The 57,231-nt window shown below is 31.2% G+C and carries 62 protein-coding genes (1 of these 62 only partly in view); 43 read left to right on the top strand and 19 right to left on the bottom strand.

From position 1 onward, the window contains the following. From AMN95_RS02510 to AMN95_RS02495, 4 genes are all read right to left on the bottom strand, one after another. Positions 1–489: the start of a glutamine synthetase family protein gene (locus AMN95_RS02510; RefSeq protein WP_075522415.1), read on the bottom strand. Its footprint begins 981 nt before the window's first position; only the first 489 of its 1,470 coding nucleotides appear in the window; its start codon is at positions 487–489; its stop codon lies off the left edge, out of view. 67 nt (positions 490–556) lie between these two features. Next, entirely contained in the window at positions 557–1,882 is a 1,326-nt protein-coding gene (locus AMN95_RS02505) for an NAD(P)/FAD-dependent oxidoreductase (protein WP_075522414.1), read from the bottom strand. Positions 1,883–1,964: 82 nt separating this feature from the next. After that, the gene (locus AMN95_RS02500; protein WP_075522413.1) at positions 1,965–2,315 is read right to left on the bottom strand and encodes a hypothetical protein; all 351 of its coding nucleotides are present in this window, start codon (positions 2,313–2,315) and stop codon (positions 1,965–1,967) included. After that, positions 2,315–4,654: an aminomethyltransferase family protein gene (locus tag AMN95_RS02495; RefSeq protein WP_075522412.1), complete on the bottom strand. Its 2,340-nt coding sequence runs from the start codon at positions 4,652–4,654 to the stop codon at positions 2,315–2,317. The genes AMN95_RS02500 and AMN95_RS02495 overlap by 1 nt, the downstream gene beginning before the upstream one ends. A gap of 100 nt (positions 4,655–4,754) precedes the next feature. Between AMN95_RS02495 and AMN95_RS02490 the strand changes: the two genes are divergently transcribed. The 14 genes from AMN95_RS02490 to AMN95_RS02425 all read left to right on the top strand — a co-directional run bounded on the left by AMN95_RS02490 (position 4,755) and on the right by AMN95_RS02425 (position 19,005). After that, positions 4,755–5,699: an ABC transporter substrate-binding protein gene (locus tag AMN95_RS02490; protein ID WP_075522411.1), complete on the top strand. Its 945-nt coding sequence runs from the start codon at positions 4,755–4,757 to the stop codon at positions 5,697–5,699. A 70-nt stretch (positions 5,700–5,769) separates the two neighbouring features. Then, on the top strand, positions 5,770–6,231 hold the full coding sequence (locus AMN95_RS02485; protein WP_075522410.1) for a hypothetical protein: 462 nt from the start codon (positions 5,770–5,772) through the stop codon (positions 6,229–6,231). Between the two features lie 34 nt (positions 6,232–6,265). Continuing rightward, the gene (locus tag AMN95_RS02480) at positions 6,266–6,643 is read left to right on the top strand and encodes an MORN repeat-containing protein (RefSeq protein WP_075522409.1); all 378 of its coding nucleotides are present in this window, start codon (positions 6,266–6,268) and stop codon (positions 6,641–6,643) included. After that, on the top strand, positions 6,644–7,195 hold the full coding sequence (locus AMN95_RS02475; protein WP_075522408.1) for a hypothetical protein: 552 nt from the start codon (positions 6,644–6,646) through the stop codon (positions 7,193–7,195). It begins immediately after the preceding gene. A gap of 63 nt (positions 7,196–7,258) precedes the next feature. Next, the gene (locus AMN95_RS02470; protein WP_075522407.1) at positions 7,259–8,287 is read left to right on the top strand and encodes a quaternary amine ABC transporter ATP-binding protein; all 1,029 of its coding nucleotides are present in this window, start codon (positions 7,259–7,261) and stop codon (positions 8,285–8,287) included. Between the two features lie 3 nt (positions 8,288–8,290). Beyond that, positions 8,291–10,444 (top strand): ABC transporter permease, encoded by a 2,154-nt coding sequence (locus AMN95_RS02465; RefSeq protein WP_075522406.1) that lies wholly within the window; start codon positions 8,291–8,293, stop codon positions 10,442–10,444. After that, positions 10,444–11,925, top strand: a complete 1,482-nt coding sequence (gene glpK, locus AMN95_RS02460) for a glycerol kinase GlpK (protein WP_075522405.1) — start codon at positions 10,444–10,446, stop codon at positions 11,923–11,925. Before AMN95_RS02465 ends, glpK begins: the two co-directional genes overlap by 1 nt. 95 nt (positions 11,926–12,020) lie before the next feature. Beyond that, positions 12,021–13,739, top strand: a complete 1,719-nt coding sequence (locus AMN95_RS02455; RefSeq protein WP_075522404.1) for an ABC transporter substrate-binding protein — start codon at positions 12,021–12,023, stop codon at positions 13,737–13,739. Between the two features lie 79 nt (positions 13,740–13,818). Further along, positions 13,819–14,883, top strand: coding sequence for an ABC transporter ATP-binding protein (locus tag AMN95_RS02450; RefSeq protein WP_075522403.1), 1,065 nt, complete (start codon positions 13,819–13,821; stop codon positions 14,881–14,883). Further along, a complete protein-coding gene (locus tag AMN95_RS02445; protein WP_075522426.1) occupies positions 14,876–15,943 on the top strand; it encodes an ABC transporter ATP-binding protein in 1,068 nt (355 codons plus the stop codon). The genes AMN95_RS02450 and AMN95_RS02445 overlap by 8 nt, the downstream gene beginning before the upstream one ends. Further along, positions 15,943–16,809 carry a carbohydrate ABC transporter permease gene (locus AMN95_RS02440; protein ID WP_075522402.1) on the top strand — a complete coding sequence of 289 codons (867 nt, stop codon included), beginning with the start codon at positions 15,943–15,945 and terminating at the stop codon, positions 16,807–16,809. Before AMN95_RS02445 ends, AMN95_RS02440 begins: the two co-directional genes overlap by 1 nt. Next, on the top strand, positions 16,806–17,606 hold the full coding sequence (locus AMN95_RS02435; protein WP_075522401.1) for a carbohydrate ABC transporter permease: 801 nt from the start codon (positions 16,806–16,808) through the stop codon (positions 17,604–17,606). The genes AMN95_RS02440 and AMN95_RS02435 overlap by 4 nt, the downstream gene beginning before the upstream one ends. 95 nt (positions 17,607–17,701) lie before the next feature. Further along, positions 17,702–17,968, top strand: coding sequence for a DUF2160 domain-containing protein (locus tag AMN95_RS02430; protein ID WP_075522425.1), 267 nt, complete (start codon positions 17,702–17,704; stop codon positions 17,966–17,968). A gap of 5 nt (positions 17,969–17,973) precedes the next feature. Continuing rightward, positions 17,974–19,005 carry a 2-dehydropantoate 2-reductase N-terminal domain-containing protein gene (locus AMN95_RS02425; RefSeq protein ID WP_075522400.1) on the top strand — a complete coding sequence of 344 codons (1,032 nt, stop codon included), beginning with the start codon at positions 17,974–17,976 and terminating at the stop codon, positions 19,003–19,005. A 5-nt stretch (positions 19,006–19,010) separates the two neighbouring features. Here the strand turns inward: AMN95_RS02425 and AMN95_RS02420 are convergent, their stop codons facing one another. Together AMN95_RS02420 and AMN95_RS02415 are read right to left on the bottom strand one after the other, a co-directional pair. Then, positions 19,011–20,342: an NAD(P)-binding domain-containing protein gene (locus AMN95_RS02420; protein WP_075522399.1), complete on the bottom strand. Its 1,332-nt coding sequence runs from the start codon at positions 20,340–20,342 to the stop codon at positions 19,011–19,013. A gap of 143 nt (positions 20,343–20,485) precedes the next feature. Continuing rightward, positions 20,486–22,171, bottom strand: coding sequence for a formate--tetrahydrofolate ligase (locus AMN95_RS02415; protein ID WP_075522398.1), 1,686 nt, complete (start codon positions 22,169–22,171; stop codon positions 20,486–20,488). Positions 22,172–22,293: 122 nt separating this feature from the next. On the opposite strand from AMN95_RS02415, the gene AMN95_RS02410 reads away from it, so the two are divergent. Genes AMN95_RS02410 through AMN95_RS02395 form a run of 4 tightly spaced genes read left to right on the top strand, consistent with a single transcriptional unit; the run spans position 22,294 to position 27,400 of the window. Then, positions 22,294–23,550, top strand: a complete 1,257-nt coding sequence (locus AMN95_RS02410) for a sarcosine oxidase subunit beta family protein (protein ID WP_075522397.1) — start codon at positions 22,294–22,296, stop codon at positions 23,548–23,550. Then, a complete protein-coding gene (locus AMN95_RS02405; protein ID WP_075522396.1) occupies positions 23,551–23,820 on the top strand; it encodes a sarcosine oxidase subunit delta in 270 nt (89 codons plus the stop codon). Further along, positions 23,820–26,816 (top strand): sarcosine oxidase subunit alpha family protein, encoded by a 2,997-nt coding sequence (locus AMN95_RS02400; RefSeq protein ID WP_075522395.1) that lies wholly within the window; start codon positions 23,820–23,822, stop codon positions 26,814–26,816. The genes AMN95_RS02405 and AMN95_RS02400 overlap by 1 nt, the downstream gene beginning before the upstream one ends. After that, positions 26,813–27,400 (top strand): sarcosine oxidase subunit gamma family protein, encoded by a 588-nt coding sequence (locus AMN95_RS02395; protein ID WP_075522394.1) that lies wholly within the window; start codon positions 26,813–26,815, stop codon positions 27,398–27,400. The genes AMN95_RS02400 and AMN95_RS02395 overlap by 4 nt, the downstream gene beginning before the upstream one ends. A gap of 5 nt (positions 27,401–27,405) precedes the next feature. On the opposite strand, the gene AMN95_RS02390 is transcribed toward AMN95_RS02395, so the two are convergent. Next, on the bottom strand, positions 27,406–28,254 hold the full coding sequence (locus AMN95_RS02390; RefSeq protein WP_075522393.1) for a DMT family transporter: 849 nt from the start codon (positions 28,252–28,254) through the stop codon (positions 27,406–27,408). A gap of 104 nt (positions 28,255–28,358) precedes the next feature. Here AMN95_RS02390 and AMN95_RS02385 point away from each other — a divergent pair, with 104 nt between their 5' ends. Continuing rightward, positions 28,359–28,670 (top strand): hypothetical protein, encoded by a 312-nt coding sequence (locus AMN95_RS02385; protein WP_143323760.1) that lies wholly within the window; start codon positions 28,359–28,361, stop codon positions 28,668–28,670. Here the strand turns inward: AMN95_RS02385 and AMN95_RS02380 are convergent. The 6 genes from AMN95_RS02380 to purE form a co-directional block, all read right to left on the bottom strand. After that, a complete protein-coding gene (locus AMN95_RS02380) occupies positions 28,660–29,070 on the bottom strand; it encodes a hypothetical protein (RefSeq protein WP_075522391.1) in 411 nt (136 codons plus the stop codon). The two genes, AMN95_RS02385 and AMN95_RS02380, sit on opposite strands and share 11 nt — an antisense overlap. A 3-nt stretch (positions 29,071–29,073) precedes the next feature. Continuing rightward, entirely contained in the window at positions 29,074–29,820 is a 747-nt protein-coding gene (locus AMN95_RS02375) for an aspartate/glutamate racemase family protein (protein ID WP_075522390.1), read from the bottom strand. Positions 29,821–29,922: 102 nt separating this feature from the next. Continuing rightward, entirely contained in the window at positions 29,923–30,129 is a 207-nt protein-coding gene (locus AMN95_RS02370; protein WP_075519460.1) for a cold-shock protein, read from the bottom strand. Positions 30,130–30,248: 119 nt separating this feature from the next. Then, a complete protein-coding gene (locus tag AMN95_RS02365; RefSeq protein WP_075522389.1) occupies positions 30,249–30,716 on the bottom strand; it encodes a GNAT family N-acetyltransferase in 468 nt (155 codons plus the stop codon). Then, positions 30,716–31,762: a 5-(carboxyamino)imidazole ribonucleotide synthase gene (locus AMN95_RS02360; protein ID WP_075522388.1), complete on the bottom strand. Its 1,047-nt coding sequence runs from the start codon at positions 31,760–31,762 to the stop codon at positions 30,716–30,718. Before AMN95_RS02360 ends, AMN95_RS02365 begins: the two co-directional genes overlap by 1 nt. Continuing rightward, a complete protein-coding gene (gene purE, locus AMN95_RS02355) occupies positions 31,762–32,235 on the bottom strand; it encodes a 5-(carboxyamino)imidazole ribonucleotide mutase (RefSeq protein WP_179850343.1) in 474 nt (157 codons plus the stop codon). Before purE ends, AMN95_RS02360 begins: the two co-directional genes overlap by 1 nt. A gap of 110 nt (positions 32,236–32,345) precedes the next feature. On the opposite strand from purE, the gene AMN95_RS02350 reads away from it, so the two are divergent. The 4 genes from AMN95_RS02350 to AMN95_RS05650 are packed head-to-tail and all read left to right on the top strand — an operon-like array spanning position 32,346 to position 35,750. Beyond that, positions 32,346–33,311, top strand: coding sequence for a membrane dipeptidase (locus tag AMN95_RS02350; RefSeq protein WP_075522386.1), 966 nt, complete (start codon positions 32,346–32,348; stop codon positions 33,309–33,311). Then, positions 33,312–34,967, top strand: a complete 1,656-nt coding sequence (locus AMN95_RS02345; RefSeq protein WP_075522385.1) for a hypothetical protein — start codon at positions 33,312–33,314, stop codon at positions 34,965–34,967. 8 nt (positions 34,968–34,975) lie between these two features. Beyond that, the gene (locus tag AMN95_RS02340) at positions 34,976–35,587 is read left to right on the top strand and encodes a DUF3726 domain-containing protein (RefSeq protein WP_075522384.1); all 612 of its coding nucleotides are present in this window, start codon (positions 34,976–34,978) and stop codon (positions 35,585–35,587) included. Then, complete coding sequence (locus tag AMN95_RS05650; RefSeq protein ID WP_179850339.1) at positions 35,580–35,750, top strand: hypothetical protein; 171 nt, start codon at positions 35,580–35,582, stop codon at positions 35,748–35,750. The genes AMN95_RS02340 and AMN95_RS05650 overlap by 8 nt, the downstream gene beginning before the upstream one ends. On the opposite strand, the gene AMN95_RS02335 is transcribed toward AMN95_RS05650, so the two are convergent. From AMN95_RS02335 to AMN95_RS02325, 3 genes are all read right to left on the bottom strand, one after another. Beyond that, complete coding sequence (locus AMN95_RS02335) at positions 35,747–36,289, bottom strand: hypothetical protein (protein ID WP_075522383.1); 543 nt, start codon at positions 36,287–36,289, stop codon at positions 35,747–35,749. The two genes, AMN95_RS05650 and AMN95_RS02335, sit on opposite strands and share 4 nt — an antisense overlap. Positions 36,290–36,436: 147 nt before the next feature. Continuing rightward, the gene (locus AMN95_RS02330; protein WP_075522382.1) at positions 36,437–37,795 is read right to left on the bottom strand and encodes an aminomethyltransferase family protein; all 1,359 of its coding nucleotides are present in this window, start codon (positions 37,793–37,795) and stop codon (positions 36,437–36,439) included. Further along, positions 37,788–38,516 carry a methylenetetrahydrofolate reductase gene (locus tag AMN95_RS02325; protein WP_075522381.1) on the bottom strand — a complete coding sequence of 243 codons (729 nt, stop codon included), beginning with the start codon at positions 38,514–38,516 and terminating at the stop codon, positions 37,788–37,790. Before AMN95_RS02325 ends, AMN95_RS02330 begins: the two co-directional genes overlap by 8 nt. A gap of 99 nt (positions 38,517–38,615) precedes the next feature. On the opposite strand from AMN95_RS02325, the gene AMN95_RS02320 reads away from it, so the two are divergent. From AMN95_RS02320 to AMN95_RS02260, 13 genes are read left to right on the top strand one after another with little or no spacing between them, the layout of a single operon-like run. Next, entirely contained in the window at positions 38,616–39,812 is a 1,197-nt protein-coding gene (locus tag AMN95_RS02320; RefSeq protein ID WP_075522424.1) for an aromatic ring-hydroxylating oxygenase subunit alpha, read from the top strand. Between the two features lie 7 nt (positions 39,813–39,819). Next, positions 39,820–40,446, top strand: coding sequence for a class I SAM-dependent DNA methyltransferase (locus AMN95_RS02315; protein WP_075522380.1), 627 nt, complete (start codon positions 39,820–39,822; stop codon positions 40,444–40,446). Continuing rightward, positions 40,446–40,856 (top strand): adenylyl-sulfate kinase, encoded by a 411-nt coding sequence (locus tag AMN95_RS02310; RefSeq protein WP_075522379.1) that lies wholly within the window; start codon positions 40,446–40,448, stop codon positions 40,854–40,856. Before AMN95_RS02315 ends, AMN95_RS02310 begins: the two co-directional genes overlap by 1 nt. Next, positions 40,853–41,227 (top strand): nucleotidyl transferase family protein, encoded by a 375-nt coding sequence (locus tag AMN95_RS02305; protein WP_075522378.1) that lies wholly within the window; start codon positions 40,853–40,855, stop codon positions 41,225–41,227. The genes AMN95_RS02310 and AMN95_RS02305 overlap by 4 nt, the downstream gene beginning before the upstream one ends. An 8-nt stretch (positions 41,228–41,235) precedes the next feature. Further along, positions 41,236–42,009, top strand: coding sequence for an enoyl-CoA hydratase (locus tag AMN95_RS02300; protein ID WP_075522377.1), 774 nt, complete (start codon positions 41,236–41,238; stop codon positions 42,007–42,009). After that, positions 42,006–42,194, top strand: a complete 189-nt coding sequence (locus AMN95_RS02295; RefSeq protein WP_256997924.1) for a hypothetical protein — start codon at positions 42,006–42,008, stop codon at positions 42,192–42,194. The genes AMN95_RS02300 and AMN95_RS02295 overlap by 4 nt, the downstream gene beginning before the upstream one ends. Before the next feature lie 4 nt (positions 42,195–42,198). Continuing rightward, complete coding sequence (locus AMN95_RS02290) at positions 42,199–42,600, top strand: CoA-binding protein (RefSeq protein WP_075522376.1); 402 nt, start codon at positions 42,199–42,201, stop codon at positions 42,598–42,600. Next, a complete protein-coding gene (locus tag AMN95_RS02285; RefSeq protein WP_075522375.1) occupies positions 42,600–43,169 on the top strand; it encodes an NAD(P)H-dependent oxidoreductase in 570 nt (189 codons plus the stop codon). The genes AMN95_RS02290 and AMN95_RS02285 overlap by 1 nt, the downstream gene beginning before the upstream one ends. After that, the gene (locus tag AMN95_RS02280) at positions 43,114–43,614 is read left to right on the top strand and encodes a hypothetical protein (protein WP_075522374.1); all 501 of its coding nucleotides are present in this window, start codon (positions 43,114–43,116) and stop codon (positions 43,612–43,614) included. Before AMN95_RS02285 ends, AMN95_RS02280 begins: the two co-directional genes overlap by 56 nt. 55 nt (positions 43,615–43,669) lie before the next feature. Next, positions 43,670–46,102 (top strand): GcvT family protein, encoded by a 2,433-nt coding sequence (locus AMN95_RS02275; RefSeq protein ID WP_075522373.1) that lies wholly within the window; start codon positions 43,670–43,672, stop codon positions 46,100–46,102. Further along, positions 46,102–46,851: an electron transfer flavoprotein subunit beta/FixA family protein gene (locus AMN95_RS02270; RefSeq protein WP_075522372.1), complete on the top strand. Its 750-nt coding sequence runs from the start codon at positions 46,102–46,104 to the stop codon at positions 46,849–46,851. Before AMN95_RS02275 ends, AMN95_RS02270 begins: the two co-directional genes overlap by 1 nt. Continuing rightward, a complete protein-coding gene (locus AMN95_RS02265; protein ID WP_075522371.1) occupies positions 46,852–47,805 on the top strand; it encodes an electron transfer flavoprotein subunit alpha/FixB family protein in 954 nt (317 codons plus the stop codon). Between the two features lie 23 nt (positions 47,806–47,828). Beyond that, complete coding sequence (locus AMN95_RS02260; protein ID WP_075522370.1) at positions 47,829–49,448, top strand: electron transfer flavoprotein-ubiquinone oxidoreductase; 1,620 nt, start codon at positions 47,829–47,831, stop codon at positions 49,446–49,448. 8 nt (positions 49,449–49,456) lie between these two features. On the opposite strand, the gene AMN95_RS05645 is transcribed toward AMN95_RS02260, so the two are convergent. The 3 genes from AMN95_RS05645 to hisI are packed head-to-tail and all read right to left on the bottom strand — an operon-like array spanning position 49,457 to position 50,470. Continuing rightward, positions 49,457–49,615, bottom strand: coding sequence for a hypothetical protein (locus AMN95_RS05645; RefSeq protein ID WP_179850341.1), 159 nt, complete (start codon positions 49,613–49,615; stop codon positions 49,457–49,459). Positions 49,616–49,627: 12 nt separating this feature from the next. After that, entirely contained in the window at positions 49,628–50,002 is a 375-nt protein-coding gene (locus AMN95_RS02255) for a DUF2237 family protein (protein ID WP_075522369.1), read from the bottom strand. Next, positions 50,003–50,470, bottom strand: coding sequence for a phosphoribosyl-AMP cyclohydrolase (gene hisI, locus AMN95_RS02250; protein WP_075522368.1), 468 nt, complete (start codon positions 50,468–50,470; stop codon positions 50,003–50,005). It lies immediately after the preceding gene. A gap of 76 nt (positions 50,471–50,546) precedes the next feature. On the opposite strand from hisI, the gene folE reads away from it, so the two are divergent. The 7 genes from folE to AMN95_RS02220 all read left to right on the top strand — a co-directional run bounded on the left by folE (position 50,547) and on the right by AMN95_RS02220 (position 57,139). Beyond that, positions 50,547–51,161, top strand: a complete 615-nt coding sequence (gene folE, locus AMN95_RS02245) for a GTP cyclohydrolase I FolE (protein ID WP_075522367.1) — start codon at positions 50,547–50,549, stop codon at positions 51,159–51,161. Positions 51,162–51,164: 3 nt separating this feature from the next. Beyond that, positions 51,165–52,166: an MDR family oxidoreductase gene (locus tag AMN95_RS02240; RefSeq protein WP_075522366.1), complete on the top strand. Its 1,002-nt coding sequence runs from the start codon at positions 51,165–51,167 to the stop codon at positions 52,164–52,166. Next, a complete protein-coding gene (locus AMN95_RS02235) occupies positions 52,166–53,056 on the top strand; it encodes a LysR family transcriptional regulator (RefSeq protein WP_075522365.1) in 891 nt (296 codons plus the stop codon). The genes AMN95_RS02240 and AMN95_RS02235 overlap by 1 nt, the downstream gene beginning before the upstream one ends. Positions 53,057–53,171: 115 nt before the next feature. Then, positions 53,172–54,200, top strand: coding sequence for an extracellular solute-binding protein (locus AMN95_RS02230; protein WP_075522364.1), 1,029 nt, complete (start codon positions 53,172–53,174; stop codon positions 54,198–54,200). Between the two features lie 20 nt (positions 54,201–54,220). After that, positions 54,221–54,370 (top strand): hypothetical protein, encoded by a 150-nt coding sequence (locus AMN95_RS05640; RefSeq protein WP_179850340.1) that lies wholly within the window; start codon positions 54,221–54,223, stop codon positions 54,368–54,370. A 95-nt stretch (positions 54,371–54,465) separates the two neighbouring features. Further along, positions 54,466–56,085, top strand: a complete 1,620-nt coding sequence (locus tag AMN95_RS02225) for an ABC transporter permease (protein WP_075522363.1) — start codon at positions 54,466–54,468, stop codon at positions 56,083–56,085. After that, positions 56,078–57,139 carry an ABC transporter ATP-binding protein gene (locus AMN95_RS02220; RefSeq protein WP_075522362.1) on the top strand — a complete coding sequence of 354 codons (1,062 nt, stop codon included), beginning with the start codon at positions 56,078–56,080 and terminating at the stop codon, positions 57,137–57,139. The genes AMN95_RS02225 and AMN95_RS02220 overlap by 8 nt, the downstream gene beginning before the upstream one ends. The last annotated feature ends 92 nt before the right edge of the window (positions 57,140–57,231 follow it).

The following is a 57,231-nucleotide window of genomic DNA, read 5'->3' as shown; positions in this document are numbered from 1 at the left end:
TGTAAGCCACATCATTTCAGGCTCTGTTCCAACTCTTAATTCAAGTCCATGTTTCTTTTCGAATTCTTCCATGAAAATTCTCAAATTACCTCTACAGTCAGAAGTTAAATGTCCACCTGGATTTTGTCTTTCTTCTCTATTTCTAAAACATGTTACAAATACTCTTCCAACTCTTTTATCCCAAGGTAATTGGCAAAAAGTTTCAGGATCAGGAATACCAACTAGCTCCATAGCCTCTGGACCGTATCCAATATAGTTGTTATGACGATCTAAAAATAAGTTTGCTGTTGCTCCGTAAACTAATTGAAAACCTTTTTCTGCAGTTCTTTCCCAATGATCTGCTGGAATTCCTTTACCAACAACTCTACCTGTTACTGATATAAATTGATAATAAATATAAGTTATTCCTAACTCATTAATTTTTTCTCTAACTTTTTTTACTAACTTATCTCTTCCTGGTCGGTTAACATGTTTTTCTAGATCAGTCATTTTCCCCTCAATGAATTATATTTATTCAAACGTAGCTGAAAATTTTATTTGTGTCTAGGCTTAGAGTTTAACTCCAAGGGAACGGACTGTTCGAAGTAGGGTGAAGTTCTCCCTTCTCGTAACGGTTGAATCTAAACGGTTTCAATAAATCACTTTCAGTACCAAGAATTTCTTTTGCAACAAGCTCTCCAACACCAATCATTTTATAACCATGGTTAGCATCGGCAATCATATATACGTTTTCAAAAAATCTATCAAAGATTGGAAATGAGTCTGGTGTCATGCATCCAAGACCACCTGATGGACCTTTTCTATATAAATCAGATTTTCCTTCAAATCTTTTTTGGCAATGTGCTAAAGCAGAGCACCACATATCACTAAACGCATCAGTAGTTTGATACTCTGGAGACTCAATTCCATAAGGATCAACATTTACTTGATCAAAATGTTTTTTAACAATGTAAGGTGATGTTCCACCTTGAACTCCTAAACCATCAATATCAGGTTTATAATAAATTCCCCAAATTTTATCCGTAATTAATTTTTTTGTTTTATCCGAATATAATGGTGCAGTCGAGTCAACATGAACTACTGGTGGCTGTTTACCATCATTTGTTTTTAAGAAATCTGGCTCAACACCAATAACACCCTCTTGAAGCATCCAGTAAGTCCACATATCAGTTACATGCATTTTACCATCTTTACCTTTTATGTTTGCTGTTTTAGGTAATTCCAACATATTCCAAAAATCTCTAGCCCACGGTCCTGCTCCAATTACTACTTGTTCACAATCGATTGTGCCTTTATCTGTTTCAACCCCTGTAACCGCTTTACTATTACTTCCTCTTTTAAATCCTGTAACTTTCACACCTTTCATCACTTGAACACCATTAGAAGTAGATTTATTTTCTAAAGCTTTAATAGAATCTTTATTAAATGCGTATCCACCCTTTTTTTCATGAAGAATTGAAGTTATACCTTGGGCTTGCCAGTCATCAAACATTCCCTTCATGTATTTCATGCAATCCTTTTCACCTTCTATAAAATCAGATTCATATCCTATTGCTTTTTGTTGCTCATAAATGCTCGCAACATCTTCATGCATAACCTCAGGTGATATTTGTAAATAACCAACTGGATTGTATTTAAATGCTTTAGGGTCGCTTTCCCAAACTGAAACTGAATGAGCCATTAATTCTCTCATCGCTGGTTGGAAATAATTATTTCTCACAACCCCACAAGCTATTCCACTTGCACCAGCTGCTGTGTCTTTTTTTTCTAAAACTACGATGTCACCAGGGTTTTTATAAGTTTCTGATAATTTCCAAGCAGTACTTAAACCGTGGATACCTCCACCGATTATTACTACTTTTGCTTTCGTCGGTAATGACATTGATACATCTTTATTTTTCGTGCGACTTAAATATATAATTTTTTATATATATAAAATATATAAATAATTAATTACTTATTCTTTAGAAGCTTAGATTTTTTAAAGTTTCCAGATATCTGTTAAATTCTTCAATAAAAGACACACTTGGTTTTATGTGTTTTTTTCTTTGATCACCTGAAGTTTTTTCTAAGAAAAAAAAACCTTTTTCACATGCTTCATTGATCATTAAAGCAGACTTCGGTCGAGATGTTTTAAACAATTTAGTCTTTAGTTCCTCAACTGTTAAATTCTCTTTATATTTATATGCATGCATAACTAGAAGCATCATGTGATAATGTGAAGGTGACTTTCTAAAAAAGTAATTAGAAGATGTATGGGAAAGTTTCATTTGATCTTCCCAAAATTCAAGTAAATCTTTAGTTGTTTTTGCCATTAAGATCTTACTCTAGTCTTTTTAGGGTCAAAGTGTGGGAAACTCACAACCTTTGCTGAAATTCTTTTTTGGTGACCATCTATTTTTCCAACCTCAACCTCTGTCCCTGGCTCTGAGTATTGAGTATCTATTCTACAAAGTGCTATATTTTTATTAAGAGTTGTTGATAAACAACCACTTGTTATTATTCCAACTTGTGATCTTCCAACATGCACACAATCACCATGACCAGCATGTTCTTTTCCAATAAGCTCTAAACCAACAAGTTTTTTTTGTGGATTTGCTTTCCGCTCTTTTAGAATTTCTTTTCCTATAAAATCCTCATCCTTAGTTTTGAGTGGAACTGCAAATCCAATCCCAGCTTCAAAAGGATCTTGTTGTCCATCAAATTCATTACCAAATAAAATTAAACCTGCCTCAATTCTTAATTTATCTAAAGCAGCAAATCCTGCAGGGATTAAACCGTGATTTTTTCCAGCTTCCATAAGTTTATCCCACACTTCAGGAGCATGTTTTGGGTGACACCAGACTTCATAACCAAGTTCGCCAGTATAACCTGTTCTGGAAACAATTAGTGGAATACCTTGAAGGTCTTCAATTCTACAAATTGTGAATCTAAACCATTCCAACTCATCTATTGATGGTTGGGTAGGAGGAGTAAAAATTAATTTTTTTAAGATTTCTCTACTTTTAGGACCTTGAATAGAAACATTACTAATTTGATCTGTTGAATTTTTTACATTTACCTTGAATTTTTTTTTCTTTGCAACTTCTTTTAACCATTCACCAGCGTATTCATCTCCACAAATCCATCTAAAACCAGTTTCACTTAATCTTAATAATGTACCATCATCAAACATCATTCCATTTTCATAACACATTGCAGAGTAAACAACTTGACCAACAGAAAGTTTCTTAATGTTCCTTGTGAGTGTATAATTCATTAATTCCTCAGCATCCGGTCCTATAATTTCAAATTTTCTTAAAGAAGATAAATCAATTAGGACAGCTTTTTCTCTACAAGCATTATATTCTTCAACTACACCATGTTTAGTATAATCATTAGGTAACCAAAATCCTCTAGCATCAATAAAGTTTCTGGTTAATTTTGATGTCCTTTCATAAAAACCAGAATTTCTAGTAAGTTTTTTTTCAGAGTCTGTTTTCATTCTAAAAGCAAATGATTTTGTAAATTCTTTTTTTTTGTCATAAGTTCTAACAAAAATATCAGTTGGATTCCATGAATTACAAGCATCTATATCACTTGGACATGCGGTAGTTCCAATTGTTAAATCTTTTAGAGCTTTAAACATTACATAATCACCAGGCCTAGCAAATGACTCATCAGAAATAACAGAATTTAATCCTGAAGCTGACGTGTTAAAAAATAAGTTTATAGCATGCCAACCTTTTTGTTTTTGAACACCATATTTAGACATAGAATTAGTTAAGTTGTCAGAACAATTTGGGTGGCCAAAATAGCCAGCATCTTCATAATATTTTGAAGTACAAGCAAGGTTAAATGTATCGTGCTTGCCAACAGTATCTCTAATTACCTCAATTAGTGGTTCATGATCAGTATCATAAAATTTTGAAAACAATCCTGGCCCAGGAAAAGTATTACCCATAAAAGTTCTTGTTGTTTGCCAATCAAGACCTTTTTCAATTTTTTTATCTAGTTTTCTAGTATCAAATGCCACAAAGTCAGAACATTGTCTTCCTGCTGGGCTTATGACCTGAATATAATCACCTTCTTTAACTTCATAAGAAATTGAAGTTTCTCTATCAATATTTTTTTCATAATTAGGTTCATAAATTGGATCAGGTATAATTGACAACTCTTTATCATTAATAATTTTTGCTCTATTTATAAATATTGTTAAATCACTCGAAGGGTTTTGATCACTCACTAGCATATCATTTTGTGGTGCTGAAAAAATCACATAACATTTATCTTTAGATTTAATTTTAATTTTTTCACCACTAGGAGTATTGTCATCAAACAAAATTGAGGATTTAGATTTATTTATATTTAAATTCCGTTTTTTTAATTGAAGATTGGTAATTAAAGAACTTTCATCTTTTCTAAGTAAAATTTCTTTTATAAAACTTTCCTTAGCATTCTCTTTTAAATTAAGAATTCCGTTTTCAGATTTTCCATCTTTATCAAAACAAATTATTTCACAAATCTGATTTCCTTCATCATTTATAATTTCTATTTCATCATCGGGGAAAATTTGTAAGCCAGTGAGACCTCCTGCATTAACTACATGTCTTTCAACTCCAGGTGGTAACACATTAAGGCCTGGTTCCTTTATATCTAAAGTAGTTTGCGACATTTTTTATAATCTATTGTTATATTATATAAATATCTAGTAGTTGACTATCATTTTACTTAGGCACATACTAACCATACTTAATATTAAGAAAGGGGAAATAATGCGAAAAATAATATCGTTAATTTCTGCAGCGATAATCTCAGCAGTTAGTTTTGCTGGACTATCTAATGCAGATAGCAAAAAACCCATCGTAATTCCGACACACAATTGGTCAAGTCAAATTGTAATGGCTTACGTTATTGGTGGAATAATGGAAAGCATGGGTAACAACGTAAAATACGTAAATGCTGACTCACAAGCAGTATACGAGTCAATTAGAATTGGTGACGTTACTATATCTCATGAGGTATGGGAATCTGCTTTTGGTAAATCATTCACAACAGCTCTTGATAAAGGTGGATTGCTAGACTGGGGAGACCATGAAGCAAGAACACTTGAGGATATGGGATATCCTAATTGGGTTGCTGAAAAAGGATTATGCCCAGGATTACCAGACTGGACTGCTTTAAAAAATCCAGACTGTGCTAAAAACTTTACAACACCTGACTCTCCAGATGGAAAAGGAAGAATGTTGGAAGGTCCACAAACTTGGCATGGTGACCTAATCCCCCAAAGAGTTGACGCTTTAGGATTGGGAGATCTATGGTGGGTTAAATTTGCTGGAAGTGCGGATGCACTTTGGGCAGAGTTAGCAGCAGCTGAAAAAGAAGGAAGAGGAACAATCATTTTTAACTGGACACCAAACTTTACTGATGGTGCTGGTTTTACATTTATCGACTTTCCTCCTTACACTGCAGGTTGCAGACCTGAAGATGGTGGAGATGGAAAATGTGGTTCGCCAGATGGTTATTTGAAAAAAGCGGTTAATGCTGATTTTCCAAAAACTCATCCGGATGCAGCAGCAATGTTCAAAAAACTTTCTTTCTCAACAAGTCAGATTGGTGCAATGGCAGCTTTAGTTGACATTGACAAAATGACTCATGAGGATGCAGCTAAAAAATGGCTGAAAGATAACGAGAAAGTTTGGAAAGCTTTTATTAAATAATATTAAAGGCAGTTAAATCTTTAAATCTCTCCCAACTATGTTGGGGGAGATTTTTTTTAAACAAATTTAGATGATCAAATATTTTTTTACTATACTAATTAGTTTATTATTTTTTAATCAAACTTTAGCAAAAGATGTTAGCATAAATGAAAATATTGATCTCGAGTTTGTCTGTGATTTAGAAAAAAAAATAATTAAAAATTCAAAATATAACTATCAAACATTTTTAGCAAAAGATTTAAATGAAAAAGGTATAGATAGTTTAAAAATTTTATCAAAAAAACCAGAAACACTTTTAATCAAAGGGTTATCATCATTTCTTTCAGTTTCATCAAAACTTAATGTCAAAGTAGTCAATAAAGATGTGGTTTTATTTAAATCAATTGATAAAGAAAAAAATTATTCTGAGTCCGGTATTATCACAAGAAAAACAGGTGAATTAATTCATGAAATAACAAAAAATATGAAAAGTGAAAACTCTGAAAAATATATTTCTATTTATTCATGTAATAAGGATGACAAAAAAGTATAATTTTTTTTTAACTAATTTTGTGTAAAGTATTGCTATGAAAAAATACCTCTTAGTAATTATTTTAGGTTTATTTATCAGTTCAGTTGCGATAGCACGAAGTACAGGGTGCAAAGAAGGAAATTGTGAAAACGGTTTTGGAAAATGGGTTTACACAGATAAAACTACTTATGAGGGTGAGTGGGTAGGTACTAAGAAAAACGGACAAGGAATTGAGACTTGGCCTAACGGATACATCTACAAAGGTGAGTTTAAAAATAGCGAATGGAGCGGCTTAGGTATTTTAACCTTTCCTGATGGTTCAACTTATGAAGGTGAATGGGCAAAAGGTTTTATGAATGGAAAAGGAACTTTTACTTGGTCCGATGGAACTCAAAAAACAGGAATATGGAAAAATGGAGAGTTACAAGATTAAATGTTGAAAGAAAATTTTTTGAATAAAATAAAATATTTACCTGAGACCACAAAACAGTTTGGTGGGTTGATATTAATAATTTTCATTATTTCATTATCTTTTTTTATTCTAAATATAAAGTTTGGTGGTGGTGATGAACTTGTTAGAAAAATGAAATTAGAGGAGGAAAGAATTGCTAAAGAAAAGAAATTAAGTGAATTAATTTCTAAATTGCCCTCAGGAATATTAGTAACTTTTGATGGCACAGATCACTATAAGTTAACAGATGAAGTTTACGAGCAAGTTTGTAAAGCTACAAAATTAATTCCTCAACGTGCAATTATGGGTGCAAATTTTTTAAATTTTAGAGCTCATGAAATTTATACAATTAACGGTAACAAAATTGATGAAACATTTGTTAAGTGGGATGAGGAGAAAAATAAGTGTTTTGCAGGGTTTACAGTGAGCGGAAATAATGTTGGAGTTGACGAGTCAATAACTGTAAGTGGTGAAGCATTAAGTTTTTTAAGTACAGGAATTGATACAAGAGTTTATTATATTAAAAATTTTTAGGGGGAAAGTAACAATATTATGGATTTAATTTTATCCTAATTTCATATAACCTAATTAAAATTTATGTCTGAGCCAGTTATCAAATGTGAAAATGTGTATAAAATATTTGGAGCAAATGCTCAAAAAATGCTTCAAGATTCTAATGGTAATGTTGATGCTAAAACTTTCCAAGAAAATGGGTGTATTGTAGGTGTGAACAATGCTTCTTTTGAAGTTTCAAAAGGAGAGATGTTAGTTGTTATGGGCTTATCAGGCTCAGGTAAATCAACTTTACTAAGATGCATCTCACGATTAACAGATGCTACAGGTGGTAAAATTTTTATAGAGGGCCAAGACTTGTTAAAACTAAACAATAAAGACCTCATAGATCTTAGAAGAAATAAAATGGGAATGGTTTTCCAAAGCTTTGCTTTACTTCCTCATAAAACTGTTGTTGAAAATATAGCCTTTCCACTTCAGATTAAAGGAATCAAGATTGAAGACAGTATTAGTAAAGCAATGGACATGGTTAAACTAGTTGGTCTTGATGGTAGAGAAAACTATTTTCCAAGAGAACTTTCAGGAGGACAACAACAAAGAGTAGGTATTGCAAGATCATTAGCAGTTGAGCCAGATATTTGGTTTTTAGATGAGCCTTTTTCAGCTTTAGATCCATTAATTAGAAAAGAAATGCAAGATGAGTTTTTAAGACTTCAAGATAAGTTACAAAAAACAATTATGTTTATTACACATGATTTTGACGAGGCTTTAAAACTTGCAGACCGAATTGCAATTATGAAAGATGGTATAATTGAGCAGTTAGATACACCTGCTAATATTGTTTTAAACCCAGCTACTGAATATGTCAGAAAATTTACTGAAGAAGTACCAAGAGAAAAAGTCTTGTTGATTGAAGATGTTATGGAGGTATCTAAAGATAATTTAGGTGACTTAAAAGTCTCAAAAGATGAAATTATAGAGAATGTTGCAGAAAAAATTCTCACTCAAGAAAAACCAGTTGCTGTAGTGAATGAAAACAACGAAATTATAGGTTCCATTAATCCAACTAAAATAATTAATACAGTTTTTGGAGGAAGAAAAAATAATAATTAAATTATGGAACTTTTAAAAAAATATCCAAAAACTTTTCAATGGTTATTTTTATTAATCGTATTTTTTGCTTTATGTTTTGCGGTCGATGTCCCTGAAACATATAAGTTCATTAGAGGCCAAGCAGAATTTGTGAAAGATCCTAATCAAAGTAGTTATGTATTTTTAGGAAAAGAAGTAAGATATTATGCTTTTGATGTCTTTTGGAGATTGCCTCCATTGCTTGGCTGGTTGCCTATTTGGATTAATGACTCATTATTTTTTTTAATGAACGATTGGATGCCAATTGAAGTTTGGAACGAAGATACTCAAGAATTTAAAAGTCGTCCGATAGTTTTACAAATAAGCAGAAATTTGACTGCCTTCATGACTTTTTTAATAGAATTAATTAGAGAGATATTATTAGGAGGTCTTGAAACTATAGTTGCTTTTACTAGTTGGGATTGGATAGATAAAAATCCATGGGCTGAATTACCAGGATTACCTTGGACAATTGTTGCAGCAGGTGCGGCGCTTCTTTCATATAAGCTTAGTGGTAAAGGTCTAGCTTTATTCGCAGGTTTAACTATGGTTTACATTTCTGTATTTGGTCAATGGAAACCCTCTATGCAAACACTTTCTTTTATATTGGTTGCTGCTCCATTATCTTTTATTTTTGGTTTAGGATTGGGGATAGCAGCTTTTAGAAGTAAACGAGTAGAAAAAGCTTTATACCCAATATTACTGGTAATGCAGACCATGCCACAATACGCTGTATTGGTTCCAGCACTAGTTCTTTTTGGAGTGGGTGATCATGCTGCAGTGATTATTACTATGGTTGTAGCAATACCTCCGATGATTTTATTAACTTTATTAGGTTTAAGAGCAGTCTCTCCAGAAGTTATTGAGGCAGGTAGAATGAGTGGATGCACTAATTTTCAATTAATGTTTAAAGTATTAATTCCAACCGCAAGAAGAGATATTTTAATTGGGGTAAACCAAGTGATCATGGTTTGCTTTTCAATGGCAGTTATATCAGCTTTTATTGGTGCAAAAGGTTTAGGATTTAATTTGTTATTAGCACTAAACCAATTAAACATTGGATTAGCTTTAGAGGCAGGCTTATGTATTAGTTTGATTGCAATTCTTTTAGACAAGTTGTCTCTGGCATGGGCCAATAAACAAACAGATTATTTTGGTAATCTTACCTTTTACCAAAGAAACAAAAACCTTTTATTTTTTGGAGCTATATTTGTTATTGGAATAGTGCTAGCTTATATTGGAACTTATTTATTTAAAGATACTTTCAATTATTTATTTGAAATTCCTCATAATAAAGGAATATCAACTGCTGATTTTTGGAATAAAGGAGTAGATTGGATTTTTGATACTTTCTTTATTTATATTAAAGCTTTCAATACATGGTTAATACAAGAAGTACTTCAACCTATGAGAGCTTTGTATTTAAGAATGCCTGCAATAGCCACAATAGTTTTGATTGTTGGTGCGGGATATTTAATTGGTGGTTTACGTTCAGCATTAGTAGTTTGTGCTTTAACTTTATTTATCGCATTCAGCCCTTGGTGGGATAGAGCTTTAGTAACTGCATATATGGCAACTTTTGGCGTAATAGTATCATGCATTATTGGATTCACAGTTGGCACTTTATGTTTCCAAAATAAACACTCAGCAAATTTTATGTTAGGTGTTTGTGATATTTTTCAAACATTCCCTTCTTTTGTATATTTAATTCCTGTAATGATGTTATTTGGAATAACGGATACATCTGTATTAATTGCAGTTATAGTTTACGCTACAATACCAGCAACAAGATATACAATTGAGGGACTTAGAAGTGTTCCAGCAGGCTTGCATGATGCTGCAACTATGTCAGGTGTAAATAAGTTTCAGAGATTAACTAAAATAGAATTTCCTTTAGCGTTTCCTCATATGATGCTTGGTATAAACCAAACAATTGTATTTGCTCTATTTATGGTAATTATTGGAGCATTCATTGGTACAGAAGATTTAGGTCAATATATTTTAAAAGCATTATCAGATAAAAAAGGTGCGGGGATCGGATTAACTTTAGGCATATGCGTAGCATTTATAGCTTTAATATTTGATAATCTAATTAGATCTTGGGTTGATAAAAGAAAAAAACACCTTGGAATTGACTGATGCATAAATTTATAGTTTCTATTGATCAAGGCACAACATCTAGTAGAGCAATTCTTTTTGATCTCAGCGGAAGAGTTAAATTTGTTTCACAAATGGAATTCAAACAATATTTCCCAAAAGATGGGTGGGTAGAGCATGATCCAGATGAAATTTGGTCAACAACTCAAAAAGTTTTACGAAATGTAATAAAAAAAAGTAAACATCTGAAAGGAAAAATTCTAACTATAGGAATTACAAATCAAAGAGAGACAACAATACTTTGGGACAAACATTCTGGAAAACCAATTTATAATGCAATAGTTTGGCAAGATAGAAGAGCAGTTGATTATTGCAATAAGCTTATTAAGCAAAAAAAAGAAACATTAATCTATAATAAGACAGGTTTGTTAATTGATGCTTACTTTTCAGCAACTAAGATAAAATGGATAATTGATAATGTTCCTAAAGCTAAAGAATTAATTAAAAAAAGAAGGTTACTATTTGGAACTGTGGATTGTTTTTTGTTATGGAGACTAACTGGGGGTACAAATCATTTTACTGATGCAACAAATGCTAGTCGAACAATGTTATTTAACATCATAAACAATAAATGGGACAGACAAATTTTAAAAATGCTTAAAATACCAGAACATATTCTACCAGAAGTAAAAGATTGTTCAGATGATTTTGGGCATACGGATCCAAAAATAACTGGAGAGTCATATTCTATCACAGGCATGATTGGAGATCAGCAATCAGCAACAGTAGGACAGTGTTGTTTTGAGGCAGGATCTTTAAAGAGTACGTATGGAACAGGAGCTTTTTTACTACTAAATACTGGTAGTAGAATAATTTATTCAAAAAATAAGTTACTTACTACAATTGGTTTTAGACTGAACGGAAGAAATGTTTACGCGTTAGAGGGATCAATATTTATTGCTGGTGCAGGTATTCAATGGTTGAGAGACAAGATAAAGTTTATCAAAAAAGCCTCTGATACTGAAAGATTAATTAAGAAGCTTAATTCAAATAATGGTATCTATTTAGTACCAGCTTTTACAGGATTGGGTACTCCTTACTGGAATGCAAAATCTAGAGGAGTGTTAAGTGGATTAACTAGAGACTCAGGTATAAATGATATTGTTAGAGCAACAGTCGAGTCAGTTGCGTATCAAACTTATGATTTATTCGAGGCAATGAAAAATGATGGCCTAAGACCTAAAATCGTAAGAGTAGATGGAGGAATGGTAAAAAATAATTGGTTTGCTCAATTTTTAAGTGATGTAGTAAATGTAAAAGTTTTAAGACCAAAAGTGGACGAAACAACAGCGTTGGGTGCAGCATTTATGGCTGGTCTAAAAATTGGAGTTTACAAGTCTCTTAAAGATATTTCAAATAAATGGAAATTAGATAAAAAATTCATTCCAAAAATGGGACTATCTAAAAGAAAAAAATTAATCATTGGCTGGCAAAAGGCAATTAAAAGAAGTTTAATAATTTAATTCAACTTAAAATTGAAAATAAAGAATTTGCTCTTTACACTCATTACGAATTCTTGTTAGTCTTAATTTTTATCAAACACAAGAGAGGAAAAAAAATGCTTAATAAAATAAAAACAATCCTAGCTTTTGTTGTTTCATTCTCACTACTTGTAACTTCTTCTTATGCTGATGCAATTAAGAAGTATGCTACAGGTGAGTTTAGTCTTTCTACATTATCTGAGAAAGACAGAATTAAGGAATTAAAATGGTTTCAAAAAGCCGCGAAACCATTTAAAGGAATGGAAATAAATGTCCTATCCGAAACAATTCCTACTCACGAGTATGAGTCTAAAACACTAACAAAAGCATTTGAGGAAATTACTGGAATAAAAGTAAATCACCAACTTTTAGGAGAAGGTGAAGTTGTACAGGCTGTGCAAACGCAAATGCAAACAGGAAGAAACTTGTATGATGCATATATTAATGATTCTGACTTAATTGGTACTCATTCAAGACTTCAACTAGCAGTAAATTTAACTGACTGGATGGCTGGTGAAGGAAAAGATGTTACTTTACCAACGCTTGATATCGATGATTTTATTGGTAAATCATTTACAACAGGCCCAGATGGAAAACTTTATCAATTACCTGACCAACAATTTGCAAACCTTTATTGGTTTAGAAAAGATTGGTTTGATAGACCTGAAATCAAAAAAGGTTTTAAAGCTAAATATGGATATGATTTAGGTGTACCTGTAAATTGGTCAGCATATGAAGATATCGCTGATTATTTTACTAATGATGTTAAAAACATCGATGGTGTTAGAGTTTATGGACACATGGATTATGGTAAAAGAGCTCCAGATTTAGGTTGGAGAATGACTGACGCATGGTTATCTATGGCTGGTGCCGGATCTGTTGGAAAACCTAATGGTGTTCCAGTAGATGAATGGGGTATCAGAATGGAAAAAGGAACATGTAACCCAGTTGGAGCTGATGTGGCAAGAGGTGGAGCTGCAAATGGTCCTGCTGCCGTCTACGCTATTCGAAAATGGGATGAATGGTTAAGAGCTTATGCTCCTCCAGGTGCTGCAAGTATGGACTTCTACCAGTCTTTACCAGCTTTATCATCTGGTAACGTAGCACAACAAATTTTCTGGTATACAGCGTTTACTGCATCGATGGTAGCGCCTAAGAGCTCAGGAAATAAAACTGTTGATGACAATGGAACTCCTTTATGGAGAATGGGTCCGTCACCAAAAGGACCTTATTGGGACGAGGGAATGAAGCTTGGATATCAAGATGCTGGTTCATGGACTTTATTTAAGTCTACTCCAGTTGATAGAAGAAAAGCTGCATGGTTATATGCTCAGTTCGTTGTATCTAAAACTGTTTCTTTAAAGAAAAGTCACGTTGGTTTAACCATCATAAGAGATAGTGATATAAACCATAAATCTTTTACTGAAAGAGCTCCAAAGTTAGGAGGATTAGTAGAGTTTTATAGATCTCCTAATAGAGTATTATGGTCACCTACAGGCATCAATGTTCCGGATTATCCGAAACTTGCGCAAATATGGTGGCAACAAATTGGAGATGTTAACTCAGGTGCTTTTTCTCCACAAGAAGCTATGAATCGTCTTGCAGAAGAAATGAACTTAGTAATGTCACGTATGGAGGCTGCAGATAAAGCTAACAATACGTATGGTGGATGTGGTCCAAGATTATCTAAACCGAAAGGTGAAGAATACTGGTTAGGACAAGCAGGATCGCCAAAAGCTAAGCGAGATGAGAAGCCTCAAGGTAAAACTGTTCCGTACGAAAAAGCTTGGAACTAATTTTACGTTGTAAATAAAATCTTTTCAAAGAGGGGTTTAATTACCCCTCTTTGTTTTTTTAATTCACAAATAAATTTTTATGAGTTTAGAGCTTAAAGGTATTGAAAAAAAAATTGGTGAAGAAACTCATATTTACACAACTGACCTTAAATTTGAAAAAAATACAATTAATGTTTTGCTTGGCTCCACTCTAGCTGGAAAAACAACTTTAATGCAACTAATGGCTGGATTAGATAAGCCAACATCAGGTGAGATTTACTTTAATGACAAAAATGTAACTGGTGTGAAAGTCCAAAAAAGAAATGTTTCGATGGTTTATCAGCAGTTTATAAATTATCCAAATTTTACAGTTTACGAAAACATTGCTTCACCACTAAAAATTATTGGTATAGAAAAAAGTGAGATAGATCAAAGAGTTGGCAAAGTTGCGGACTTATTAAAACTTACTCCAATGTTATCTAAAAAACCAATGGAATTATCTGGAGGTCAACAACAAAGAACAGCATTGGCTAGAGCTTTAGTAAAAGACTCTGATCTAATTTTGCTAGATGAACCTTTAGCTAATTTAGATTTTAAATTAAGAGAAGAGCTAAGAGAAGAATTACCAAAATTATTTAAAGATAGAGATTGTATTGTGGTTTATGCAACTACAGAACCATCGGATGCCTTATTAATTGGCGGTTACACAGCAACACTTTTAGAAGGAAAAGTAATTCAACATGGTAAAACTTTAGATGTATACAACAAACCAAATAATTTAGATTCAGCAAAAGTATTTAGTGATCCACCTATGAATATTGCGGATATAAGCAAAAAAGGAGAAACTTGTTCATTATTATCAGATAAAGTTAGCTGGAAAACAAATTTAAATCTTAAAGATGGAAATTATAAAGTAGGAATTAGACCTCATAATATTACCACATATAAAGAAGGCAATAATTCTATAGAAATTAATGGAAAGGTAATCATTTCAGAACTGAGTGGATCTGAAAGCATGATTCATTTTAACAATGGGGATTTAAATTGGGTATCATTGTCAGAGGGAATTCATCAAAAAGATGTGGGCGAAAATACAAAACTTTTCATGAATGCTGATGAATTTTTATATTTCGACAGCAATAATAGATTGGTGGGAAATGTCTAAAATAACTTTAAATGAATTAAGCCATAGTTATTTACAAAAACAAAGTAAAGATGAAGATTGGGCAATTAGAAATGTAAATATTGATTGGGAGGATGGAGGAGCATATGCTTTACTTGGACCTTCTGGATGTGGAAAGACAACATTGCTTAATATTATTTCAGGATTAATTATTCCCACTCGAGGACAAATTCTATTTAATGATGAAGATATTACTGAAAAAAATCCTGTAGAAAGAAATATAGCTCAAATATTTCAGTTCCCCGTGATCTATGACACTATGACTGTTTTTGAAAATTTAGCGTTCCCACTAAGAAATAGAAAAATTCCAGATGAAGAGATAAAAAGAAAAGTTAATGAGATTGCTGAAATGTTGGAACTTACTTCAACATTACATAATAGAGCTTCAGGCTTAACAGCCGATGGAAAACAAAAAATATCACTTGGAAGGGGATTGGTTAGATCGGATGTAAATGTAATAATGTTTGATGAACCTTTAACTGTTATTGATCCTCATTTGAAATGGGTATTACGATCAAAACTAAAAGAGCTTCATCAAAAAATTAAGAGAACCATGATTTATGTTACTCATGATCAAACAGAAGCCTTAACTTTTGCTGATCAAGTAGTTGTTATGCATGAAGGTCAAATAGTCCAAACAGGAACACCAGTGGAATTGTTTGAAAAACCTAAGCACACTTTTGTAGGTCATTTTATAGGTTCTCCGGGGATGAATATTCTTCCATGTGAAATCGACAAAGGTTTAGTCGTTGTTAATGGAACAAAAATTAAGACTTCAAATTTAAAAATAGATAATGCTAATTTTTCTAAAATGGAAATTGGTGTGAGACCTGAGTTTATTTCATTTAACAACGAAGGCTTACCAGTAAAAATACTTAACGTGAGTAACATTGGAAAAAACAAGATCATAGAAACTGAAAGTGATAGTGGAAAAATAAAATTAATTACTAAAGCTTCAGAAAAAATACCAGAAGGCTCAGCTTTCTTAACATTCAAAAAAGAATACACTTATGTGTATGGAGACAACTGGATAGTAGATTAATGAATAAAACTGTAAATCAAAAAGCCTGGTTCTTTGTTGTACCTGTTTTTGTCCTTGTTGCATTTAATGCAATCATTCCATTGATGACAGTTGTTAATTATGCTTTTCAAGAAACTTTTGGAAACAATGTCTTTATGTGGGAAGGAACAAGATGGTTCAAACAAATTTTAATTTCTGAAAGATTTCATGCTGCTTTAGGTAGACAAGTTTTATTTACGTTAATTATTTTAGTTATTCAGATACCTTTAGGAATTTTTATAGCATTGAATATGCCAAAAGAGGGAATTGGAGTTCCAATTTGTTTAGTTTTAATGTCTATGCCACTATTAATTCCTTGGAATGTAGTTGGAGCAATGTGGAATATTTTTGCGCTTCCAGATATTGGTTTTTTAGGTCACTCATTAAATGCAATGGGTTTTGATTATAATTTTACGCAACAAAGTGGTGACGCTTGGTTTACCACTATATTAATGGATGTTTGGCACTGGACTTCATTGGTTGTTTTACTTTCTTATGCAGGATTGAGATCTATTCAACCTGCTTATTATCAAGCAGCCGAAATTGATGGCGCAACAAGATGGGCTGTATTTAGACACATAGAATTACCTAAGATGAAAAAAGTTTTAACTATTGCAATCCTTCTAAGGTTTATGGACAGTTTTATGATATATACTGAGCCTTTTGTTTTAACTGGGGGAGGACCAGGAAATGCAACAGCTTTCTTATCTATTGATTTAGTTAAAATGGCATTAGGGCAATTTGATTTAGGACCAGCAGCAGCAATGTCATTAATATATTTTTTTATTGTTCTTACAGTTTGTTGGGTTTTTTATAATTTAATGATGAAAAATGAGAGTCAGTTATGAAAAAAGTTAAGTGGTTAGTACCAACGATTTATATTATTTTTTTAATGTTACCAATATATTGGTTATTAAACATGTCATTTAAGACCACAACTGAGATTATAAATACTTACACATTGTGGCCTCAAGAGTTTACATTAGAAAACTATAAAAAAATATTTACAGATAGCACTTGGTACACTGGCTATTTAAATTCAATTTATTATGTAGTTTTAAATACTATTATTTCGGTTGCAGCTGCATTGCCAGCTGCTTATGCTTTTTCAAGATATAAATTTTTAGGTGATAAACATTTATTTTTTTGGCTGCTAACAAATCGAATGGCACCACCAGCAGTTTTTGCACTACCATTCTTTCAATTTTATTCTTCAGTAAATTTGTTTGATACACACGTAGCTGTAGCCTTATCGCATTGTCTATTTAACATTCCTTTAGCTGTTTGGATTTTAGAAGGGTTTATGTCAGCAGTACCAAAAGAATTAGATGAAACTGCTTATGTTGATGGATATTCATTTACTAAATTTTTCTTTAAGATATTTATTCCAACAATTACTGCAGGAATAGGAATTACAATGTTTTTTTGTTTTATGTTCTCATGGGTTGAATTATTACTAGCTAAAACTTTAACTGCTGTTGCAGCTAAACCAATCGCTGCTACAATGACGAGAACCGCCAGTACATCAGGGTATGAACTTGGACTATTGGCTGCAGCTGGTAGCTTAACAATTATTCCAGGCGCAATAGTAATTTATTTCGTAAGGAATTATATTGCGAAAGGATTTGCTTTAGGTAGGGTATGATATTTACTAATTCATTTGCTTCCGACACAAATACTTGGGGGTCCGTTGCTGAAACTCAAAAAAAAGGTTTTTTTGATTTTGAATTTATTACTTGGATGGCTTGGACTTGGCAAACCGCAGCTTTCTTCTTATTCATTATACTGTGTTTTGTTGTAATGGTTTTATGGGAAAAGAAAAAACCTGGAGGCAGTCCTAGAAGAGGTGTTCTAGGATTAGACACAACAAGAGGAGATAGGCTCTTTATTTCATTATTGAGCTCAGCCTACATTCATTTGGGATGGTTAGGTTTAATAGGCCCAATGCTTTGGATTGCTACTATTTTATCATTTATTTTTGCAATATTTGTATTTAGGTACGTTTAGAACACATGAGCAAAGTAGTAATTATAGGTGCGGGTGCGATGGGATCAGCTTTCGCAGTTCCTTGTGCAGACAATTCAAATGAAGTTTATTTAGTAGGATCATATTTAGAAGACAAAGTAATAGAAGAAATTAATTCAAATAAAAATTTTCATCCTATTTTAGAATGTCAACTCCCAGAAACTGTAAAAGTTATTAAATTTTCTGAATTTGACGAAGAAATAAAAAAAAATATTGATTTAATTGTAGTAGGTGTAAGTTCAAAAGGGATAGAGTGGATTGGAGAAGAGTTGTCTAAATTTTATAATCATTCTACAAATATTCTTTTACTCACAAAAGGTTTAGCTGTGATCGATAATAATTTTGAGACTCTAGCTGAAAAATTAAATAAAATTTTAGAGAAAAAAAATATTAAATCTGCAAAAATTTCAGCAGTAGGTGGACCATGTTTAGCAAGTGGTTTAGCAAATAGAATTAATAGCAGTGTAGTTTTAGCTAATGAAAATTTAGATATTGTTAAAAAAATAGGATCAATAATATCAACAAAATATTATTCAACAGAATATTCAGACGATCTTATGGGTGTTGAAGTATGCGCTGCTACAAAAAACATATATTCAATGTTAATAGGAGCTTCAGAGGGCTTAAGTAGCGAAAATCAAAATGATGAAATAAAAAACAAGTATTATTTAAATACTGCTGCTTCTCTAGTTTATAAAGCAGTTTTAGAGATGAAAAACTTAACAAAAAAACTTAATGGTAAACCAGACACAGCTTATGGATTAGCTGGTTTAGGAGATCTACATGTAAGTTCTGCTGGTGGAAGAAATAGTAAAATGGGTTTTTATCTTGGAATAGGACATACTTTTAAAGATGCTAAAGCTAAATTTATGAAAGAAATCACAGTTGAAGGAGCCGACTTAGCTTTTGCAATTGGCCCAAAGATATTAAAGGAATTTGATAAAAAAGAGTTTCCATTGTTACTCAGCATGATTGAATGTATTTGTAACAATGAAAAACTCAAAATTGATTGGAAGTAAATAAATTACTGATCTAAAAAAGTCTTCATAGAATCGTCCATCGCAGTTTCCCACGGTGTATGATGAACTGGTGCAACAGATCCTGTTACTGGTGAAGAGAAAGATTTATTTCTGTATGTCATTATATCTTCTACTTTATGATGTTCCCATTCTTTGAAATGAGTTCTGATTAATTCAAAATCAATTTTTGGATAATCAGACATTTCATGTAACTCTTTTGTATACTCAGTTTGAAAGTCAATCATCTGATCTGGGTTTTCAAGTTTTTCTTCCATCGCAACCCATTTATTAATATCAGACTCAATTTCTTTAGAGCTAGGCATTTTTATTTTGCCCATGATGACATCTCTTGCAAACCAAGCCTGGCAGTCAAACATATTAAATGTGTGAAATTGATCTTGCATTCCAAGATACATCATCTTGTGATTATCCTGCCATACTACACCCTTGTATAATTTTGGTGGATATAATCTATTATGAGTTTTTAATTTCAAGTTTTCATCAATGAATGGAAAGTGATGAAGATAACCAGTGCATAAAATAATTGCATCTGCATTTTGTTCAGTTCCATCTTTAAAGAAAGCTTTTTTACCTTCAAGTCTGTCCAGATAGTGAACTTCTTTCATTCCTTTAGGCCATTTGAAACCCATCGGATTATGTCTGTAGCCAATTGTTACACTTTTTGCACCATATTTGTTACATTGAAGTGCAATGTCCTCTGCTGAATAACTACTACCAAGTACTATTACATCTTTACCTCTAAATTCTTCAGCATCTCTAAAATCATGAGAATGCATTATTCTTCCAGGAAAAGAATTCATTCCTTTATACTCAGGGATAAAAGGAACAGAGAAATGACCAGATGAAACAACCACATAATCGAATGTTTCTTTAGACGTCTCATTACTTACTTTATCTTGATAAATTAATTCAAACTTGTCATTCTTATATTCAATGTTTGCAACTCTGGTATTAAACTTTATTTTATCTTTAGATTTACCTTTCTTAACTCTTCCAACAATATAGTCGTATAGAACTTCTCTTGGTGGAAAAGAAGGAATAGGAAAACCAAAATGTTCATCAAAAGAATAATCAGCAAACTCTAAGCATTCTTTTGGTCCATTTGACCATAAATATCTGTACATACTGTTTGGAACAGGATCACCATACTGGTCGGAACCTGTTCGCCAACTATAATTCCATAAACCACCCCAATTTTCTTGCTTTTCAAAACAAACTATTTCTGGAATTTTTTCACCCTTTTTTTCAGCTTGCTCGAATGCTCTCAACATTGATAAGCCGCATGGCCCTGATCCAATAATTGCTACTTTAGTCATTTAGTATTTTCCAATAATAAAAATATTAAAAGTTATTCTACAAAAAATTTAAAAAAAATAAAAAAATTTTTTACAAAGTACTAACTCTCAGTTGAATTTTGGTAACTTTTTTAAAATTTATTTATTACAATAGTTTAAATTTATTAAAATAATCCCTCTATATCACCTTTTTTATTCAATTTTATAGAATCTGCAGCAGGTATCCTTGGTAGACCAGGCATAGTCATTATTTCTCCACATACCACCACAATAAATTCTGCTCCTGATGATAATCTAACTTCTCTAACCGGAAGAACGTGACCTGTAGGGGCCCCCTTAAGATTAGGATCAGTTGAAAAACTATATTGTGTTTTTGCAATACAAACTGGAAGTTTTCCATAACCTTTTTCTTCAAACTCTCTTAACTGCGTTCTTACTTTAGTGTCTGCAACTACCTCACTTGCGTGATAAATTTCTTGTGCAATTTTTTCAATTTTCTTAAACAATGGAAGTTTTTCGTCGTATAAAAATTTAAATGTATCTTGATTATCTTCACAAATTTCAATCACATTTTTTGCTAATTCTATTGTTCCTTCACTTCCATTTGACCAGTGTGTGCATTTGGAAGCTTTTACTCCTTGAGTTTTACAGAAATTTAACAAAGTTTTCATCTCTTTATCACTATCATTAATGAAATGATTTATTGCTATTGTAACAGGTAGACCAAATTTTCTTATATTATTTATATGTCTCTCTAAATTTGTTAAACCTTTTTTTAATGCACTTACATTTTCATTTTTTAATTCTTCTTTTAAAAGTCCACCATGCATTTTTAGAGCTCTAATCGTTGCAACAATCACCACACAATCAGGTTTAATCCCAGATTTTCTACATTTAATATTCAAAAATTTTTCTGCACCGAGATCAGCTCCAAAACCAGCTTCTGTAACGACATAGTCTGCCAACTTTAATCCTGCTTTTGTTGCAATCACTGAGTTACATCCATGTGCAATATTTGCAAATGGTCCACCATGAATTATGGCTGGATTATTCTCTAGTGTTTGAGTGACATTAGGTCGAATTGCCTCTTTTAATAAAACAGTCATTGGTCCTTGAGCATTTAAATCTTTTGCAAATATTGCTTTTTTATCACGCGTATAACCTATTGTTATATTTGCTATTCTGTTTTCTAAATCTTTTAAGTCTTTTGCTAAACAAAAAATTGCCATTAATTCAGAAGCGACAGTGATATCAAAACTATCCTGACGTGGATAACCATTTGCAACACCTCCAAGATCAACAATAATTGATCTTAGAGATCTATCGTTCATATCCATTACTCTTCTCCAAGAAATTCTTCTAACATCAATATTTAACTTATTTCCCCAATAAATATGATTGTCTATTAAAGCAGATAATAAATTATGAGCGGAGGTTATTGCATGAAAATCTCCAGTAAAATGTAAATTAATTTGTTCCATAGGAACAACTTGAGCATAACCTCCTCCAGCAGCTCCTCCTTTTAATCCAAAAGATGGCCCAAGGCTTGGTTCTCTCAGACACACAATAGATTTTTTTCCAATTTTATTAAGCCCATCTGTGAGACCAACAGAAGTAGTAGTTTTACCTTCACCAGCCGGTGTAGGCGTAATTGCAGTTACTAAAATCAATTTTCCATCTTTATTATTTTTTAAATTATCTATGAAATCTAGATTAATTTTCGCAATATGCCTTCCCATTGGGCTAAAAGCTGAACTTTCATCTGGTACGTTTATATCAGCCAATATATCTTTTATCGGCTTCATTTTTGCTTCTCTAGCTATTTGAATGTCTGATTTAACTTCACTCATTAAATGTTATTAAAATATAAAACTGCCAGATTAGTATCTCTTTTTAGAGCCTTTGGAAATATCTAAAAATTATATATAAAAAAAATATGAACTATTTATATTCATTATTATAAAATTTATTTATGCAAAATTATTCAATATTCAGCTTAATAAAAAATGCCTTCTCTAACCATGAAAATTGGGATTTGGCTTGGAAAGATCCAACTCCAAAAAATGAGTATGATGTTGTGATTATTGGTGGTGGAGGCCATGGATTAGCTACAGCATATTATTTGGCAAAAGAACACAATATAACAAATGTTGCAATCATAGAGAAAGGCTGGATTGGTGGAGGAAATGTAGGTCGTAATACGACAATTATTAGATCAAATTACATGCATGATGACAATGGTTTATTCAGTGAGTTCGGAATGGATTTATGGAGAAGCATGAGCCAGGATTTAAATTATAATGTGATGTTTTCTCCTAGGGGTATAATAAATCTCGCACACTCTGATGCTCAAATGAATGTTTATGCAAGAAGAGGAAACTCAATGCGATTGAATGGTATTGATGCAGTTTTACTTAACAGAGAACAAGTAAAAGAAATTATTCCAATGGCAGATTTTTCTGAAAATGTAAGATTTCCAATTTTTGGAGGTTTAATGCAGCCAAGTGCAGGAACAGCAAGACATGATGCTGTAGCATGGGGTTATGCACGTCAAGCAGATTCTATGGGTGTAGATATAATTCAAAATTGTGAGGTTATAGGATTCGATGTATCTGCAGGAAAAATAAATGGAGTTAGAACATCACGTGGAAACATAAAAGCAAAAAAAATAGGTCTATGTGTTGCTGGTAGCACAAATATTTTAGCTGAAAAATTGAATATGACTTTACCGATAGAAACACATCTTTTACAAGCATGTGTGTCAGAACCAGTTAAACCAGTTTTAGATAAAGTAGTAACTTTTGGTGCAGGTCACTTTTATATAAGTCAATCAGATAAAGGTGAGATGGTCATGGGCGGAGATCTAGATGGTTATAATAGTTATGCTCAAAGAGGAAATTTGCCAACATTACAACATGTGTTAACTGAGGGAATTGCAATGATGCCCTTCCTCAGCAAACTTAAGATGTTAAGAACATGGGGTGGAATAATGGATATGTCAATGGATGGTTCGCCGATCATAGACAAAACTCATATCGAAGGGTTATATTTAAATTGTGGTTGGTGTTATGGAGGTTTTAAAGCTACTCCAGCCTCAGGTTGGACTTTCGCTCACACGATTGCACAAGATAAAGTTCATGAATTAAATTCAGGATATAGCTTAAAAAGATTTAATACAGGTTACTTACTTGATGAAAAAGGACTTGGTACCAAAACTTGGATCTCATAAATGCTTCATATAAAGTGCCCACATTGTGGTTTGAGATCACAAAATGAATTTTCCTATGGAGGAGATGCAAGTGTAAAAAGACCAGAATTAAATCAGGAAATCTCAGATAAGGATTGGGATAATTTTGTTTATAATAGAAAAAGTTTGAGAGGAAAACACTGGGAGTTATGGCAACATCTTTCAGGATGTAGACAATGGATAAAAGTTGAGAGAGATACAGCTACTCATGAAATATTTAATACACTAAAAGCTGATGAGGAGATATCGTAATGTCTCAAAATTATAGATTACAAAATATTGGACTTATAAATAGAGATAAAAAGATTTCATTTAAATTTAACGGTAAAAATTATTTTGGATACGAAGGAGATACTTTAGCGTCAGCACTATTAGCTAATGGAGTTCATTTAGTAGGAAGGAGCTTTAAATATCATAGACCAAGAGGTTTTTTTGGAGCAGGAGTTGATGAACCTTATGCTGTAGTTCAGCTTTATAGAAATGGGGAGACTGAACCAAATATTAAAGCCACAGAACAAGAACTTTTTGAAGGTCTAGAGGCAAAAAGTGTTAATTGTTGGCCAAGTGTAAATTTTGATGTCGGGGCAATAAATAATTTTTTGAATATTTTTTTACCAGCTGGATTTTATTATAAAACATTTATGTGGCCAAAAAGTTTTTGGTATAAAGTTTATGAACCATTTATTAGAAAAGCAGCTGGACTAGGTGTTGCGTCAACCGAGCACGATAAAGAGAGGTATGAACATAAATACGAATATTGTGATTTATTAATTGCTGGATCGGGACCTTCAGGATTGGCAAGCGCATATACAGCTGCAAAAAATGGTGCAAGAGTAATTTTAGCAGAGGAAAAACCTAGATTTGGAGGATCTCTTTTGACTAGTGATGTTAATATTGGAAATCAATCAGGAAAAGATTGGGCTGAGAGTATTATTTCAGAACTTAAAGAAATGCCCAATGTAACTATCAAAAATCGATCACAAATTTTTGGATATTACGATCATAATATGCTTGTAATGTCTGAGAAGGTGAGCGATCACTTGCCACAAACAAAAAAATTTCACCCAAACAAGAGACTTTGGTACATCAGAGCAAAAGAAGTTTTGATTTCTTCAGGATCTATTGAAAGACCTATAGTTTTTGGAAATAATGATACTCCTGGTGTAATGCTTTCATCAGCAGCAAAAGAATATCTTAAAGTTTATGGCGTTTTAGTTGGAAAAAATCCTTTAGTATTTACAAATAATGATAGTGGTTATGAAACGGCCATTGAATTTAAAAAAAATGGGATCGATCCAATTGTTTTAGATTCAAGAAAAAACCCTAGCGGAGAAATTATTGATGAGGCAATTAATCTTGGAATCAAAATAAAATTTTCTTATGTTGTTGTTGCTGCTCAGGGTTATAAAAAAGTAAAATCTGCTGATATTGCAGGTATTTCAGAAGACAAAAAACAATTAGGAAAAATTGAAAATATAAAATGCGACTGTATATGTGTTTCTGGTTTTTGGACACCAACTATTCATCTCGCTTCTCAATCAGGTAATAAAACAAAATTTAATGAAGAAATAGACGCCTTTGTTCCCGGTAAATCTAAACAAAAAGAAACTACTTTAGGAGCAGCTAATGGAATTTTTTCACTTCAGAATACCTTAAAAACTTCATTTAAAGCAGCAAATGAAATATCAAAAAAAATAACAAAAAAAGAAAATGAAATCTCAATACCAAATGTAGTTGAAAAAAAATCTTCAAAGCACGATAAGTTTTGGTGCGTACCTTTGCCAAAAGGAAAAAATTACAAAAGATTTTTAGATTTTCAAAATGATGTTGCTGTTACAGATATAGAGCTAGCGTTAAGAGAAGGTTACCGATCAATTGAGCATGTTAAAAGGTATACAACACTTGGAATGGCTACAGATCAAGGTAAAACGAGTAACTTAAATGGATTACAACTTGTGTCTGAAATTGAGAATAAAGTTGTTCCAGCAGTAGGTCATACAACATTTAGACCTCCTTACTCACCAGTTTCAATTGGAGCCATAGTTGGAAGAGAAATTGGTAAACACTCAAAACCAACCAGAAAATCACCAATGCATTCATGGCATGAAAAGAATAATGCAGTTTTTGTAGATGCTGGAGTTTGGTTGAGACCTAGATACTATAAGATAGGAAATGAAACTTTATTTGAAGCCTCTAAAAGAGAAGCTAAAAATGTTAGAACCAATGTTGGTGTTTGTGATGTTACAACTTTAGGTAAAATAGATATTAAAGGCCCTGACTCTGCAGAGTTTTTAAATAGAATTTATACTAACGCTTGGTTGAAATTGCCAATTGGTAAAGCTAGATACGGAGTTATGTTAAGAGAAGATGGTATAGTAATGGATGATGGAACTACCACAAGAATTTCAGAAAACCATTATCATATGACCACAACAACAGCTCAAGCAGCAAATGTACTTTCACATCTTGAATATTATTTACAACTTGTTTGGCCAGAATTAAATGTAAATGTAGTTTCAACAACTGAACAATGGGCTGGCGCAGCAATAGCTGGACCAAAATCAAGAGCTTTATTACAAAAATTATTTCCAAAGGATAATGTATCCAATGAAAATTTGCCATTTATGGGTTACATGGAGGCAGATTTATTTGGTACAGAGGCAAGAATTTTTAGAATTTCATTCTCAGGTGAGTTGGCTTATGAGGTGAACGTAAAGTCGGATAGTGGTAACTATATGTGGGAAAAAATCATTGAATTAGGTCAGGAATTTAAAATTCAACCGTACGGAACAGAAGCACTATCTACACTACGTATCGAGATGGGCCATGTTGCGGGCTCGGAACTTGACGGGAGAACAATCCCTTACGATAATGCGTTAGATGGCCTAATAAGTAAAAAAAAAGATTTTATTGGAAAACGATCATTACAAAGAGCTGCATTTGTAGCTGCTGATAGACAAAGAATAGTAGGAGTAGTCCCTTTAGATAAGAAAACAACTATTCCAGAGGGCTCCCATTTAGTAAAAGACTCTAATGCACCACTACCTAACCCAAAATTAGGTTATATTTCGGCATCATGCTGGAGTGTAGAACACGATAATCCATTTTCTTTGGCTATTCTTAAAGATGGAAAGAATATGATCGGTAAAAAATTATTTGTGATGTCCCCTTTAAAAAATAAAATAATTCCAGTTGAAATAGTTTCTTCACATTATGTTGACCCAAAAGGTGAAAGGGTTAGATCATGAATTTAATATCACCTTTAGCAAATATTCACTCTAAGGGCCAATTTGGTGATTATAAGGATAAAAATGAGAGAGAACTCCTAAAGATTTCAGAGTTAAAAAATTTGTTAATTATTCAAATAGTTCAGTATAAAAATTCTCAAGTTTCTTTAGAAAATATAAGTATAGATAATTTAAATTTTAATAATGAACCATTAAAAGTAACATCTAATAGTGATACAAGAATTTTATGGAACGGACCAAAAAATTGGCTTTTAGTGTCTTCAAAAAAAGATCTAATTAATAATCTTCTCAATGTTTGCAACGAATCAGATTTTGCAGTTACTGATTTGTCTCACTCTAAAGCAATAATTGAACTTGAGGGAAAAAATACTAGAGAAGTTTTAAAAAAAGGTTGTCCTTTTAACTTCAATACTTTAGAAAAAAATAATTCAATAAATTCAACTTATAATGGAATAGCATTTACCATTGATATGCTTGATACCAACCCTGAAAAAGTAAGGTTATTTACACTTAGAAGTTTTGGAGAATCATTTTATCACTCTATTACTGATGCGTCTTTAGAATTTGGGTTTAAAACCATATAAAATATTTAATTCCTGGTCGCAATATAAACTCCTATTGTTGTTATGATAAAACCCAAAATATCTATTTTAGTTAAATTTTCGTCTAAAAAAAGCCAAGCCATTAAAGCCGAGGTAGCTGGAATTAAAAAAAATATAGAAACTGTTTTACTAGCAGAATTGTTTTTTATTAAAAACATTAATATCGTAAATGCTCCAAATGAAACTAGAAAAATTTGGTGACTCATCGAAATGATAAATGTTTTCGTAAAATCAATATATGGTTTAGCAAATAAAATTATTATTATTATATGAAACAAACAACCACCCAAAGCTTGATAAAAATTACTGACTGTTAAAGGTAAATTGTTACTTAATTTTTTTTGCCAAATTGTAGAAACAGTAATTGAGATTAAAGCTACTATTGTTGCCACTACACCAATTAGAGGAATATCAACACCAATATCAAAACCCAGAACTAATGTTGCCCCAAAAAATCCTAAAAATACTCCGATCCATTGATTTATAGTAACTTCTTCATTTAGTATTGGTCCGCTCAACACATTTGTTAAAACAGGTTGTAGTGTTACTATTAATGCAGCAGTACCTGTAGGCATACCAATTGATATGGAATAAAATACCCCACCTAAATAAAATCCATGAAAAAGAATACCACTTAATATAGACTCAATTAAATTTTTTTTTCGAATAATTACTGATTGTTTAAGATAAAGAGAAAATAAAAAAAATCCTATTGCAACAAAAAAAAATCTGAATGCTAATGCTGAAAATGGATCACTATTATCTATAATCGGTTTTGTAGTAATAAATGCAGAAGACCATAAGATAATAAATATTAATGGATATATCTTCAGCATAAAACGTTCAAATTACATTAATCTTAATAAATTTTGGATATTTTAACCCTAATTTGGACTACAATTAAATAGAATAATCTAATCAAATCAACTAAGGTTTTGATATGAATAGGTTTATTAGATTAACATTAATTTTAATATCCTTCGTTTTCTTGTCAGGATTCATACCTTTAATGTCTTTAATTGGACCAAGTGTAACCGCAATAACCTCAGGAAATATTTATAAAGCTGGTGGTCAATATTTGATTAATAAATCTATTAAATACAAAACTGGAAAAAATTCTCTAGATTTAGTTAAAGAAACAATAGAAAAAAATAATTCTAAAAAAGATCTGAATGAAGAATTAAGAAAATTGGTTGAAAAAAGAATTTATTTAGCTAGGAAAAAAATAAATCTGGTAAATATTAATCAATAATATTTAGTTTAATTAAATTTTCTTGTTTGCTTTCCTTACACCATAGCTCATAACTTTCACACATTCTCCACAAATGATCAAAGGCTCTTTGAGAAATTTCAAGAGGATAGTGACTCTTTGCATAATATAATTCAGGAAATTGGATTAACTGTTTGACAGATAATTCTTTTTGAATATGGAGTAATCTTATAGTTTCTTCAGGTGCTTTTTTTTTAGAAACCTGATCAATTAATTTATCATGAAATTTTCCACTACTAATTTCATTGTAGACAGTTGATCCAATAAAATTTTCAATTGCGTTTATGTTTGAAAGTTCAGGATTTTTTTTCTTTATCTCACAAACTTTTAAGTAAATTGCTTCTGCAACTAACAACACATAAGGTTTTCCTTTAGATGGCATTATCTATTTTTTGTATTTCTTCATGGCAGCATTAGCTAAAATCAAATTTGGATCTAAAAAAATTTTTGAAGATTTAATTGTCTTGAATGGTTTATAGGCAAATATGGCAATAGGAAGCTCTGTACAACCTAAGATAATTTTTTTACATTTTTTTTTGATTAAATAATTTATCGCAGGTTTAATTACTTTACTTGCTAATTTTATTTTACCCATTTTTACAAATTTAATTGCTTTATTTACAGATATACTTTGAATAGATTTATTTGGAAAAACTAAATTATATTTTTTATCAAAAAACTTGTTATAGACACCTGTTTTTAAAGTTCCTTCAGTTGCAAGCAAACCAATTGATGAATTTTTTTTACATTTTTTTTGGGCATATAAAAAAACTTCTTTGGGCATATTTATTATGGGTATGCTAATTTTTTTTTTTAAGTCATCATACCAATAATGTGCTGTATTACAGGGTATGACTATAAATTTACAATTACTTTTTTTTAAAAGATTACAGCCATAAATTAAACTTTTTAAAACTAATGAATATTTTTGTTTAGTTTTTTTATCACTTGTTTTTTTTGATAGCTTTCCTGTATGAATACCAATTGATTCAGGTCTACCTGGTATATTAGATTTGTTATAGAGTAAAAACAATGGATAATCCTGATCTATCTTACCTCTGTATAAAATTGCAAGCTTATTGCAAAAATCTAAACCTGCCTGAGTACCCATTCCACCTAAAATACCAATCATAAATAGTTTTTAATTAAATTGAAGAATAGTAAATTGGCTATAAAAATAAATTAATTCTTAATTAAAAATAATTAAATTTATAGCCAATTTTTTATGTGAAAATTATGCAGTTTTTAAGTTAACTGCCGAAGGACCTTTAGGACCATCTTCAACATCGAAAGTCAAAGCCTGACCCTCATCTAATCCGTTCATACCAGCATCTCTTACTGCTGACACATGTACGAATACATCTTTTTCTTTGTCATCTCTTTCAATAAAACCAAAACCTTTGGTAGGATTGAACCATTTTACTTTTCCTTGTAGACTCATATTTTTCTTCTTACTATTTGTTATATTAATTTATTACTTATAATTAAGTAATTTAAACGCTTTCTTTAGAAAATTATCAGTTTTGTCAACTAAATTGATTAAATAATAAATTAAAAAAATTAAATATTGTCTAAAATTTTTGTAAAATATAGGGAATTTATATCTTTTTTATAATGAGCAAAAGGTTGGCATGATTTAAACCCAAATTTATCAAACAATTTTCTTGCCGGTGCAAAAAATTCTCCTGCACCCGTTTCTATACTTAATCTTTTAATTCCCAGTTTTTTTGCCTCACCAATTAAATGGTCAATAATTTTTACACCGTTACCTTTGCCTCTATAATCATCATGCACTCTGATTGATTTAAATTCGCCATGAAATTTTTCTAAAAATTTTAAAGCACCACACCCCATTAGTTGATTTTTATCCCATAAACTCCAAAATTTTATCGATGGTTCTCTAAGCCCAGGTATGTCTAATACATGAGCACTGCCCTCAGGTGAAGCGGCTCTAAGTTCTACAAAATGTTTTTTTAAAAGCTGATTTACCTCTGGATGATCAAAATTACCCTCTATAGATTTTAGCATTATTTCAAAGTTGTAAGGTGTCCCATTTTCCTTTTTTCTTTGATATCTTTTTTTTGATAATCAAAAAAAAATTGATTATTATTTAATTTAGGATTTTGACGATAGTAAATTATTTCATCCCCAATAATATTTATCATTTCTGCATTTGAAATTTTTTTAAGATTAATTTGCTCGAGAGAACAAACAGCTCTGATATGATTCTCAAATTGACTTATGTTGTAAGCATTAATTGTTAAGTGACCAGAATTATGTACTCTTGGAGCAATTTCATTAACATATAAGTTGTCATTTCTATCAATAAAATATTCTACACAAAGAGTTCCAATATATTTAAGTTCCTCAGCTATCATGATTGCCCACTCTTTGGATTGATTGTAGAGTTTTTGATTAATATCTGCTGGTATTTTTGAGTATTTCAAAATTTGATCTTTATGTATGTTTTCAATTGGTTCATAAATTTCGTATTTATTATTTCTAAATCGAGTAATAATCACAGATATTTCTTTTTTAAGTTTAACCGTTTTTTCTAAAATATAATCTTTTTTAAAATCAATATTTAAATTTTTAATATCTAATTTATTATTAATAGGGTATTGACCTTTGCCGTCATATCCCATTGTAGTAGTTTTTAATATTCCAGGCAAGAAATCATCTAAAGGCAATAAATCATCCTGATTTTCTACAAGCACATATCTGGTTGTTCTAATATTTAATTTATTCACAAAATCCTTCTCAGCTATACGATGTTGTATTAAACGATTTACAGAAGGTTTAGGTAAAACAGGTTTCAATTTATTGAGTTCATTTAAAGTTTCATAGGGAATATTTTCAAATTCATAAGTAATAAAATTTACTTTTTTTGCGAAATCATAAATTTTATTATTATCATCATATTCGGCATAAATGAATTCGTCACAAAAATTTTTCGCGGGCGCATCATCATCATCACAAAAAATAACTGTTTTGATATTCAAACCTTTTGCTGCAACCGAAAGCATACTTCCTAATTGTCCACCACCAAGTATACCAAGTGTTATCAATGACATTATTTAGGTTTTTTTTTTACAGATTTAGTTTGAGAAGATCTCCAACTTTTTAATTTATTTTTAATCTTTGAATTATTATTTCCAATAATCGATGATGCGAGAAGAGCAGCATTAATTGCACCGTCTTCGCCAATAGCCAAAGTTCCTACAGGTATACCTTTTGGCATCTGTGCTATTGACAAAAGACTATCTAAACCTTTTAATTTTTTACTTTCAATTGGTACACCTAATACGGGTACCGACGTTAATGCAGAAATCATCCCTGGTAAATGAGCCGATCCGCCAGCTCCAGCTATAATGACGCCTATATTATTTTTTTCTACTTTCAAGGCATACTCGTACATTCTTTTAGGAGTTCTATGGGCTGAAATAATCTTAGTTTCAAATGGAACATTCAATTTTTTTAGAGTTTTTTCACATAATTTCATAATTTTATAGTCTGATTTACTGCCCATTATGACTGAAACTTTAATTATTTTATTATTGATCATGATGAAGAAACTTTATTTCAAAATATAGTTAAAATTTCAATAAAATTCATAGAAATTAAAAATACATGTTGATATGGTTTATTTAATAAATCATGAATTATAGAATAGATAACCTACAATATTGCAAATGGAGTCGAAAAATATTTGAAATAAACAGAGAAGCGAATCTAGATGCTGTTCATGTCACTATAGTCTATCATGAAGATTATGATGAATTATTAATTGAAATTAAAAAATGGGAAAAATTATTTAATGAAAATTCAGATTTAATTTTTTTGGGAAAAAATTTTAAAGATATTGAAAAAGCACAAAAAGAAAATAAAACAGCTATTTTTTTTGGGTTTCAAAATTGTTCTCCTATAGAAGACAATATTCATCTAGTTGAAAAAGTTCATAATTTAGGTTGTAGGTTTATGCAATTGACATACAACAATCAATCATTACTTGCGACTGGATGTTATGAAAAAATTGATAGTGGAGTAACTAATTTTGGAAAGGAAGCAATAAGAGAAATGAATAGAGTTGGTATTGTTGTAGACATGTCTCACTCAGCTGAAAAAAGTACATTCGATGCAATAGAACTTAGTGAAAAACCTATAGCAATTACCCATGCAAACCCAAATTTTTGGCATGCAGCCAAAAGAAATAAATCAACTGACTTATTAAAAATTCTAGGAGAAAGTAAGGGAATGCTAGGTCTCTCTTTATATCCACATCATTTAAAGGAAAATAGCAAGTGTACACTAGAAAGCTTTTGTGAAATGGCTGCAAGAACAGCTGAAATTATGAGTGTAGAAAATATAGGAATTGGCTCTGATTTATGTTTAGATCAACCTGATGCGGTTGTTGATTGGATGAGAAATGGCACCTGGTCTAAAATAAAAAATTATGGAGAAGGAACAAAAAAAAAGCCAGGATTTCCAAAACAACCTGGTTGGTTTCAAGACGCCAGAGGTTTTAAAAACTTAGAAACAGGATTAAAAAAAGTTGGTTTTTCGGCAAATGAGACTAATGGTATACTTGGTAATAATTGGTTTAATTTTTATAAAAATATTTAAATGGAAGTAAAATTAAGAAATCCAAAAGATATTATGAAATTATCTAGATTAGGATCATTTCATCAATCTAAATTGTCCTTTCTAAGAAGTTTTTTAGATGAGTTTAAAGATTGGAAATATAATAGAGATTTATTTGATTTGAATGAAAATGGCCATGGAACTGCAGTTTACTCTTTTCAAAAAAAAGATAGAGTTTATTCATTAGTATGTTTTGCTAATGAAATAAATGATGAAGAAAGATCTGACAGAGTTATTGCAACTAAATGGGATGCAGCATTTACTTTACACGATGGAGTTCCTACTAAAGAAGATTTAAGTAGGTTAAGAAACGAAGTTCCAAGACAAGAAGTCGGCAGACTGTCATACAAGGAATTAACTCTTTCTAGAGCAAATAAATCGATAAGACTATTCAATCATGTAGTTGATAGTTTAAGCAAGGGCAATCAACCAGATTTAAAGCTATTAAGTAAAGTTGGATATCTTTATAGAACGACTGCTGTTTATGGGTCAGGAAAATTTGGACTTGCAGATCGATTCCGAATAAAAAACCGAAAGGAAATAAATGGTCCATTTAGACTTGAGATGATGCTAGTTTATCTTGTAAGACAATTCACTTTTGATCAAGTTAATCATGTAGCGAAATCTAAGTCTCCAAAAACAGCAGTGAAATTAGATAATAAAATTTGTAAAAGTTTGGGTATTGGTAATTCGACTGGGCTTGGCATGGCACCATTTATTGTAAATCATCCAACATTATTAAATAATTGGATAATGAGTAGAGAAATTGCTTTAAAAAAGATTAGGGAATTAAAAAAAGTGGACTTAAATGAAATCAAGATATTTAAGATTAGTTTAAGAAATTCCCTTAAAAATATTACAAGCTGGAATACAGATAATGAATATCAGCAAAAAAAGTTAAATTTTCTTTTAAAGGATATAAAAAAATTTATTGAGTTTATTGAAACTGAATTTGATTTTGGAATTGATTATCCATTTAATGAGATCTATTCATGGCTAGATAACAGGATGTGTTATGAATGCATAGAATACGTAGTTTCTATAATGTTGGAGCCTTTTGATGAAATAGTGAAACCATTGATTAAAAAAATGAGCTCTGATGAGGATAAATATTTTACAATACCAGCTCATAGAACTGTTAGAGATTTAAAAAAAATAATTGAGCAAAAATACTCTGAAATCTTAAAAATTGATTTTCATAAAAAAGAAAATTATAAAAACTTTTGGTTCATTTCAAAAAATAAAGAAGAACCAAGATATGCTGATAGATTTGAGGAAAACGGATCTGAGTTAGAGCAGCCGTTAGCGATTGCCAGAGATATCAAAAATTTATATGATAAAGTTACTGTCACTAGTGAAAACCTCACAATTGATAAATTTTTATTTCAAAATAGTGATTTAAGACATGTGGTTAGAAGAGCCTTTATAGTTGAAAAATTTCCATATTCCGAAATTCAAGATAATACGATTGGAGAAAAAGTAATTCCAATTGATATGCTTAGATTAAAATTGTCTTTTTTCGGAGCATTAAAATTTGATCCTAGATCAGATAAATGGCTGAGAATATGCATGTTCCAAGGAGCTCCTTTACCAAATGAATTAAAAAATATTGATCAACAGTGGGTCTATAACAGCTAAATAAATTTATGAAATCACTTAGTGAAATAGAAACAACCTCAAAACGCGCAAGTAGGGCTGCAGGATTTTCCTGGGGAATTGCAGAGGAGATTGGAAAAAATATTCGTTTGCTTGAATTATTTGGACTAGAAGGAATAAAAAGCTTAAATAAATATTATATTTCAAGAAATCAAGAAAAGTTTGAAAGTATAAGTTTAATCACTGAAAATAATAATTCAAAAAAATACCCTTATTGCCCAATACTGCTTGGAATAAGTATTTTAGATCAAATTAAAAATCTTGAAAAATTTAAAATGATTAAATTTGATAAAATTTCTTTTCCATTACTGATTTTACCTTTTTTAAGTAGAAGTTCTGAAATAATAGGTAAAAGAATTCGTGTCAAATTTGATCAAGCTGAATATCAATTAAATTTTAATATTAATATTTTATCAAATAAACCAAATCAAATTTTTCTAAAATTTGCAAACAATGTTGAAATTTTTTTTTTAGAAAATACAGATAATTTTTCTGAAGTAGAATGGAAAAGTTTATACAAGCTTTCCGAGGAAACATTTGTTGAAGAGTCAGATAGTTTAAAAAATAGTGCTGCTGGTGCCGGTTTGACGGACAATGATTGATAAAGATAAAGAAAAAATTGAAAATCTAGACAACATCCAGGAGTTAAATGGTGTTTGTGATGAATGTAAAGTAATTGATGACAGTGTGTCTCAAAATTTGATATTAACTGGGTTCAAGATTTGCAATTCTTGTAGAATTTCAAAGACAATTTATCCAGTTTAGATATTATTTACTGGAAGAATATTCATTCTACTCATTACAAATGAGATAGACAAAAATGCAATTATCAAAAAAGATAAAAATACAATTCCAAAGGATTTTAGATTAGATTTCAAATTTAGAATTTGTTTAGTTGATATAATTAAAGCTGCAAAAATCCAAAACTGTGTAAGAAAAATTATTGGTACCATTAACTCAGGGGTAACAGCAAAAAAACGGATTAATCCTGGTGCGTGAGCGTAACCCACAGCAGTCAAAACTTTTTTAAATGGAACTTTTGTTTGTTTTTCTGGAAAAAGTTTAACTCCTATTACATATATAAAAATACCCCATACTAACCATGTAATTATTGCTGTAAGACCTGACATTGCTATAGCAGTCTTAATAACAGTATTCGCGGCTATAGCTCCGGCTATACCATCCAAAATCATAATTATTCCAGCAAAATAAATAGCAGCTTCACCAAAATTTTTATTATCACTATATAATGATCTATCTAATTTAATTGATTTAAAAACTATATTCAAAAATTCAGCAAACATTATTTTTTTTTATTTTTTTGTTCTTTGTATGACACTAATAGTGGAAATAGTATTAAAGCAATTGCAATTATAATGCAAATCGCAATTAGAAACAAATTAGCCATATATAATTTAGGGGAGAAATATAATTCTCCCCTTTAAATTAATCTAACCTTTTACAACTTCTCTTGTATTTGCGTTGAAAGATTCTTTGAATGGAATATCCACAATTACAGCATTTGCAGGGGTTCCTGGAGTGTCTGAGTATTTTTCTGGAAGATGTACTTTAAACTTAGTTCCAATTTTATTTTTTGGAAATCCGTTAGGGTTTAAAGTTCCATCATACGGAACGTATCCCATGGCAATATTTGTTTTCTTTTCTGGATGCCACCAAGGCGAAGTAATAAATCCAACAGGATCTCCACCACCTTCAGGTGATATTAGCCAAAAGTCAGGCGCATAATCGTCAATAGGCTTACCACCAAGTTCCATTCCAACTAATTGTAACTTATATGGTTTTTTACCAGCTTTAAGATCAGCACCCATTTTTTCTAAAGCAGTTTTACCAACGTAATCAGCTTTTTTATTCCATTCACCTTTTCCTGATAAAGAAACTTGATAACCTAAGTTACATTGAAAGGGATTATGTTGTTGGTCCATATCTTGTCCCCATGAAAGAATACCCGCTTGAATTCTTCTATGATGTGCAGGAGCAATAACCATTAAGTTGTGTTTTTTACCTGCATCAAGAACTGCATTCCACATATCATCAGCATACAAAGTTGCATCCCTTAGATATATTTCGTATCCCGCTTCTCCTGAAAAACCAGATTGTGAAATTACACAACTTCTACCAGCAACTTTTACTTCTGCTAATCCATAGAAAGGCATGTTTTCCAAATCAACTTGATCCCCTAACAAATCTTTCATCAAAGCTTTTGATTTAGGACCTTGAATTTGTACAGGGCATGCATCTATTTCATCAATAGTACAATTAAATCTGCCATCAGCATTCACTCCTTGAAGGTACATCCCAATATCTGAATCTGATAAAGAAAACCAAAACTCATCTTTTGAAATCCTTAATAAAATTGGATCATTTAATACTCCTCCATAAGCATTACATAAAATTACATATCTTGCTCTCATAGGAGAAATTTTGGTTGCATCTCTTGTTATAACGTAATCAACAAACTTTTCTGCATCTGGACCCTTAACTTGTATTTGTCTTTCAACAGCAACGTTCCACATTGTAACATGATTAACAATAGCATCGTACTCAACCATTGCTCCACCATCTTCTGGTTTTACGTAACCTCTTGGATGGTATATACGATTATAAACAGTTGCTCTCCAGCAACCCGCCTGCATTGATAAATGCCAATAGGGTGATTTTCTCACTCTTGTTGAGATTAACATTTCAACCTTTGTTGGCCCACTTTGTCTCAAATTATATGGTACTTTTCGATCAGATTGATCCACTGAAGTAACATGTTTTAATTTAGTATAGTCAAACTCTTTAGACATAACTATTCTCCTTCAACCACTTGTTTGTTTCCTTCAAGCCGCCGAATGTATAAATGTGGAAGAAATCAGTATGTGATTTAACTTTCCCAATTAAATCATTAGGGTCTCTAGGTTTCAATAAATCTAACGCCTTAGTAAAATTAGATTTAAGAAAGTTAAGAGAATTTTTTGCCCCAACTATATTAGCAAATTTTATTAAGCTAGATATTTTTAAGGGCCCAGTAATTCCCACATGAACTGGTACGCTTTGTTTAGATATAAAATCTATGATTGGCTGAGGATCTAGTAACCATTGGGTTACTATATAATCAGCATAAGGCTTTTTATCTTTCATAGCTTTTTCTAAATTTGAATCGGATATATCAGGACTCCCCTCAGGGTGTCCAGCGATTCCTATTATCATCTTCTCAAAATAACCAGTCTCCAAAAGTTGAAAAGAGCTGTCAAACTTTCCCATTGGTTCTCTACCACCACCAATTACTAAAACTTGCTTAACCCCTCCATCTTTACATCTAGAAACATAATCTTTTAGCTGCTTTTCATCTTGCATTGATCTTGCTGGAAAATGAGGAACAGGGTTAAAGCCTTTTTTTACAAGCTCAACTGCCTGTTGAGCTGTCTCCTTATAGTCTCCCCCAGGCAACATTGTGATATAAACGTCATTTACTGGAGGAACAGTTGATAGATCAGTTTGAGGACCAATTTCCAAAGAAAATTTCATTTCCTGATCATTATCTTTTTTGAAAAAGCTGTCAAAGAAATTTATTTATTGGTGTGGCGAAATTTGTTGCCAAAAATTACCCTCATGATAATTTTTTTTGTGGATCAAAATCTTAAAAATTTACCCTTAGCAAAAATACTAGATATTGATAAACTTAACAATGTTAATAAATCAATTGAAGTAGCTAACGGCCTACCTAACGAGTGTTATACAAATAAGGATTATTTAGCCCAAGAGAGAGAAAAGGTCTTTTTCAATAAATGGACTGTAATTGGGGTAGCAAGCTCCATCCCCAATCCTGGAGATGCTAAACCACACAATCTACTCGGGATTCCATTAATCATCGTAAGAGATAAAGAGATGAAGATTCGAGTGTTTCACAATGTTTGTAGCCACAGAGGTTTTAAGCTTTTAGATAAACCGCGTACCTTAAAAAATGTAATTAGATGCCCTTATCATTCTTGGTCATATGATTTTGATGGAAAACTAATCGCAACACCACATATAGGCGGTTTGAATAATCATTTATTAGCAAATTTTGATAATACAAAAAGCAACTTAAAAGAGGTTAAAACTAGAATTTGGATGGATATAATTTTTATAAATATAAATTCGAATGAAATTGATTTTGATGAATATATCAAACCTTTAGAGAGCAGATGGCAAAAGTTCATTAATAAAGAGGATTACAAATCTTTAGTTCATTCAAATGATTATGGTTATTTTAGTTTAGAAGTTAATTGTAATTGGAAATTTGCAATAGAAAACTATTGTGAGAGTTACCATTTACCAACAATTCATCCAGAATTAAATAAGGTTTCAAGTATTAATGATCATTATCACATTCAAGGATTACCTAACAGATTTGCTGGACAAGGAAGTAAAAAATATGAACAACCAGTGAAAGGAAACAAAAAGTTTAATACTTTTTCCAATTGGGATAAAAACATGTTAAAAAGTTCAGAATATATAGCTTTATTTCCAAATGTAATGATTGGTTTGCATATAGATCACTTTTATGTTTTTTGGTTAGAACCTTTAACAATGAACAAAACTAAAGAACATATGCAAATGTATTATATAGGTAATGAAAGTGCAAATGGAGAAGATTTAAAAGAATTAAGAAAAGAAAATTCAAGATTTTGGAAAGATGTTATGTTAGAAGACATAAATGCAATTGAAGGCATGCAGGAAGGAAGAAGTTCACCAGTTTACAATGGTGGAAATTTTTCACCAATTATGGATCAACCGACCCATCAATTTCATAAGTGGGTAGCAAATAGTTTAATGGAGTAATACTTAGATGGCACTTAAAGATGTTGGTAATAAAGTTCCTATATACAAACTTAAAACTACTGATGAGGTTATGAAATATTATGATGAGTGGGGTAAAAAAAATAAATACAATAAAGATATGGTTGAGTGGAATTATACAGGTCCACAAGAAACTGTAGATGTTTTAACAAGACATACTGAAAATAAAGAAATACTCATATTCGATGCAGGATGTGGTACTGGTTTAGTAGGTTTGGAATTAAAAAAATTTGGTTTTAAATATTTTCATGGAGCTGATCTATCACAAAAATTACTCGATACTGTTCCAAAACAACTTTATCAAAAACTGATAAAAGTAGACTTAAACAATCCTATTGATGTTAAAGATAATTTTTATGATGCAACAATGTGTGTTGGAACTTTTACTTTTGGACATGTAAAACCACAAGCTCTAGATGAATTTGTTCGAGTTACAAAAAAAAATGGGTTGATTTGTTTTACAATTAATGAAGGTATTTATAAAGATTATGGCTTTGATAAAAAAATTGAAAATTTAAAACAAGACAATAAATGGGATGAATTAGAGTTTTTTAAATCAGATTATATTGCCAGCAAAGATGTAAATGCTTGGCTTGGATTGTATCGAGTAAAATAATGAAGATTATATTGATAATGGGATTACCTGGATCTGGCAAAACTACTTTAGCAAACGAATTGGCTCCAATGTTAAAAGCAAAAAGATTAAATGCAGATGAAGTTAGAAAAGAAGCAAATGATTGGGATTTTTCAGAAGAGGGGAGAAAAAGACAAGCCAAAAGAATGGCTGACTTTGCTTTGAAGATGAAAGAAGACGGAAGCTTTGTTGTTGCAGACTTTATATGCCCAACACCTGAAGCAAGAAGTTTGTTCCCAGCTGATTATACAATTTGGGTGGATACAATTAAAGAAGGAAGATTTGATGATACTAATAAGATGTTTGTAAAACCCAACAAGTATGACTTTCATGTTACTACCCAAGATGCTAAAAATTGGGCATCAAAAATTTATAAGGACATTAAAAGATGACTTACAAATGGGATAACAAAAAACCAACTGCACAAATGCTTGGAAGGTGGCAGCCATTTCATGATGGACATTACACTTTATTTAAAGAAGTTTTTAAAAAGACTGGTCAAGTTTGTATACAAATAAGAGATGTACAAGGAGTAGATGACAATCCTTTTGATTTTGAAACAGTAAAAAAAAATATTGAGGATAGATTAAATCCAGAATTTGAGGGTAAGTTCAAAATAATGCTAGTGCCTAATATTACTAATATTTGTTATGGAAGAGGTGTTGGATATAAGATTGAGGAGATTATTTTACCTGAAGAAATACAAAAAATTTCAGCTACAAAAATTCGAGCTAAAATGAGACAAGAAGGAAAGCTAAAATAGATTTCTTAATGAACATAAAAGTTAAATATTTATCTGGTGGAATATCCTTAGTTACAATGAATGAACCCAGAACATATAATTCATTATCAACTAAAAATTTGATTGATTTAATTAAAGTTTTTCAAAAACTTGATAAAGATAAAAAAACAAAAGTAATCATTTTAGAGGGAGCTGGCAAAGGTTTTAGTGCTGGACATAATCTTAGAGAAGTTAAAAGTCTTAAAGGAAAAAATAAATATCAAAAGTTATTTAATCTTTGCTCAAAGCTCATGACTCAAATAGTTGAGGGAAGAAAACCAGTAATTGCAAAAGTCCATGGAGCTGCGTATGCAGCTGGTTGTCAATTAGTTGCTAGTTGTGATTTAGCTTACAGCTCTAGTGAAGCCTTATTTGCAACACCAGGGGTTAATATAGGATTATTCTGCAGCACCCCAATGGTAGCGGTTAGTAGAAAAATAAATAGAAAACCGATGATGAAAATGCTGTTAACTGGTGAACCAATTAAAGCAAATTATGCAAAACAAATTGGATTGATTAATGATCATTTTTCAAAATCAAAACTTAATATTGAAGTTCTTAAGGTAGCTAGAAAAATTTCCTCAAAATCTAATCTTACAATTAAGATTGGCAAACAAGCTTTTTATAAACAATTAGAAATGCCTCTTAAAAAAGCTTATGTTTATACAAGCAAGATGATGACCTTGAATATGATGGCGATGGATGCAAAAGAGGGAATTTCTGCTTTTTTAGAAAATAGAAAACCAAAATGGAAAAATAAGTGAAAATAAAAAATATAATAACCATTATATTGGTAATTTTTGGACTTTATTTCATATTAACATTTAGGGATCATAATTTTAAAAGAGCAATAGATGCTTGTATTGCAGGAAGTAAAAAATTAGAAAAACCAATGACTACTCTAGAGGCTAAAAAATTTTGTGAAGACAAAATTATGAATGAAAAGTAAATAAATGATAAATACAAAAGAGATTTTAGAAAAATATAAAAATATTGCTCTAGTTGGTGCAAGCAAAGATTTAACAAAAACATCTACAGTTGTCATGAAATATTTACAAGACTATGGATTCAAGGTTTTTCCTGTTAATCCCTCTATGAAGGGAGAAAAAATATTAGATGAAAAGGTTTTTGGAAGTATTTCAGAAATTGATAGTCCAGTTGAAATTATTGACGTGTTTAGACCATCAAATGAGGTGATTAATATTGCTAAAGAAGCTGTCAAAATTCATGCAAAAGTTTTATGGTTGCAATTAGATATCAAAAATAATGAAGCAAAAAAAATTGTTGAGGCAAGTGACATTATATACATTGAAAATAAATGTACAAAAATAGAATTTGAAAAATTTTTAACCTAATGAAAAAAATTTTTCTTATATATGGTCATTATGATGATAAATCATTTAACGCTGCTATTAGAGATACTTTTATTGAGACTGCTAAAAACAAAGGCCACACTGTAGATATTGTTGATCTTTATAAGGAAAAATTTGACCCAGTTTTTGCAGGTGAGGAACCAGATTTAACAGTTTTAGATCATCGAAAAAGAATTGATTCTTGTGATACAATTGTTTTAATTGCACCAATCTGGAATTTTAGAATGCCAGCTATTGTTGAGGGTTGGATAGATAAAGTTTTAGCTCCACCGTGGGCATTTAAATTTAAACAATTGTGGGGAAACTATGGATATCCAATTGGAAATCTTAGAGATAAAAAAGCAATCATATTTTGTACTTATGGTTCACCAAGACTAGCAATAACAACTTTTTTTTTAAATTTACCAATCAGACGATTAAAAAGAGGAGTTTTCCATATGTGCGGCATTTATAATATCAATTATAGGAGATATTTTGCTGTACCATTTGTAACTGATGAAAAAAGAAAACATTTTCTTAAAGATGTTCAAAGAACAGCTAATAACGTTTAGTATTATTTTAATTTATTTTCTATCTACTACTACATTAAAAGCTGATCTAATAAATCCTAATAGTTTAATAAAACCAAAAGAGGTTGTTAAGATTCAATTAACAGGATTAATGAATAACGATGATAATTTTAAAGATAGTGGAATAGAACAAACCTGGAATTTCGCCCATCCTGAAAATAAAAAAAATACCGGTCCATTACCAAATTTTAAGATAATGATAAAGGGTAGGTCTTATCAAATGCTGTTAAATCATATAAGCCATACAATTACTGAAATTGAGATTGGTGACAAATGGGCTCAATTTGAGGTTATTATTTTAGATAATAAAAAAATTTACCACAAATTTAATTGGCAGGTTGAAAAATATACTATGGAGGGCCCCTTAAAAAACTGTTGGTTAACCACGATGGTTTCGAGTCCGATTTCATTAGGAAGTTCAATTTGATTATCTCAATACAATTTTGTTTCGAAATGAATAAAAATTTAGTAGAAATCATTCTATGAAAACTAAAACAAAAGTAGTTGTTGTTGGTGGGGGAGTAGTTGGTGTTAGTGCTCTTTATCACCTTGCAAAAAAAGGATGGTCAGATGTTGTTTTAGTTGAGAGAAAAGAATTAACTTCAGGTTCGACATGGCACGCTGCTGGATTACTGCCTCTTTTTAATATGAGTTATTCTGTTGGACAACTACATAAATATGCAGTCGATTTATATAAAAAATTAGAGGAAGAAACAGGAAAAAATGTTGGGTTCAGCGTTGTATCAAATATCCGTTTAGCAAGTACAAAAGATAGAATGGATGAATATCACCAATATGCTGGAGTAGCTAAAACGATTGGAGTAGATGTGAAATTTTTATCTCCAAAAGAAGTTAAAGAAATTTGGCCTTTATGTCATACAGATGATTTAGTTGGAGCAATCCAACATCCAGAAGATGGATATATTCAACCAGCAGATCTGACACAAGCACTTGCAACAGGTGCAAGAAATAGAGGAGCTGAAATTTATAGAAACACAACTGTTTTAGCTATGAAACAAACTAAAGACGGTTGGATTGTTGAGACAGATAAAGGATCGATCGAATGTGAACATATAATTTCTTGCTCAGGAAACTTTGCTAGACAAACTGGGGAAATGGTAGGATTAGATATTCCAGTCATACCTGTTGAACATCAATACATCGTAACAGAACCTCATCCAGAAATTCAAAAGAGAAAAAAAGAAGGTTTACCTGAAATGGGAGTGCTAAGAGATAGTGATAGCAGATGGTATATGAGAGAAGAGGCAGGTGGACTAATCTTAGGTCCTTATGAAGATGGAGCACCCGCATGTTATGTTGAAGGACCATCAAAAAATTCAGAGTATGAATTATTTCAAGAAGATTTAGATAGACTTGCTCCGCATATTGAAGGAGCAATACATCGTGTACCTGCTTTTGGTGAAGTGGGAGTAAAGAAAGTTTATAATGGAGCAATTTGTTATACACCAGATGGAAATCCTATAGTTGGTCCAGCTTGGGGATTAAAAAATTTTTGGATTAATGAAGGTCATAGTTTTGGGATAACAGCAGCAGGAGGAGCAGGTTGGCAATTAGCTGAGTGGATTGTAGACGGAGAACCAACAATAGATATGCTCGGTGTTGAACCAAGAAGATATGGAAATTACGCAACCAAATCTTATTTAAAAGCAAAAAATGAAGAAGCTTATAGTCATGTTTTTATTGTTCATTATCCAGATGAAGAAAGACCAGCAGCTAGACCTTTGAGAACTTCTCCTTGTTATGAAAGGATGAAAGATCTCGGAGCTGTATTTGGGCAAAAATTTGGATGGGAACGACCAAACTTCTTTGCAACAGATGGCATGGAACAAAAAGATGACTGGTCTTTTAGAAGATCAAAATGGTTCGATGCAATAAAGAAAGAATGTGAAAATGTAAAAAAAAATGTTGGGCTTTTGGATATGACAGCATTTGCTAAATGTAGAATTAAAGGTCCAAAAGCTGAGGAGTTTTTAGATTATTTAGTTGCAAACAAACTTCCTAAAAAAATTGGTAGAATAAACTTATGTCATGCTCTTAATACTAAAGGTGGAGTACATTCAGAATTTACTATAATGAAAGAGGCAGAAAATAGCTATTATCTCGTTTCTGCGGGAGCTAACTTAAGATTAGATCATGATTGGATTCAAAAATGGATGCCTACAGATGGTTCAGTAATATTTGAGGATTTAACAAATAGTACTGGTGTATTGGTAGTAGCTGGTCCAAAAGCTAGAGAATTAATGAAAAAAGTTTCAACTGATGATTTTTCAAATGAAAACTTTAAATGGTTAACTGCAAAAAATGTAAATGTTGGGTTTGCTCCTGTAAATGCTATGAGAGTGAACTTTGTTGGAGAACTTGGCTGGGAGTTACATCATCCAATTGAATATCAGAATCATATTTTTGATAAATTAATGGAAGCTGGAAAAGATTTAGGAATTAAACCTTTTGGAATAAGAGCTATGAATAGTTTGAGAGTTGAAAAATCTTATAAACTTGTTGGAACTGAATTATCAATTGAATATTCGCCATATGAATCAGGTTTGGATAGATTTATTCATCCAAATAAAGGAAACTTTATTGGACTAGATGCTTTAAACAAGTGGAGAGAAAAAGGTTTTGATAATAAATTAGTAACACTAGAAGTTCACAACACTACAGACTCAGATGTACTAGGTAATAATCCTATTTATAAAGATGATAAAGTTGTTGGTAGAGCAACAGGAGGCGAGTATGGTTTTAGATTAGATAAATCTATCGCTTTAGCCATGGTAAAACCAGATTTAGCAAACGTAGGAGAAAAACTAAAAGTTGATATTCTTGGAAAGATGTACGAAGCTACAATACTTGAAGAGAGTCCTTATGATGCTGAAAATAACTTATTGAGAGCTTAATGAAAATTTTAGTCGCAGTAAAAAGAGTAATTGATTACAACGTTCAAGTTAGAGTTAAAGAAGATAATACAGGTGTGGTAACTGATAATGTAAAGATGTCTACTAACCCACCAGATGATAATGCGATTGAGGAAGCCGTAAAAATTAAAGAAGCTGGTAAAGCAACAGAAGTAATAGCTGTAAGTATTGGTGAAGAAAAAGCTCAAGAAACAGTTCGTAAAGCTTTAGCAGTTGGTGCTGATAGAGGTATTCTTGTCAAAGCTGATGGTATAGTAGAGCCCTTGGCTGTCTCAAAGTTATTACAAAAAATTGTTGAAAAAGAAAAACCAGATTTAGTTTTTATGGGCAAACAAGCGATTGATGATGATTGTAATCAAACAGGTCAAATGTTAAGCGCTTTATTAAATTGGCCTCAAGCAACTTTTGCATCAAAGATTGAAATAAAAGACAAAAAATTAGAAGTTACTAGAGAGATTGATGAAGGCCTTGAGACAATAGAAATAAACATTCCTGCAATTGTAACATGTGACTTAAGATTAAATGAGCCAAGATATGCCTCATTGCCAAATATCATGAAAGCTAAGAAAAAACCAATTGAACAATTAAATGCGTCAGATTTGGGAGTAGATACCTCTCCTAGAATCGAGCAAATTAAAGTTGAGGAACCTCCTAAAAGAAAAGCAGGCATTAAAGTTTCTAGTGTAGCTGAATTGGTTCAAAAATTAAAAAATGAAGCAAAGGTAATTTAAATGTCAGTTTTATTAATTGCAGAACACAATAATAAAGAAATAAAACCTTTTACACTTAATGCTGTTACTGCAGCATCACAAATAGATACAGATGTTCATGCTATTGTTATTGGTCAAAATTGCGATGGTGCTGCAAAAGCATTATCAGAATTACCTTTAGTTAAAAAAGTTATTCATGTAGAGGCGGCTTATTATGAAAATTTTGTTGCTGAGAATTTTGCTCCTGTGATTGTTAAATTGGCAGATAACTATTCCCATATTGTTTGTTCAGCAAATACATTTGGAAAAAATTTAATGCCAAGAATTGCAGCTGCTTTGGATACATCTCAGATAAGTGATATAATTAAAGTAATTTCCTCTGATACATTTTTAAGACCAATTTATGCTGGAAATGCTTTTGCAACTGTTAAAAGCAATGATACAAAAAAATGCGTTACAATAAGACCTACTTCATTTGATCCTTGCGAAAGCTCAGGCGGATCAGCTCCAATTGAGAAAGCTGAGCCAGGAGAAGAGTTTGGAAACACAAAATTTGTTAAAAGAGAGGAAATTAAATCAGATAGACCAGAACTTGGAACCGCAAGGGTTGTAATTTCAGGTGGAAGGGGAATGCAAAGTGGAGATAACTTTAAACTAATTACAACGATTGCAGATAAATTGAATGCAGCTATTGGAGCATCTAGAGCAGCAGTTGATGCTGGATATATAAGTAATGATCACCAAGTGGGTCAAACAGGAAAAGTTGTAGTGCCAGATTTATATATTGCAGTTGGTATATCAGGTGCTATTCAACATCTAGCTGGAATGAAGGAAAGTAAAATAATTGTTGCAATCAATAAAGATGGGGAGGCACCGATATTTAGCGTAGCAGATTACGGTCTTGAGGCTGATCTATTTGAAGCACTTCCACAATTTCTAGAGGAATTGAACAAATTAAACACTATACAAAAATAATATAATCTGTAAAAAATTAAACTATGTCTAGAGAGACAATGGAATATGATGTTGTGATAATAGGTGGAGGTCCATCTGGTTTATCCACTGCTATAAAACTTAAACAGTTAAATCCTGAATTAAATGTTTGTGTATTAGAAAAAGCTTCTGAAATCGGTGCACATATTTTGAGTGGAAATGTTTTTGAAACTAGAGCCCTAGATGAATTATTACCTGATTGGAAAAATTTAAATTCGCCAATTAAAACTAAAGTTTCAAAAGAAAAATTTTTATTTTTAGGAAAAAATAAATCCTTAAGTTGGCCAACATGGCTACTTCCCTCTGTTCAGCAAAATCATAAAAATTATATTATCAGTTTAGCTAATTTATGCAGATGGCTTGCTGAACAAGCTGAAGCCTTAGGAGTTGAAATTTTTCCAGGATTTCCAGCTAGTGAAATATTGTATGATGATAAAGGTGCAGTTAAAGGTGTTGTGACTCAAGATATGGGTATTGATAAGGAAGGCAATAAAAAAGATAGTTTTGAACCTGGAATAGAACTCTTAGGAAAAGTAACGGTATTTGCTGAGGGTTGCAGAGGTCATTTAGGAAAACAATTAATTAAAAAATTTGAGTTAGACAAAGGTAAAGATCCTCAACAATATGGAATAGGTTTTAAAGAAATATGGGAAATTAATGAAGAAAATCATGAAGAAGGTTTGGTTATGCATTCCGCAGGTTGGCCTTTAGATAATGATACTTACGGCGGAAGCTTTATTTATCACGCTGAAAATAAGCAAGTTTTTTTGGGATATGTTATTGGATTAGATTATAAAAATCCTCATTTATCTCCATTTGATGAATTTCAAAGATTTAAAACTCATCCTTCTATAAGAAAAATTATTGAGGGAGGGAAAAGAATTTCATATGGAGCCAGAGCATTAATTGAAGGAGGCTTTCAAAGCCTGCCTAAAATGTATATGCCAGGAGCTTTGTTAATAGGATGTGATGCAGGAACATTAAATATGCCAAAGATTAAAGGATCACATACAGCAATGAAAAGTGGGATAATTGCAGCTGAAACTATTGTTGAACATTTAAAATCTAAAGTAGATTTATCTTTATATGAAGAAAATTTTAAAAAAAGTTGGTTATATGAAGAGCTTTACAAAGCAAGAAATGTTAAACCAAGTTTTAGTTGGGGATTGATTTTAGGAATTATATTTACAGGAATAGATCAAATATTGTTTAGAGGAAGATTACCCTTAACATTAAAGCACAAACATGCTGATCATGAAACATTAAAACCTGCAAATGAAATGCCAAAAATTGAATACCCAAAACCAGATAACAAAATCACTTTTGATAAAACAAGCTCTGTTTATTTAACTGGCACAAATCATGTAGATAATCAACCAGTACATTTGCAATTAAAAGATCCAAATTTACCAGTCAGTTACACATTAGGAAAATTTGATGAACCTGCTCAAAGATATTGTCCTGCAGGGGTTTATGAAATACAAAAAGAGAATGATATTAATAAATTTGTGATTAACTCTCAAAATTGTATTCATTGTAAAACTTGTGATATCAAAGAACCTTCTCAAAATATTGTTTGGGTAACTCCAGAGGGTGGTGGCGGACCTAAGTATGGGAATATGTAATAAGTTATTTAAAAATTAATTAAAATAAGAATTACTCCAACTACACCAATCCAAATAATCAAATTTTTTAGAAAAATTTTTTTATTTTTATTTGCATATAAAAAACCAGGTAAGACTAAAGCTAAAACTAATAAAAGATATATAACAGATAATATAACATCACTCATATTAAAAATTTTTTAAGAAAGATCTATCGCAAATTTTTTTAAAGTTTCGATTGGTAAAATGTTTAAAGTATTTTGATGAGTTCTTTTCAGAAAAATTGGACATCCTTTTCCAGCTTCAACTGCTCTAGCATACCATGTTGCACAAACACACCAACCATCACCATCTTTAAGACCTGGGAAACCAAATTCAGGATGTGGGGTAATCAAGTCATTACCAGCCTCTTTACACCATTCTAAAAATTCTGTTGTTACTTTAGCACATACTGTGTGAAGTCCGTGATCATTTTCATCAGTGTTACAACAACCGTCTCTATACCATCCTGTTAACGGATCTAATGAGCATTCTTCTAGTTCTTCTCCTAGAACATTTTTTTGTTTTTTACTCATTTATATTTTTGTTGGGTTAGGTTGACCTTTATAAACTTTTTCTGGATCAAATTTTTTTTCTTTTTCTAAGAATTTCATTTCAATTTTACTCCCATTATCTATTGGGCCCAATGGTACTGATCTGTAAAAACAAGATCTATAACCAACATGACAACTTGCTCCATCACCTATATCTACAGTCAAACAAATAGAATCTTGATCATCATCTATTTTAATTTCAATTACTTTTTGTATAAAACCACTTGTTTTACCTTTGTGCCAAATAGCATTTCTTGATCTGCTAAAATAATGAGCTTCTTTTGTTTCAATAGTTTTTTTTAATGCTTCAACATTCATATACCCGTGCATTAATACGTCTTTTGTTTTTGAACACATAGTAACAACAGGTATCAACCCATCATTATCAAATTTTGGTGAAAGAAGATTTCCCTCTTCAATTTCGACTACATTTTCTCTTTTTTTGAACATATACGGTGATTATGTAGCACATATCTGGATATATTAAATATTTTAAAATTGCACAATTATATGTATAAAACTCACAATGAAATTAGTTAAAGATACAGAGAATAAGCAAGATTTAAAAAAAGTTTCTGATAAAGAAGCTGAAGAGGCTTTCAAAACAATTCTAACTTGGATGGGTGAAGATCCAAATAGGGAAGGATTATTGGAAACTCCAAAAAGAGTCGTTAAAGCATTCAAGGAATATTTTAAAGGATACAAGGAAAATCCTAATCAAGTTTTAGATAAAACTTTTGGTGATGTTGAAGGGTACGACGACATGGTTGTTCAAAAAAATATTTCTATCCAAAGTCACTGTGAACATCATATGGCTCCAATTATTGGTAAAGCTCATGTGGCTTATATACCTAAAAAAAGAGTCGTTGGATTAAGTAAATTAGCAAGAGTTGTTGAAGTTTTCTCAAAAAGATTACAAACACAGGAAAGATTAACTATGCAAATTGCGAATACACTAATGGAGTCTTTAGATGCAAAAGGTGTTGCTGTCACAATAGACTCTACACATCAGTGTATGACTATGAGGGGTATTAAAAAAGAGCAAGCCACTACAGTAACAAATTATTATTTAGGTCAATTTAAAGAAGATCTTTCATATCAAAATAGATATTTAAGATTTATCAGCATTGCAAAAGAATAAAAAGTGTCTGATCAATTTAAAGCATTAGTTTTAAATCAACAAGGAGAAGACTTTACAAGAGAAGTTAAATCAATAGATAAAAGTTTTTTAAAGCACGGTGACGTAACTGTTAAAGTTGATTATTCAGATCTAAATTTCAAAGATGGAATGATTTTAAAAAATGGTGGACGGTTAGTAAAAGAATTTCCACATATACCAGGAATAGATTTTTCAGGGACAGTAATAGAAAGTGAAAATTCAAAATTTAAAGAAGGTGATAATGTTATTCTAACAGGTTTTAGAGTAGGTGAAATTTTTTATGGTGGATATTCGCAAATTGCAAAAGTAAATGGAGATTTTTTAGTAAAGAGACCAAAAAATTTAACAAGTAAGCAAGCAATGGTTTTAGGAACTGCTGGCTTTACTTCTTTGATGAGTGGATTTGCAATTAAAGCTAGAGAAGAAATATTATTAGGTGAAAAAGTAAAAGATGTTTTGGTAACTGGTGCAACAGGAGGTGTTGGTAGTATTGCTGTAATCATACTAAATAAAATGGGTTACAATGTAACTGCAGTTACTGGAAAAGATTCTAAAATTGATTATTTAAAATCATTAGGCGCAAAAAATGTTGTCAATCGTAGTGAATTTGACAAAGATCCAAGATTAATTGACAAAGGTTTATGGGATGGAGTTGTAGATACTGTAGGAGGAAAAATATTAGCCAATGCAATAGTGCAAACTAATCCCAATGGAATTATTGCTGTATGTGGAAATGCTAATACTAATGAATTAAATACAAATGTAATACCTTTTATGCTTAGAGGAATTAAACTTTGGGGCATGGACTCTGCTAACTGCAGTATTAAAAGAAGAGAATTTATTTGGGGTGAAGCAGCTAATTTAGTTGATTTTAGTTTATTCGAAAAATCAATTCAAATAGTAAGTTTAGAGGAGTTAATTGAAACTTATCCTAAAATACTAAAAGGAGAAATTTCAGGAAGAGTTTTAGTTGATTTAAATAAATAATGGATTGGGATAAATTAAAAATATTTCATGCAGTTGCTGAAGCAGGTAGTTTTACAAACGCTACAATTAATTTAAATCTTAGTCAATCTGCGATCAGCAGACAAATACAGTCCCTTGAACAAGATTTAAAAGTTCAATTATTTGAAAGACATGCTCGAGGATTAACTCTTACTGAAAATGGAGAATATGTATTTAAAACTGCTCATGAAGTTATAAGCAAATTAAAAGAAGTTGAAACATCTCTAGGAGATCAAAAAAATAAACCAACTGGTAAACTAACAATTACAACTGTGAGAAGTTTTGGTACGCATTGGTTAACCCCTAGAATTGAAGAATTTATGAGATTAAATCCTGAAGTTGAAATAGAGTTAATTTTTGAGGATAAAGAGCTAGACTTAAGCACTAGACAAGCTGACATAGGTATTTTTATGAGAAGACCCAAGCAATTAAATTACATCCAAAAAAAATTAGTAGATCTTAAATATTATATATATGGTTCTAGTAAATATTTAGAAAAATACGGTATGCCAAAGACTATTACTGACTTAAATAAACATAAATTTATATCATTTGGAAAAGGAGCTCCGTCACCAGTTTATAATCCTGATTGGGCTCTAAAATTAGGTATGCACGACGGAAAAAAGAGAAAGCCAATTATGAAAGTAAATAGCGTAATGGGGTTATTATTAGCTGTAGAGGCAGGAGTAGGTTTAGCAGCATTACCAGAGTATCTAGTCAGTAATTCAAGCAATATTATTAAGGTCTTACCAAAATCTGAGGGACCAATTACAGAGGCACATTTTGTTTACCCTCAGTCATTAAAAAACACAGCTAGAGTTCAAGCATTTAGGAACTTTTTATTCAGCAAAATAGGCGACTGGAAATCATAGTATAAAGAAAAAGGCAATCAATACAGAGAAAGTGCGACATTCTTGCGATTGATAATCATTCGCATTGAGAATAGTTATCATTCTCAAATAATCATGCGGAAGATATGGAAAAAAAATGAAAAAAATATCAATTTTGACATTGATTACATCTTTGTTTGTATCAACTTTTGTTTTTGCAAATGAAGTGAATGTTTTTAATGCAAGACACTATAAAGCAGACTCTGAACTTTATTCTAAGTTTACAAATATGACTGGGATTAAGGTCAATTTGATAAATGGAAAATCAGGTGCTTTAGAAAAAAGAATAATCGAAGAGGGTACAGATTCTTCCGCAGATCTTTATATTACTGCTGACGCAGGAAGATGCGGTGCTATGGATGCTAAAGGTCATCTACAAGGTGGTTTAACATCTAAAGCTATCAAAGCAGCTGTTCCAAAAAACTTTAGAACAAATAAATGGGTAGGTATAGCTAAAAGAGCTAGAATAATTTATTATTCACCTGAAAGAGTTACCGGTGCCGAATTATCTGGAATGACTTATGAAGGTTTAGCTGATCCTAAATGGAAAGGAAGATTAGTAATAAGAAAATCTAGCAACATTTATAACAAGTCTCTTGTAGCATCACTAATTGCTAATAATGGTAAGAACGCTGCAGCAGCTTGGGCAGAGGGAGTTGTTGCTAATATGGCAAGAACACCAAAAGGTAATGATAGAGCACAAATAATGGCGGTAGCAGCTGGTGAAGCTGATATTGCTGTAGCTAACACATATTACTTAGCTTTAATGTTATCTGGTAAAAAAGGTGCAGAACAACAAGAGGCTGCTAAAAAGGTTAAAGCTTTCTTTCCTAACCAGAATGATAGAGGAACTCACATGAATGTTAGTTGCGCAGCTTTAGTTAAGGGAGCACCTAATAAAGCCAATGCAATTAAACTTGTTGAGTTTTTATTAACTCCACAATCTCAAGAGCATTTTATAAACAATACATTTGAGTTTCCAATGATTGACGGTGTTTCTCCAAGTCCATTAGTTGTGAATAATTTGGGATTAGATTTCAAACAAGATATGAAAACTAAGTTAGCATCTTATGGAAAAAATCAATCTGCTGCATTAGAAGTAATGACAGCTGCTGGTTGGAAATAATGCAAGAAAAAAAGAAATTTATGTCTAATATTGATTTAAATAAATCTTCCAAAGCATGTTCACCATGTCATTTGGAGTGTAAAAAAATCGATAAAAGAATAAATGACAGAAAACTGTCAGAAATTAAAACTATGGAGGTTCCGCATATCCTAAAAGTATTTGATTTTTGATTTTCTTCTGCGTGTCCATGTTTTATAGGCAAGTTATTTACTTCTCAAAATATGGACACAAATACTTTTCATGTTTATAAGGCGGATTATAAATTATGAGAATAAATTTTTGGTACATTTCTTCCTTAATCATTTCTACCTTTGTCATCATTCCAATATTAACAGTATTTTCTAGTTTCTTTGAAGATACTTCAAATTACTATCAAATTTTAAAAGAAACATTTTTGCTAGAGTATATCTCTAATTCAATTATTTTATTAACAAGTGTTTTGATATTAACTTTTTTAATCGGTACTGGAGCTGCATATCTAGTATCTTTTTATAAATTTCCATTAAGTAATTTTTTTAAATGGGCATTGATACTTTCTTTTGCAGTTCCGCCCTATATTTATGCATATTCATTAACAGCTTTTTTTGAAAATTATGGAACAGCGTATTCAATTTTCAAAAACCTATTTGGAGAAGGAAATTACAACACTCATATTCCGAAATTTGATGGAATGATTGGAGCTATACTTTCCCTATCTTTCTCCTTATTTGCGTATGTGTATATTTTAGCTAGAGCTTCGTTTTTATATCAATCGCAAAACTTTATAGATTTGGGAAAAAATTTAGGTTTTACAAAATTTAAAACATTATACTCAATCATTTTACCTGCTGCCAGACCAGCAATAGTAGCCGGTCTGTCATTAGTAGCTATGGAAACTCTTGCTGAATTTGGAGCAGTTGATTTTTTTTCAATAAACACACTTACTACTGGAATATATAATTCATGGATTACTTTTGATGATTTAGCATTTGCAAATCAATTATCATTTTTTTTACTTTTGTTTATATTTTCATTATTTATTTTAGAAAATTTATCAAGAAATAGAGCGAAATATCATTTCAATACGAGAGTTGACTTTAAACAAAAACAAAAGTTACAACTTTCTGGTAGTAAATCTTTTTTAGCTTTTATCTTTTGTTTTTTTATTTTCTTTTTAAGTTTTTTATTTCCATTAAGCCAAATGCTTTATTGGACAATTAAATTTCCAGAAAACTTATTTGATTTACAGATAATTGATCTTTTAATTAACACTCTTTACCTAGTTTTTTTATCTAGTTTTTTTTTAATAATCTTTGCTTTAATTTCAAATTATGGAAACAGAGTTTCAAAAAATAAAATATTAAATATTTTGTCTACTTTATCTATTTCAGGATACGCAATACCAGGTGTAATTTTAGCTGTAGCATTTATAACATTCATAGCTTGGTTCGATGAAAGTGTTGTAAAAAATTTAGGATTTTTTTCTATAAAGAAAATATTTATTGGATCAATTTTAGGATTAGTTTTTGTATATTTTGTAAGATTTTATTCTTTAGCTTTTAATGGAATAAAATCTGGCTATGAAAAAATTAATTTGTCAGTTGATGAAAGTTCTTATTTACTTGGTTATTCGAAAAGAAAAACATTTATGAATATTCATATACCTTTTTTAAGAAACTCTTTATTGTTTGTTTGTATATTAATTTCTTTAGAAATTGTGAGGGAATTACCTATTACTTTAATCTTGAGACCTTTTAATTTTGAAACTTTTGCAACTTCTGCTTATATTTCAGCATCTGAAGATTTATTAGAAGCTGCTGCTGTTCCATCTTTATTTCTGATTTTGATTGCAACTTCTTTTATAATAGTTACATCTAAATATATTTTAAAAGATAATAATGGCTAAAAACTTTTTTGAAATTAAGAATGTTGACTTCAATATAAGTGGAAAAACAAAAGTAAAAAATGTTTCTTTTTCAATCGAAAATGAAGGTGATGTTGTTTGTCTTCTCGGACCTTCTGGTATTGGCAAAACAACTATATTACGAACAATAGCAGGATTAGAGAAAATTAACAAAGGTTTTATAAAATTGAATGGCAAAACCCTTTCCTCTGAAAAAATAAATGTAGAACCAGAAAATCGAAATGTTTCACTAGCTTTTCAGGATAACAGTTTATTCCCACATTATACCGTTGAAAAAAATATATTACTTGGTTCAGACAGAAATAAAGATAAGAGTGGAAAAAAAATAAGCTTAAAAGAAATAGTTGATTTATTAGATATCTTTCACATACTTAATAAATACCCGCATGAAATAAGTGCTGGCGAGGCTCAACGAGCATCACTTGCAAGATCTCTTATTACAAAACCAGATTTATTATTATTAGATGAGCCATTATCAAATGTTGATCAAAGTTTTAAAGAGGAAATTCAAGTGAGATTAAAAAAAATTTTAAGTAAATTAAAAATAACTACTATCATAGTTACGCATGATTCTTATGAGGCATTTTATTTAGGATCAAAATGCGGAATAATTTTAGATCAACAATTAAAGCAATTTGATGACCCTTATAAAGTATATCATTTTCCTAACTCAGTGGAGGTTGTAAATTTTTTAAATAGAGGAATTTTAATTCCTGCTAAAGTGACAGGTAAAAATACTTTAGAGAATTGGGATTTAGGTACAATTGAGGGAAATTTTATAAAAGAATACCCAAAGGGTTCAAATGTGCAATTATTACTCCAACCTGAGGATTTAGAACATGACGATAAAAGTAATTTAAAACTCGAAGTAGTTGATAGAAAGTTTAGAGGCACTAATTTTATATATACACTTAAAACGCCTAGTAATACTTTTATTCCAGTATTTGTACATTCTCACCATATTCATCAACATGAGGTTGATGAAAAATTTGGTATTAAAAGACCAATTCATATTGATCATATAGTTTGCTTCTAATAAAAAGCCTAGTAAATGAAAAGTAATATTAAAGTATTTTTAAAAGTTACTTTAGCAGGAATTAAAATTCCTCTATTTAAAAAATTTACAAC

It is taken from the genome of Candidatus Pelagibacter communis, assembly GCF_001180185.1.
GTDB lineage: Bacteria > Pseudomonadota > Alphaproteobacteria > Pelagibacterales > Pelagibacteraceae > Pelagibacter > Pelagibacter ubique_F.
Note: the sequence above shows the minus strand (reverse complement) of the source record. Positions and strands in the feature narration are given on the sequence as shown.

What these genes read in the sequence shown, in the direction of transcription:
- AMN95_RS02505 (WP_075522414.1), bottom strand. Translation starts at nt 1,882, where the DNA reads ATGTCATTACCGACGAAAGCAAAAGTAGTAATAATCGGTGGAGGTATC.
- AMN95_RS02500 (WP_075522413.1), bottom strand. Translation starts at nt 2,315, where the DNA reads ATGGCAAAAACAACTAAAGATTTACTTGAATTTTGGGAAGATCAAATG.
- AMN95_RS02495 (WP_075522412.1), bottom strand. Translation starts at nt 4,654, where the DNA reads ATGTCGCAAACTACTTTAGATATAAAGGAACCAGGCCTTAATGTGTTA.
- AMN95_RS02490 (WP_075522411.1), top strand. Translation starts at nt 4,755, where the DNA reads ATGCGAAAAATAATATCGTTAATTTCTGCAGCGATAATCTCAGCAGTT.
- AMN95_RS02485 (WP_075522410.1), top strand. Translation starts at nt 5,770, where the DNA reads ATGATCAAATATTTTTTTACTATACTAATTAGTTTATTATTTTTTAAT.
- AMN95_RS02480 (WP_075522409.1), top strand. Translation starts at nt 6,266, where the DNA reads ATGAAAAAATACCTCTTAGTAATTATTTTAGGTTTATTTATCAGTTCA.
- AMN95_RS02475 (WP_075522408.1), top strand. Translation starts at nt 6,644, where the DNA reads ATGTTGAAAGAAAATTTTTTGAATAAAATAAAATATTTACCTGAGACC.
- AMN95_RS02470 (WP_075522407.1), top strand. Translation starts at nt 7,259, where the DNA reads ATGTCTGAGCCAGTTATCAAATGTGAAAATGTGTATAAAATATTTGGA.
- AMN95_RS02465 (WP_075522406.1), top strand. Translation starts at nt 8,291, where the DNA reads ATGGAACTTTTAAAAAAATATCCAAAAACTTTTCAATGGTTATTTTTA.
- glpK (WP_075522405.1), top strand. Translation starts at nt 10,444, where the DNA reads ATGCATAAATTTATAGTTTCTATTGATCAAGGCACAACATCTAGTAGA.
- AMN95_RS02455 (WP_075522404.1), top strand. Translation starts at nt 12,021, where the DNA reads ATGCTTAATAAAATAAAAACAATCCTAGCTTTTGTTGTTTCATTCTCA.
- AMN95_RS02450 (WP_075522403.1), top strand. Translation starts at nt 13,819, where the DNA reads ATGAGTTTAGAGCTTAAAGGTATTGAAAAAAAAATTGGTGAAGAAACT.
- AMN95_RS02445 (WP_075522426.1), top strand. Translation starts at nt 14,876, where the DNA reads ATGTCTAAAATAACTTTAAATGAATTAAGCCATAGTTATTTACAAAAA.
- AMN95_RS02440 (WP_075522402.1), top strand. Translation starts at nt 15,943, where the DNA reads ATGAATAAAACTGTAAATCAAAAAGCCTGGTTCTTTGTTGTACCTGTT.
- AMN95_RS02435 (WP_075522401.1), top strand. Translation starts at nt 16,806, where the DNA reads ATGAAAAAAGTTAAGTGGTTAGTACCAACGATTTATATTATTTTTTTA.
- AMN95_RS02430 (WP_075522425.1), top strand. Translation starts at nt 17,702, where the DNA reads ATGGCTTGGACTTGGCAAACCGCAGCTTTCTTCTTATTCATTATACTG.
- AMN95_RS02425 (WP_075522400.1), top strand. Translation starts at nt 17,974, where the DNA reads ATGAGCAAAGTAGTAATTATAGGTGCGGGTGCGATGGGATCAGCTTTC.
- AMN95_RS02420 (WP_075522399.1), bottom strand. Translation starts at nt 20,342, where the DNA reads ATGACTAAAGTAGCAATTATTGGATCAGGGCCATGCGGCTTATCAATG.
- AMN95_RS02415 (WP_075522398.1), bottom strand. Translation starts at nt 22,171, where the DNA reads ATGAGTGAAGTTAAATCAGACATTCAAATAGCTAGAGAAGCAAAAATG.
- AMN95_RS02410 (WP_075522397.1), top strand. Translation starts at nt 22,294, where the DNA reads ATGCAAAATTATTCAATATTCAGCTTAATAAAAAATGCCTTCTCTAAC.
- AMN95_RS02405 (WP_075522396.1), top strand. Translation starts at nt 23,551, where the DNA reads ATGCTTCATATAAAGTGCCCACATTGTGGTTTGAGATCACAAAATGAA.
- AMN95_RS02400 (WP_075522395.1), top strand. Translation starts at nt 23,820, where the DNA reads ATGTCTCAAAATTATAGATTACAAAATATTGGACTTATAAATAGAGAT.
- AMN95_RS02395 (WP_075522394.1), top strand. Translation starts at nt 26,813, where the DNA reads ATGAATTTAATATCACCTTTAGCAAATATTCACTCTAAGGGCCAATTT.
- AMN95_RS02390 (WP_075522393.1), bottom strand. Translation starts at nt 28,254, where the DNA reads ATGCTGAAGATATATCCATTAATATTTATTATCTTATGGTCTTCTGCA.
- AMN95_RS02385 (WP_143323760.1), top strand. Translation starts at nt 28,359, where the DNA reads ATGAATAGGTTTATTAGATTAACATTAATTTTAATATCCTTCGTTTTC.
- AMN95_RS02380 (WP_075522391.1), bottom strand. Translation starts at nt 29,070, where the DNA reads ATGCCATCTAAAGGAAAACCTTATGTGTTGTTAGTTGCAGAAGCAATT.
- AMN95_RS02375 (WP_075522390.1), bottom strand. Translation starts at nt 29,820, where the DNA reads ATGATTGGTATTTTAGGTGGAATGGGTACTCAGGCAGGTTTAGATTTT.
- AMN95_RS02370 (WP_075519460.1), bottom strand. Translation starts at nt 30,129, where the DNA reads ATGAGTCTACAAGGAAAAGTAAAATGGTTCAATCCTACCAAAGGTTTT.
- AMN95_RS02365 (WP_075522389.1), bottom strand. Translation starts at nt 30,716, where the DNA reads ATGCTAAAATCTATAGAGGGTAATTTTGATCATCCAGAGGTAAATCAG.
- AMN95_RS02360 (WP_075522388.1), bottom strand. Translation starts at nt 31,762, where the DNA reads ATGTCATTGATAACACTTGGTATACTTGGTGGTGGACAATTAGGAAGT.
- AMN95_RS02350 (WP_075522386.1), top strand. Translation starts at nt 32,346, where the DNA reads ATGAATTATAGAATAGATAACCTACAATATTGCAAATGGAGTCGAAAA.
- AMN95_RS02345 (WP_075522385.1), top strand. Translation starts at nt 33,312, where the DNA reads ATGGAAGTAAAATTAAGAAATCCAAAAGATATTATGAAATTATCTAGA.
- AMN95_RS02340 (WP_075522384.1), top strand. Translation starts at nt 34,976, where the DNA reads ATGAAATCACTTAGTGAAATAGAAACAACCTCAAAACGCGCAAGTAGG.
- AMN95_RS05650 (WP_179850339.1), top strand. Translation starts at nt 35,580, where the DNA reads ATGATTGATAAAGATAAAGAAAAAATTGAAAATCTAGACAACATCCAG.
- AMN95_RS02335 (WP_075522383.1), bottom strand. Translation starts at nt 36,289, where the DNA reads ATGTTTGCTGAATTTTTGAATATAGTTTTTAAATCAATTAAATTAGAT.
- AMN95_RS02330 (WP_075522382.1), bottom strand. Translation starts at nt 37,795, where the DNA reads ATGTCTAAAGAGTTTGACTATACTAAATTAAAACATGTTACTTCAGTG.
- AMN95_RS02325 (WP_075522381.1), bottom strand. Translation starts at nt 38,516, where the DNA reads ATGAAATTTTCTTTGGAAATTGGTCCTCAAACTGATCTATCAACTGTT.
- AMN95_RS02315 (WP_075522380.1), top strand. Translation starts at nt 39,820, where the DNA reads ATGGCACTTAAAGATGTTGGTAATAAAGTTCCTATATACAAACTTAAA.
- AMN95_RS02310 (WP_075522379.1), top strand. Translation starts at nt 40,446, where the DNA reads ATGAAGATTATATTGATAATGGGATTACCTGGATCTGGCAAAACTACT.
- AMN95_RS02305 (WP_075522378.1), top strand. Translation starts at nt 40,853, where the DNA reads ATGACTTACAAATGGGATAACAAAAAACCAACTGCACAAATGCTTGGA.
- AMN95_RS02300 (WP_075522377.1), top strand. Translation starts at nt 41,236, where the DNA reads ATGAACATAAAAGTTAAATATTTATCTGGTGGAATATCCTTAGTTACA.
- AMN95_RS02290 (WP_075522376.1), top strand. Translation starts at nt 42,199, where the DNA reads ATGATAAATACAAAAGAGATTTTAGAAAAATATAAAAATATTGCTCTA.
- AMN95_RS02285 (WP_075522375.1), top strand. Translation starts at nt 42,600, where the DNA reads ATGAAAAAAATTTTTCTTATATATGGTCATTATGATGATAAATCATTT.
- AMN95_RS02280 (WP_075522374.1), top strand. Translation starts at nt 43,114, where the DNA reads ATGAAAAAAGAAAACATTTTCTTAAAGATGTTCAAAGAACAGCTAATA.
- AMN95_RS02275 (WP_075522373.1), top strand. Translation starts at nt 43,670, where the DNA reads ATGAAAACTAAAACAAAAGTAGTTGTTGTTGGTGGGGGAGTAGTTGGT.
- AMN95_RS02270 (WP_075522372.1), top strand. Translation starts at nt 46,102, where the DNA reads ATGAAAATTTTAGTCGCAGTAAAAAGAGTAATTGATTACAACGTTCAA.
- AMN95_RS02265 (WP_075522371.1), top strand. Translation starts at nt 46,852, where the DNA reads ATGTCAGTTTTATTAATTGCAGAACACAATAATAAAGAAATAAAACCT.
- AMN95_RS02260 (WP_075522370.1), top strand. Translation starts at nt 47,829, where the DNA reads ATGTCTAGAGAGACAATGGAATATGATGTTGTGATAATAGGTGGAGGT.
- AMN95_RS05645 (WP_179850341.1), bottom strand. Translation starts at nt 49,615, where the DNA reads ATGAGTGATGTTATATTATCTGTTATATATCTTTTATTAGTTTTAGCT.
- AMN95_RS02255 (WP_075522369.1), bottom strand. Translation starts at nt 50,002, where the DNA reads ATGAGTAAAAAACAAAAAAATGTTCTAGGAGAAGAACTAGAAGAATGC.
- hisI (WP_075522368.1), bottom strand. Translation starts at nt 50,470, where the DNA reads ATGTTCAAAAAAAGAGAAAATGTAGTCGAAATTGAAGAGGGAAATCTT.
- folE (WP_075522367.1), top strand. Translation starts at nt 50,547, where the DNA reads ATGAAATTAGTTAAAGATACAGAGAATAAGCAAGATTTAAAAAAAGTT.
- AMN95_RS02235 (WP_075522365.1), top strand. Translation starts at nt 52,166, where the DNA reads ATGGATTGGGATAAATTAAAAATATTTCATGCAGTTGCTGAAGCAGGT.
- AMN95_RS02230 (WP_075522364.1), top strand. Translation starts at nt 53,172, where the DNA reads ATGAAAAAAATATCAATTTTGACATTGATTACATCTTTGTTTGTATCA.
- AMN95_RS05640 (WP_179850340.1), top strand. Translation starts at nt 54,221, where the DNA reads ATGTCTAATATTGATTTAAATAAATCTTCCAAAGCATGTTCACCATGT.
- AMN95_RS02225 (WP_075522363.1), top strand. Translation starts at nt 54,466, where the DNA reads ATGAGAATAAATTTTTGGTACATTTCTTCCTTAATCATTTCTACCTTT.
- AMN95_RS02220 (WP_075522362.1), top strand. Translation starts at nt 56,078, where the DNA reads ATGGCTAAAAACTTTTTTGAAATTAAGAATGTTGACTTCAATATAAGT.